The 56,321-nt window shown below is 72.3% G+C and carries 57 protein-coding genes and 1 pseudogene (1 of these 58 only partly in view); 29 read left to right on the top strand and 29 right to left on the bottom strand.

Annotated elements, in window-relative coordinates; genetic code table 11:
• The 3 genes in view from ACWEFJ_RS01650 to ACWEFJ_RS01640 are tightly spaced (at most 11 nt apart) and all read left to right on the top strand, a layout consistent with a single transcriptional unit that may run on beyond the window.
• Nucleotides 1-517, top strand: the 3' portion of a protein-coding gene (locus tag ACWEFJ_RS01650; RefSeq protein WP_449712587.1) for a hypothetical protein. 236 nt of this gene lie to the left of the window's left edge; only the last 517 of its 753 coding nucleotides appear in the window; its start codon lies beyond the left edge, outside the window; its stop codon occupies nt 515-517.
• 9 nt (nt 518-526) lie between these two features.
• Entirely contained in the window at nt 527-955 is a 429-nt protein-coding gene (gene arfB, locus ACWEFJ_RS01645; protein WP_378088794.1) for an alternative ribosome rescue aminoacyl-tRNA hydrolase ArfB, read from the top strand.
• A gap of 11 nt (nt 956-966) precedes the next feature.
• Complete coding sequence (locus tag ACWEFJ_RS01640) at nt 967-1,623, top strand: class I SAM-dependent DNA methyltransferase (RefSeq protein WP_378088796.1); 657 nt, start codon at nt 967-969, stop codon at nt 1,621-1,623.
• On the opposite strand, the gene ACWEFJ_RS01635 is transcribed toward ACWEFJ_RS01640, so the two are convergent.
• The gene (locus ACWEFJ_RS01635; RefSeq protein ID WP_378088798.1) at nt 1,605-2,267 is read right to left on the bottom strand and encodes a response regulator; all 663 of its coding nucleotides are present in this window, start codon (nt 2,265-2,267) and stop codon (nt 1,605-1,607) included. The two genes, ACWEFJ_RS01640 and ACWEFJ_RS01635, sit on opposite strands and share 19 nt — an antisense overlap.
• Nucleotides 2,264-3,811 (bottom strand): sensor histidine kinase, encoded by a 1,548-nt coding sequence (locus ACWEFJ_RS01630; protein WP_378088800.1) that lies wholly within the window; start codon nt 3,809-3,811, stop codon nt 2,264-2,266. Before ACWEFJ_RS01630 ends, ACWEFJ_RS01635 begins: the two co-directional genes overlap by 4 nt.
• A 112-nt stretch (nt 3,812-3,923) precedes the next feature.
• Here ACWEFJ_RS01630 and ACWEFJ_RS01625 point away from each other — a divergent pair, with 112 nt between their 5' ends.
• From ACWEFJ_RS01625 to ACWEFJ_RS01615, 3 genes are read left to right on the top strand one after another with little or no spacing between them, the layout of a single operon-like run.
• Nucleotides 3,924-4,904 carry a Bug family tripartite tricarboxylate transporter substrate binding protein gene (locus ACWEFJ_RS01625; RefSeq protein ID WP_378088802.1) on the top strand — a complete coding sequence of 327 codons (981 nt, stop codon included), beginning with the start codon at nt 3,924-3,926 and terminating at the stop codon, nt 4,902-4,904.
• Nucleotides 4,901-5,440 carry a tripartite tricarboxylate transporter TctB family protein gene (locus tag ACWEFJ_RS01620; protein WP_378088805.1) on the top strand — a complete coding sequence of 180 codons (540 nt, stop codon included), beginning with the start codon at nt 4,901-4,903 and terminating at the stop codon, nt 5,438-5,440. Before ACWEFJ_RS01625 ends, ACWEFJ_RS01620 begins: the two co-directional genes overlap by 4 nt.
• A gap of 1 nt (nt 5,441) precedes the next feature.
• The gene (locus tag ACWEFJ_RS01615; protein WP_378088807.1) at nt 5,442-6,974 is read left to right on the top strand and encodes a tripartite tricarboxylate transporter permease; all 1,533 of its coding nucleotides are present in this window, start codon (nt 5,442-5,444) and stop codon (nt 6,972-6,974) included.
• A gap of 54 nt (nt 6,975-7,028) precedes the next feature.
• Here ACWEFJ_RS01615 and ACWEFJ_RS01610 read toward each other — a convergent pair whose 3' ends face one another.
• Nucleotides 7,029-8,033, bottom strand: a complete 1,005-nt coding sequence (locus ACWEFJ_RS01610) for a LacI family DNA-binding transcriptional regulator (protein WP_449712586.1) — start codon at nt 8,031-8,033, stop codon at nt 7,029-7,031.
• A gap of 121 nt (nt 8,034-8,154) precedes the next feature.
• On the opposite strand from ACWEFJ_RS01610, the pseudogene ACWEFJ_RS01605 reads away from it, so the two are divergent.
• The 9 genes and pseudogenes from ACWEFJ_RS01605 to iolD all read left to right on the top strand — a co-directional run.
• Nucleotides 8,155-8,523 (top strand): annotated as a pseudogene (locus ACWEFJ_RS01605) (Gfo/Idh/MocA family protein); the annotation flags it as partial.
• Nucleotides 8,515-9,186 (top strand): Gfo/Idh/MocA family protein, encoded by a 672-nt coding sequence (locus ACWEFJ_RS01600; protein WP_449712641.1) that lies wholly within the window; start codon nt 8,515-8,517, stop codon nt 9,184-9,186. The pseudogene ACWEFJ_RS01605 and the gene ACWEFJ_RS01600, both read left to right, overlap by 9 nt.
• Nucleotides 9,183-10,043, top strand: coding sequence for a TIM barrel protein (locus ACWEFJ_RS01595; protein WP_449712585.1), 861 nt, complete (start codon nt 9,183-9,185; stop codon nt 10,041-10,043). The genes ACWEFJ_RS01600 and ACWEFJ_RS01595 overlap by 4 nt, the downstream gene beginning before the upstream one ends.
• 19 nt (nt 10,044-10,062) lie before the next feature.
• Nucleotides 10,063-11,067, top strand: coding sequence for a sugar ABC transporter substrate-binding protein (locus tag ACWEFJ_RS01590; RefSeq protein WP_449712584.1), 1,005 nt, complete (start codon nt 10,063-10,065; stop codon nt 11,065-11,067).
• Between the two features lie 20 nt (nt 11,068-11,087).
• The gene (locus ACWEFJ_RS01585; protein WP_449712640.1) at nt 11,088-12,128 is read left to right on the top strand and encodes an ABC transporter permease; all 1,041 of its coding nucleotides are present in this window, start codon (nt 11,088-11,090) and stop codon (nt 12,126-12,128) included.
• Nucleotides 12,125-12,919, top strand: a complete 795-nt coding sequence (locus ACWEFJ_RS01580) for an ATP-binding cassette domain-containing protein (RefSeq protein WP_449712583.1) — start codon at nt 12,125-12,127, stop codon at nt 12,917-12,919. Before ACWEFJ_RS01585 ends, ACWEFJ_RS01580 begins: the two co-directional genes overlap by 4 nt.
• Entirely contained in the window at nt 12,916-13,845 is a 930-nt protein-coding gene (iolC, locus tag ACWEFJ_RS01575) for a 5-dehydro-2-deoxygluconokinase (RefSeq protein ID WP_449712582.1), read from the top strand. Before ACWEFJ_RS01580 ends, iolC begins: the two co-directional genes overlap by 4 nt.
• A gap of 882 nt (nt 13,846-14,727) precedes the next feature.
• Nucleotides 14,728-15,603 carry a 5-deoxy-glucuronate isomerase gene (iolB, locus tag ACWEFJ_RS01570; RefSeq protein WP_378088818.1) on the top strand — a complete coding sequence of 292 codons (876 nt, stop codon included), beginning with the start codon at nt 14,728-14,730 and terminating at the stop codon, nt 15,601-15,603.
• Nucleotides 15,600-17,447 (top strand): 3D-(3,5/4)-trihydroxycyclohexane-1,2-dione acylhydrolase (decyclizing), encoded by a 1,848-nt coding sequence (iolD, locus tag ACWEFJ_RS01565; RefSeq protein WP_449712581.1) that lies wholly within the window; start codon nt 15,600-15,602, stop codon nt 17,445-17,447. The genes iolB and iolD overlap by 4 nt, the downstream gene beginning before the upstream one ends.
• A gap of 13 nt (nt 17,448-17,460) precedes the next feature.
• Here the strand turns inward: iolD and ACWEFJ_RS01560 are convergent, their stop codons facing one another.
• Together ACWEFJ_RS01560 and ACWEFJ_RS01555 are read right to left on the bottom strand one after the other, a co-directional pair.
• Nucleotides 17,461-18,297, bottom strand: a complete 837-nt coding sequence (locus ACWEFJ_RS01560; protein ID WP_449712580.1) for a hypothetical protein — start codon at nt 18,295-18,297, stop codon at nt 17,461-17,463.
• A 106-nt stretch (nt 18,298-18,403) separates the two neighbouring features.
• Nucleotides 18,404-19,090 (bottom strand): Crp/Fnr family transcriptional regulator, encoded by a 687-nt coding sequence (locus tag ACWEFJ_RS01555; protein ID WP_378088824.1) that lies wholly within the window; start codon nt 19,088-19,090, stop codon nt 18,404-18,406.
• A 344-nt stretch (nt 19,091-19,434) separates the two neighbouring features.
• On the opposite strand from ACWEFJ_RS01555, the gene ACWEFJ_RS01550 reads away from it, so the two are divergent.
• Complete coding sequence (locus tag ACWEFJ_RS01550; RefSeq protein WP_449712579.1) at nt 19,435-20,499, top strand: NADH:flavin oxidoreductase/NADH oxidase; 1,065 nt, start codon at nt 19,435-19,437, stop codon at nt 20,497-20,499.
• A 75-nt stretch (nt 20,500-20,574) separates the two neighbouring features.
• Here the strand turns inward: ACWEFJ_RS01550 and ACWEFJ_RS01545 are convergent, their stop codons facing one another.
• Nucleotides 20,575-20,760: a DUF3073 domain-containing protein gene (locus ACWEFJ_RS01545; protein ID WP_378088827.1), complete on the bottom strand. Its 186-nt coding sequence runs from the start codon at nt 20,758-20,760 to the stop codon at nt 20,575-20,577.
• A 162-nt stretch (nt 20,761-20,922) separates the two neighbouring features.
• Here ACWEFJ_RS01545 and ACWEFJ_RS01540 point away from each other — a divergent pair, with 162 nt between their 5' ends.
• Complete coding sequence (locus ACWEFJ_RS01540) at nt 20,923-21,804, top strand: hypothetical protein (RefSeq protein ID WP_449712578.1); 882 nt, start codon at nt 20,923-20,925, stop codon at nt 21,802-21,804.
• Here the strand turns inward: ACWEFJ_RS01540 and ACWEFJ_RS01535 are convergent.
• The 5 genes from ACWEFJ_RS01535 to ACWEFJ_RS01515 form a co-directional block, all read right to left on the bottom strand.
• Nucleotides 21,757-22,953: an MFS transporter gene (locus ACWEFJ_RS01535; RefSeq protein ID WP_449712577.1), complete on the bottom strand. Its 1,197-nt coding sequence runs from the start codon at nt 22,951-22,953 to the stop codon at nt 21,757-21,759. The genes ACWEFJ_RS01540 and ACWEFJ_RS01535 overlap by 48 nt on opposite strands.
• A 46-nt stretch (nt 22,954-22,999) precedes the next feature.
• Nucleotides 23,000-23,581 carry an RsiG family protein gene (locus ACWEFJ_RS01530; RefSeq protein WP_378088833.1) on the bottom strand — a complete coding sequence of 194 codons (582 nt, stop codon included), beginning with the start codon at nt 23,579-23,581 and terminating at the stop codon, nt 23,000-23,002.
• Between the two features lie 60 nt (nt 23,582-23,641).
• Entirely contained in the window at nt 23,642-24,490 is an 849-nt protein-coding gene (locus ACWEFJ_RS01525; RefSeq protein ID WP_378088835.1) for a BKACE family enzyme, read from the bottom strand.
• A 103-nt stretch (nt 24,491-24,593) separates the two neighbouring features.
• The gene (gene ygfZ / locus ACWEFJ_RS01520) at nt 24,594-25,685 is read right to left on the bottom strand and encodes a CAF17-like 4Fe-4S cluster assembly/insertion protein YgfZ (RefSeq protein WP_449712576.1); all 1,092 of its coding nucleotides are present in this window, start codon (nt 25,683-25,685) and stop codon (nt 24,594-24,596) included.
• Nucleotides 25,682-26,131, bottom strand: coding sequence for a Fur family transcriptional regulator (locus ACWEFJ_RS01515; RefSeq protein ID WP_449712575.1), 450 nt, complete (start codon nt 26,129-26,131; stop codon nt 25,682-25,684). Before ACWEFJ_RS01515 ends, ygfZ begins: the two co-directional genes overlap by 4 nt.
• A gap of 34 nt (nt 26,132-26,165) precedes the next feature.
• Here ACWEFJ_RS01515 and ACWEFJ_RS01510 point away from each other — a divergent pair, with 34 nt between their 5' ends.
• A complete protein-coding gene (locus ACWEFJ_RS01510; RefSeq protein WP_378088838.1) occupies nt 26,166-27,008 on the top strand; it encodes an aminodeoxychorismate lyase in 843 nt (280 codons plus the stop codon).
• A 242-nt stretch (nt 27,009-27,250) separates the two neighbouring features.
• Here the strand turns inward: ACWEFJ_RS01510 and ACWEFJ_RS01505 are convergent, their stop codons facing one another.
• The 11 genes from ACWEFJ_RS01505 to ACWEFJ_RS01455 all read right to left on the bottom strand — a co-directional run bounded on the left by ACWEFJ_RS01505 (nt 27,251) and on the right by ACWEFJ_RS01455 (nt 36,204).
• On the bottom strand, nt 27,251-29,812 hold the full coding sequence (locus ACWEFJ_RS01505; protein WP_449712574.1) for a glycosyl hydrolase family 18 protein: 2,562 nt from the start codon (nt 29,810-29,812) through the stop codon (nt 27,251-27,253).
• A gap of 139 nt (nt 29,813-29,951) precedes the next feature.
• Nucleotides 29,952-30,842 (bottom strand): 5-oxoprolinase subunit C family protein, encoded by an 891-nt coding sequence (locus ACWEFJ_RS01500; protein WP_378088842.1) that lies wholly within the window; start codon nt 30,840-30,842, stop codon nt 29,952-29,954.
• Nucleotides 30,843-30,862: 20 nt separating this feature from the next.
• Entirely contained in the window at nt 30,863-31,468 is a 606-nt protein-coding gene (pxpB, locus tag ACWEFJ_RS01495; RefSeq protein WP_449712573.1) for a 5-oxoprolinase subunit PxpB, read from the bottom strand.
• A 76-nt stretch (nt 31,469-31,544) separates the two neighbouring features.
• Entirely contained in the window at nt 31,545-32,180 is a 636-nt protein-coding gene (locus tag ACWEFJ_RS01490; protein WP_378088846.1) for an FABP family protein, read from the bottom strand.
• Between the two features lie 199 nt (nt 32,181-32,379).
• Nucleotides 32,380-32,682 carry a DUF1416 domain-containing protein gene (locus ACWEFJ_RS01485; RefSeq protein ID WP_378088849.1) on the bottom strand — a complete coding sequence of 101 codons (303 nt, stop codon included), beginning with the start codon at nt 32,680-32,682 and terminating at the stop codon, nt 32,380-32,382.
• 1 nt (nt 32,683) lies between these two features.
• Nucleotides 32,684-33,529, bottom strand: a complete 846-nt coding sequence (locus ACWEFJ_RS01480; protein ID WP_378088851.1) for a sulfurtransferase — start codon at nt 33,527-33,529, stop codon at nt 32,684-32,686.
• A 38-nt stretch (nt 33,530-33,567) separates the two neighbouring features.
• Nucleotides 33,568-34,035, bottom strand: coding sequence for a DUF4395 domain-containing protein (locus ACWEFJ_RS01475; protein WP_378088853.1), 468 nt, complete (start codon nt 34,033-34,035; stop codon nt 33,568-33,570).
• Between the two features lie 104 nt (nt 34,036-34,139).
• Nucleotides 34,140-34,217 (bottom strand): putative leader peptide, encoded by a 78-nt coding sequence (locus ACWEFJ_RS01470; RefSeq protein WP_378088884.1) that lies wholly within the window; start codon nt 34,215-34,217, stop codon nt 34,140-34,142.
• Between the two features lie 66 nt (nt 34,218-34,283).
• Nucleotides 34,284-34,712, bottom strand: coding sequence for a thioredoxin family protein (locus tag ACWEFJ_RS01465; RefSeq protein WP_449712572.1), 429 nt, complete (start codon nt 34,710-34,712; stop codon nt 34,284-34,286).
• Nucleotides 34,709-35,515 (bottom strand): LmeA family phospholipid-binding protein, encoded by an 807-nt coding sequence (locus ACWEFJ_RS01460; protein WP_378088857.1) that lies wholly within the window; start codon nt 35,513-35,515, stop codon nt 34,709-34,711. The genes ACWEFJ_RS01465 and ACWEFJ_RS01460 overlap by 4 nt, the downstream gene beginning before the upstream one ends.
• Entirely contained in the window at nt 35,512-36,204 is a 693-nt protein-coding gene (locus ACWEFJ_RS01455; RefSeq protein WP_378088859.1) for an alpha/beta hydrolase family protein, read from the bottom strand. Before ACWEFJ_RS01455 ends, ACWEFJ_RS01460 begins: the two co-directional genes overlap by 4 nt.
• A 229-nt stretch (nt 36,205-36,433) precedes the next feature.
• Here ACWEFJ_RS01455 and ACWEFJ_RS01450 point away from each other — a divergent pair, with 229 nt between their 5' ends.
• The 10 genes from ACWEFJ_RS01450 (at nt 36,434) to ACWEFJ_RS01405 (ending at nt 45,724) form a co-directional block, all read left to right on the top strand.
• Nucleotides 36,434-37,189, top strand: a complete 756-nt coding sequence (locus ACWEFJ_RS01450; RefSeq protein WP_378088861.1) for a winged helix-turn-helix domain-containing protein — start codon at nt 36,434-36,436, stop codon at nt 37,187-37,189.
• 48 nt (nt 37,190-37,237) lie between these two features.
• Nucleotides 37,238-38,116: a mycothiol synthase gene (gene mshD / locus ACWEFJ_RS01445; protein WP_449712571.1), complete on the top strand. Its 879-nt coding sequence runs from the start codon at nt 37,238-37,240 to the stop codon at nt 38,114-38,116.
• 192 nt (nt 38,117-38,308) lie between these two features.
• A complete protein-coding gene (pstS, locus tag ACWEFJ_RS01440; protein WP_378088866.1) occupies nt 38,309-39,433 on the top strand; it encodes a phosphate ABC transporter substrate-binding protein PstS in 1,125 nt (374 codons plus the stop codon).
• Nucleotides 39,434-39,467: 34 nt separating this feature from the next.
• Nucleotides 39,468-40,523: a phosphate ABC transporter permease subunit PstC gene (gene pstC, locus ACWEFJ_RS01435; RefSeq protein ID WP_378088868.1), complete on the top strand. Its 1,056-nt coding sequence runs from the start codon at nt 39,468-39,470 to the stop codon at nt 40,521-40,523.
• Nucleotides 40,520-41,434 carry a phosphate ABC transporter permease PstA gene (gene pstA, locus ACWEFJ_RS01430; protein ID WP_449712570.1) on the top strand — a complete coding sequence of 305 codons (915 nt, stop codon included), beginning with the start codon at nt 40,520-40,522 and terminating at the stop codon, nt 41,432-41,434. The genes pstC and pstA overlap by 4 nt, the downstream gene beginning before the upstream one ends.
• Before the next feature lie 10 nt (nt 41,435-41,444).
• Nucleotides 41,445-42,221, top strand: coding sequence for a phosphate ABC transporter ATP-binding protein PstB (gene pstB, locus ACWEFJ_RS01425; RefSeq protein ID WP_378088872.1), 777 nt, complete (start codon nt 41,445-41,447; stop codon nt 42,219-42,221).
• Nucleotides 42,222-42,429: 208 nt separating this feature from the next.
• Nucleotides 42,430-42,789 (top strand): hypothetical protein, encoded by a 360-nt coding sequence (locus ACWEFJ_RS01420; RefSeq protein ID WP_449712569.1) that lies wholly within the window; start codon nt 42,430-42,432, stop codon nt 42,787-42,789.
• 10 nt (nt 42,790-42,799) lie between these two features.
• The gene (locus ACWEFJ_RS01415) at nt 42,800-43,342 is read left to right on the top strand and encodes a DUF3558 family protein (protein ID WP_449712568.1); all 543 of its coding nucleotides are present in this window, start codon (nt 42,800-42,802) and stop codon (nt 43,340-43,342) included.
• A 19-nt stretch (nt 43,343-43,361) separates the two neighbouring features.
• Nucleotides 43,362-44,930 (top strand): PPE domain-containing protein, encoded by a 1,569-nt coding sequence (locus ACWEFJ_RS01410; RefSeq protein WP_449712567.1) that lies wholly within the window; start codon nt 43,362-43,364, stop codon nt 44,928-44,930.
• Nucleotides 44,927-45,724: an ESX secretion-associated protein EspG gene (locus ACWEFJ_RS01405; protein ID WP_378092345.1), complete on the top strand. Its 798-nt coding sequence runs from the start codon at nt 44,927-44,929 to the stop codon at nt 45,722-45,724. The genes ACWEFJ_RS01410 and ACWEFJ_RS01405 overlap by 4 nt, the downstream gene beginning before the upstream one ends.
• Nucleotides 45,725-45,730: 6 nt before the next feature.
• Here the strand turns inward: ACWEFJ_RS01405 and phoU are convergent, their stop codons facing one another.
• From phoU to ACWEFJ_RS01370, 7 genes are all read right to left on the bottom strand, one after another.
• On the bottom strand, nt 45,731-46,396 hold the full coding sequence (gene phoU / locus ACWEFJ_RS01400) for a phosphate signaling complex protein PhoU (RefSeq protein ID WP_378092348.1): 666 nt from the start codon (nt 46,394-46,396) through the stop codon (nt 45,731-45,733).
• A gap of 80 nt (nt 46,397-46,476) precedes the next feature.
• Complete coding sequence (locus ACWEFJ_RS01395; RefSeq protein ID WP_449712566.1) at nt 46,477-48,315, bottom strand: LCP family protein; 1,839 nt, start codon at nt 48,313-48,315, stop codon at nt 46,477-46,479.
• Between the two features lie 1,887 nt (nt 48,316-50,202).
• Complete coding sequence (locus ACWEFJ_RS01390) at nt 50,203-51,066, bottom strand: GGDEF domain-containing protein (RefSeq protein WP_378092352.1); 864 nt, start codon at nt 51,064-51,066, stop codon at nt 50,203-50,205.
• 180 nt (nt 51,067-51,246) lie between these two features.
• Nucleotides 51,247-51,705: a hypothetical protein gene (locus ACWEFJ_RS01385; RefSeq protein WP_449712565.1), complete on the bottom strand. Its 459-nt coding sequence runs from the start codon at nt 51,703-51,705 to the stop codon at nt 51,247-51,249.
• Nucleotides 51,698-52,849, bottom strand: a complete 1,152-nt coding sequence (gene dusB / locus ACWEFJ_RS01380; protein ID WP_449712564.1) for a tRNA dihydrouridine synthase DusB — start codon at nt 52,847-52,849, stop codon at nt 51,698-51,700. Before dusB ends, ACWEFJ_RS01385 begins: the two co-directional genes overlap by 8 nt.
• A gap of 57 nt (nt 52,850-52,906) precedes the next feature.
• Nucleotides 52,907-53,350, bottom strand: a complete 444-nt coding sequence (locus ACWEFJ_RS01375) for a superoxide dismutase (protein ID WP_449712563.1) — start codon at nt 53,348-53,350, stop codon at nt 52,907-52,909.
• A gap of 620 nt (nt 53,351-53,970) precedes the next feature.
• A complete protein-coding gene (locus tag ACWEFJ_RS01370) occupies nt 53,971-55,458 on the bottom strand; it encodes a hypothetical protein (RefSeq protein ID WP_449712562.1) in 1,488 nt (495 codons plus the stop codon).
• Between the two features lie 582 nt (nt 55,459-56,040).
• Between ACWEFJ_RS01370 and ACWEFJ_RS01365 the strand changes: the two genes are divergently transcribed.
• Nucleotides 56,041-56,321: hypothetical protein (locus ACWEFJ_RS01365; RefSeq protein ID WP_449712561.1), on the top strand; the 281-nt coding region annotated here is incomplete at its 3' end.

The raw sequence follows: 56,321 nt of genomic DNA, 5'->3' as shown, positions 1-56,321 counted from the left end.
GGTGCACATGCTGGGCGTTCTCCCGCTGCCGAACGAGCCGGGGTCGACGCCGCCGAGGCCGGTGACCGCCGAGCGCGCGGCGGAGCTGACGGCGGCGTTGCGGGCGGCGTTGCCCGCGGACGTGGTGGCGAAGCCGCTCGACGGCCGGCCGCCGTTGGAGCTGGTCGTGCCGGAGGACGTGCCGCAGACCTACTTCTCCTACACCGACGTGACGACATCGCGCGGCCGCGGCTCGGTGGCGGTGATGATCCGCATGGGCACGGCGGGGCAGGACTGCCTCCTGATCGACCAGACGCGGTGCGAGGAGTGGGACGAGGGCGGCCGGCACTTCAGGTTGCACCGGCCGTTGCTGCCGGCGGGCGAGGTGATCGAGCTGGTCGTCCGGCAGCCCGACGGGTCGGCGGTGACCGTGCTGTCGGCGGGGTCGCGCCTGGACGGTCAGGAGCGCGGCGGTCCGGCGCCGCTGGACTACGGCGAGGTGCTAAAGCTGGCGACGTCGGCGGGGTTGGGCTTCTAACCTGGACGCGTGGCCGAGGACTTGACCGTGACGAGGACGCTGGTGGTGCCGGCGGCCGAGTTGAGCGAGCGGTTCTCCCGCTCCTCCGGCCCCGGCGGCCAGGGCGTGAACACGGCGGACAGCCGGGTCGAGCTGAGCTTCGACCTGGCGTCCTCGCCGTCCGTGCCGGACCGGCTGCGCGACCGGATGCTCGACCGGCTGGGGAAGCGCCTGGTGGACGGTGTGCTCACGGTCGTGGCGAGCGAGCACCGGGCGCAGTTGCAGAACCGCCAGGCGGCCCGCGAGCGGCTGGCCCGGATCCTGCGCGACGCCGCGGCCGCGCCGCCGCCGGTGCGCCGCCCGACCAAGCCGACCAAGGGCTCGAAGGAACGCCGGATCGCGGAGAAGAAGCGCCGCGCCCGGACGAAGGAGGGCCGTCGGGGCGGCGGCTGGGACTAGGGTCCCGGTGCGTGACCGAACCCGAGTTCCTGACCATGACCCGGACCGCCTACGACACCGTCGCCCGCAGCTACGCCGACCTGGCGCGCGACCTCCTCGCCGACAGCCCGGCGGACCGGGCGGTGCTCGGGTTGTTCGCCGAGCTGGTGAGCGGCCCGGTGGCGGACGTCGGTTGCGGCCCCGGTCGGATCTCCGGTCACCTGAAAGGGCTGGGCGTGGACGTCTTCGGGGTCGACCTGTCGCCGGAGATGGTCGCGGTGGCCCGGCGCGAGCACCCGGACGTGCGGTTCGAGGTGGGGTCGATGCTCGACCTGGACCTGCCGGACGGCGCGCTGGGCGGCGCGGTGGCCTGGTACTCGGTGATCCACGTGCCGTGGGAGGAGCACCCGGCGGTGTTCGCCGAGTTCCACCGCGTCCTCGCGCCCGGCGGCCTGCTGCTGATGGCGTTCCAGGTGGGCGACACCGTCCGCCGGCACGAGCAGGGCTACGGGCACGACATCCTGCTGGACGTGTACCGGCTGGACCCCGACCGGGTGCTCGGGCAGCTCGCCGAGGCCGGGTTCGAGCCGCACACCCGCGTGGAGCGGGAACCCGTCGACCCGCAGTGGGAGAAGACGCCGCAGGGCTACCTGATCGTGCGCAAGAGCGGTCAGCCGAGCCAGACGTAGAGGCGTTCGGGCCGCCCGGTGCCGCCGTACTTGAGCCGCACCTCGGCCTTGCCGGTGCTGACGAAGTGCTCCAGGTACCGGCGGGCCGACACGCGGGCCAGCTCCGTGGCGTCCGCGCACTCGCTGGCCGTCACGGGGCGGTCCCGCAGCACCCGTTCCACCAGTGCCGCGGTCTGGGCCGTCAGGCCCTTCGGCAGACCGGGCGCGCTGCGCGGCCGGGCGCCGAACACCTGGTCCACGTCGGCCTGGCCGGCCGAGGCGAGCTGGTCGAGCCGCCGGTCGAGGGCGGCGAAGTGGGCGAGCTGGTCGCGCAGCGCGGCGTACTCGAACGGCTTGATCAGGTAGTGCAGCACCCCGCCGCGCAGCGCGCTGCGCACCGTGTCCACGTCCGTCGCCGCGGTGATCACGATGACGTCCACGTCGTCCGCCAGGCCGCGCAGCTCCCGCAGCACGGCCAGGCCGTCCACGTCGGGCAGGTAGACGTCCAGCAGCACGAGGTCCGGCCGCAGCTCCCGGACCAGCCGCAACGCCTCCGCGCCGGTGTGCGCGACGCCGACGACCTCGAAGCCGGGCGTGCGCGCGACGTACCCGCTGTGGACCTTCGCGACCATGAAGTCGTCGTCCACGACCAGGACCCTGATCACACCGGCACCTCCACGGGCAGCCGGGCGGTGAACACCGCGCCGTCCTCGTTGCGCACGCCCACGGACCCGCCGCGCCGCAGGCACGCCTGCCGGATCAGCGCCAGGCCGAGCCCGCGCTGACCCTGTTCGGCGGCCTTGGTGGTGAACCCGTGCCGGAACACCTCCTCGGCCAGGCCCGCCGCCACGCCCGGCCCCGAGTCCCGCACCACGACCACGACCTCGTCGGGCGACGACCGCACCGACACCTCGACCCACCCCCGTTCCGACAGCGCGTCGAGCGCGTTGTCCACCAGGTTCCCGATCACCGTGACGAGGTCGGTGGACAGCGCCTCGTCGACCTCGCCGAGCGAGCTGTCCGGCGCCATCCGCAGGCCGATGCCGCGCTCGGCGGCGAGGCTCGACTTGGCCACCAGCAGCGCCGCCACCGCCGGGTCGGCGACCTTCGAGGCCACCTCGGCGCGCCACGCGCCCTGCGCGGTGTTGATGCGGCTGATGAAGCCGCGCACCTCGTCGTACTCGCCCAGCTCGACCAGGCCGGCGATGGTGTGCAGGCGGTTGCTGAACTCGTGCGCCTGCGCGCGCAGGGTGTCGGTGGCGTGCCGGTTCGCGTCCAGCTCGTCGCGCAACGCGGTCAGCTCGGTGCGGTCGCGCAGGGTGACCACGGCGCCGTGCACGTCCAGCGGCATGTGGTTCAGGGTGAGCACGCGGCCACCGGCCAGGGCGAGCTGGTCCACGCCGGTCGCGCGGCCGGTCAGCACGTCGCGCAGCCGGTCGTCCAGGTCCAGGTCGGCCACCGACCGGCCGACCGCGTCCGGCGGCAGCGCCAGCAGGTCGCGGGCGTGGTCGTTGACCAGCGTGATCCGGTGCTGCGGGTCGAGCGCGACGACGCCCTCCTTGATGCCGTGCAGCAGTGCCTCCCGGTACTCGACCAGCGCGGTGATCTCGTGCGGCTCCAGGCCCAGCGTCTGGTTCTTGACCCGCCGCGCGAGCAGCAGCGACCCGGTGACGCCGATGACCAGCGCCACGCCGAGCAGCCGCAGCGCGTTGTCCGGGGAGTCCAGCACACCGTCCCAGAAGCCCGGCGCCTGCGTCCCCGCGGCGACCAGGCCGACCACCTCGCCGTCGTCGCCGATCACCGGCACGTGCGCCACGGTCGCGCCGCCCACCTCGCCGACCCACGACCGGCCCGCCAACGCCGTGCTGCCGCCGAGGTCGAGCACCTCGCCGACCTGGCCGGGGTCCGGCGAGGTCAGGACCTTGCGGTCCGGGCCGGTGATGATCACGTAGCTGGCGCCGGACAGGCTGCGGGCGCTCTCCGCGAACGGCGCGAGCGCGTAGTGCCGCAGCGGGTCGGCCAACGACGCCCGGACGCCCGCGGTCGCGGCGACGTCCTCGGCCACGGACAACATCCGGCGTCCCTCGGTCGTGCGGAAGTTGTTGCCCGCCTGGACGACGGACAGCACGCCGACCGCGCCCAGCAACGCGACGACCACGACGAGTTGCCACGCGAGCAGCTGACGGGCCAGCGATCCACGCGTCCCCATCGGCACCTCCGTGACCAGAAAGAACAAAAGAACCCTTAGGCGCGCAAGCGGGACTTCCCTGTTTACACGAGTGCAACATGTCCAACCACGCGGAAGAGAGGCGGGGATCACAGTGCGGATCAGGAACTGGCTCGCGGTCGTCGGCGCGTTGGCGGTCGTCGTCCTCGTGCCGCCGTTGCTGACGTCCGGCGCGGACACGTCGTCGTCGTTGCGGAGCCTGCGCGTGCTGGTGCCGAACGCGCCGGGCGGCGGCTACGACGTCACGGCGCGCACCGCCGCGAAGGCGATGGAGGACGCGGAGCTGATCCGCAACACCGAGGTGTTCAACCTGCCGGGCGCGGGCGGCACGGTCGGTCTCGGCCGGACGGTCAGCGAGCGCGGCAACGGCAAGCTCGTCATGTCGATGGGCCTGGGCGTGGTCGGCAGCGTCTACACCAACAAGGCGCCGTCGTCGCTGCTGGACACCACGCCGATCGCGAAGCTGATCGAGGAGCCGGACATCGTCGTGGTCGGCAAGGACTCGCCGTACCGGACGCTGGCCGACCTCGTCGCGGCGTGGAAGGCGAACCCGGGCGCGGTGACGGTCGGCGGCGGCTCGTCGCCCGGCGGGCCGGACCACCTCGCCCCGATGCTGATCGCCAAGGCGGTCGGGCTGGACCCGCGGCACGTCAACTACATCCCGTTCGACGGCGGCGGCGAGCTGCTGGCGTCGGTGCTGGGCGGGAAGGTCGCGTTCGGCGTGTCGGGCGTCGGCGAGTACCGGGACCAGATCGAGGCCGGGCAGATCCGGGTGCTGGCGGTGACGAGCGGGTCGCGGCTGTCGGGTGTGGACGCGCCGACGCTGCGCGAGTCCGGGGTGGACGTCGAGTTCAACAACTGGCGCGGCGTGGTCGCGCCGCCGGGGATCTCCGACGCCGACCGGGCCCGGCTGGTGGACCTGTTCAGCGACCTGCACGGCACCCCGCAGTGGCGGGAGGCGCTGGCGCGCAACGGCTGGACCGACGCGTTCGCGCCCGGTGACGAGTTCGGCCGGTTCCTGCGCGCCGAGAACGACCGGGTGGCGACCGTCCTCAAGGACCTGGGGTTGGCATGAGTGGAGGGTTGGGCGTGCACAAGGCGGTGAACAAGCCCTGGAGCCGGGCGTGGCTGCGGGAGCGGTCGGAGCTCGGCGTGTCCGCAGTGCTGGTCGCGCTGGGCGTGCTGGTCCTGGTCGACGCGATCCGGATCCACACCGACTTCGCGCAGCGCGGCCCGGTGGGGCCGAAGGCGGTGCCGGTCGTGGTCGGCGTCGGGCTGGTCGTGGTCGCCGCGCTGCTCGCGCGGGACGTGCTGCGCGGCGGCCGGGGCGAGGCCGAGGGCGGCGAGGACGTGGACCTCTCCGCGCCCGCGGACTGGCGGACCGTGCTGCTGCTGTGCGGCGCGTTCCTGGCGAACGCGGCGCTGATCGGCGTGGTCGGCTTCCCGATCTCCGGCGCGGTCCTGTTCTGGGGCGCGGCCTACGCGCTGGGCAGCCGGAACTTCGTCCGCGACCCGCTGCTCGCCGCCGGTCTGTCGGTGGTGACGTTCCTGTTGTTCAACAACCTCCTCGGCGTGCCGCTGCCGGGTGGTCCGCTGGTGGGGATGTTCTGACGTGGACTCGTTCAACAACCTGCTCGAGGGGTTCGCGACCGCGCTGACCCCGACGCACCTCGCGCTGGCCGCGCTGGGCGTGCTGCTGGGCACGGCGATCGGCGTGCTGCCGGGCATCGGCCCGGCGATGGCGGTGGCGCTGCTGCTGCCCGTCACCTACGGCCTGGAGCCGACCGGGGCGTTCATCATGTTCGCCGGCATCTACTACGGCGGCATGTTCGGCGGCTCCACCACGTCCATCCTGCTCAACACGCCGGGCGAGAGCGCGGCGGTGGTCGCGGCCATCGACGGCAACCCGATGGCCCGGAAGGGGCGCGGCTCGCAGGCGCTGGCCGCGGCGGCCATCGGGCACTTCGTCGGCGGCACGATCGGCACCGTGCTGCTGGTGCTGCTCGCGCCGACGGTGGCGAAGTTCGCCGTGGACATCGGCGCGCCGGACTTCTTCGCGATCATGGTGCTGGCGTTCGTCGCGGTCACGTCCGTGCTCGGCGCGTCCCGCGTGCGCGGGTTCGCGTCGCTGCTCATCGGGTTGGCCATCGGCCTGGTCGGGCTGGACGAGATGACCGGCCAGCAGCGGCTCACGTTCGGCTCGCTGCACCTCGCGGACGGCATCGACGTGGTCGTGGTCGCGGTGGCCCTGTTCGCGGTCGGCGAGTCGCTGTGGGTGGCCGCCCACCTGCGGCGCAAGCCCGCGCGCCCGATCCCGGTCGGCCGCGCGTTCCTCGGCCGGGAGGACCTGCGGCGGTCGTGGAAGCCGTGGCTGCGCGGCCCGGTGATCGGGTTCCCGTTCGGCGCCATCCCGGCGGGCGGCGCGGAGATCCCGACGTTCCTGTCGTACGTGACCGAGAAGCGGCTGTCCCGGCACCGCGACGAGTTCGGCAAGGGCGCGATCGAGGGCGTGGCCGGGCCGGAGGCGACGGCCAGCGCGTCCGCCGCGGGCACGCTGGTGTCGATGCTGACGCTGGGCCTGCCGACGACGGCGGTGGCCGCGGTGATGCTGGCGGCGTTCCAGCAGTACGGCATCCAGCCGGGGCCGCTGCTGTTCGAACGCGAGTCGGCGCTGGTGTGGGGCCTGATCGCGTCGCTGTTCATCGGCCTGTGCCTGCTGCTGGTGCTGAACCTGCCGCTCGCGCCGGTGTGGGCGAGGCTGCTGCGCATCCCCCGGCCGTACCTGTACGCGGGCATCCTGTTCTTCGCCGGCGTCGGCGCGTACGCGGTGAACGCCGACGTGTTCGACCTGCTGGTGATGTTCGTGATCGGCGTGCTCGGCTTCGTGATGCGCCGCTACGGGCTGCCGGTGCTGCCGGCGATCATCGGCGTGATCCTCGGCCCGGCCGCCGAACAGCAGATGCGGCGGGCGCTGCAACTGTCGGACGGCTCCCTGACGGGCCTGGTCAACACCCCGTTCGCCCTGGTCGTGTACGGCGTCGTGGTGGTGCTGCTGGCGTGGCCGCTGATCCGCCGCGCCGTCCGCCGGCCCGCCCCGCCCGCCGAGCCGGCGGACCACCCGGAACGGCCGAAGGTGGACGCCTAGGCCGCCGCGTCACCCCGGCGGGCTCCCACCGCCGGGGTGGGCGGGCCGGGGCGCTCACGCCCGTCCGGCGCCGGGTGGCGCGGTGGTCGAGCGGACGACCAGGGACGGGCGCAGCAGGCGCCGCACGGGCTCGGCGCGCTCGCCCCGCACCCGTTGCAGCAGGGCCTCGGCGGCGAGCCGGCCGAACTCGTTGCGCGGCTGGTCGATCGTGGTCAGCGACACGTGCCGGAGGGCGGCCAGCGAGGTGTTGTCGTACCCGACCACGGAGACGTCCGCCGGCACCCGGAACCCCGCCTCCTCCAGCGCGGAGATCGCCCCGACCGCGTTGAAGTCGTTGCACGAGACGATCGCGCTCGGCAGGTCGCCCCCGTCCAGCAGGCCCCGCACCGCCCGCGCGCCGGCCGCGTCGGTGTACTCGCTGGCCACCACGCGCGGCGCGAGCCCGTGGGACGCCATCGCGGCGAGGTACCCGCGCCGCCGCGGCGCGGCCTGCGAGCCGCCGCCGCCGTCGAGGTGCGCGATCCGCTGGTGCCCCAACGACACCAGGTGCTCGACCGCGAGCGCGAGGCCGCGCTCGCCGTCGTCGTTCACGGTGTCCACGCCGGCCAGCCGGGACGACCGCCCCACCAGCACCACCGACGTCTGCTCCGCCGCCCGCGCGATGTCCGCGCTCGGCACCACCGGCGACAGCAGGGCCAGGCCCGCCGGCCGGAACGACAGCAGGCTGCGCAACGCCCGCCGCTCCCGCGCCGGCCGCCGCCCGCCGGTATTGAGGATCAGGTCGAACCCCTGCTCGGTCGCCACCGCGTCGAGCCCGTCCACGACCTCGGCGAAGAACGCGTTGTGCAGGTCCGACACCATCACGCCGAGCACGTGGGACGTGCGGCTGGCCAGCGACCGCGCCATGGCGTGCGGCGAGTACCCCAGCTCCTCGGCCGCCCGCAGCACGGCCGCCCGCCGCTGCTCGCTCACCCTCGGTGACCCCCGCATGACCAGCGACACCAGCGCGCGGGACACGCCGGCCCGGGCCGCGACGTCGTCCATCGTGGGTCTGACCACCGGTGTGCCTCCTGTGACCGCCGGGCGGACGGCCCGGGCGGGGAGCGTGCCCTTGACACCCGTGTGACGGACGTTACAGCATTGGAGCGCTCCAACGAATAGAGCGCTCTACCGCCAGAACGCCTCTACCAGGACGGAGACCAGCGGCATGCGCATCGGAGTGGCCGGAGTCGGGCGAATCGGTTCCATGCACGCGACCAACCTGGCGAGCCTCGACGAGGTCGACGAGGTGCTGCTGTTCGACCCGGAGCCCGGCCGCGCGGAGGCCGCGTCCGCCGCGCTCCCCGGCACCAGGAGCGTGCCCGACCTCGACACGTTGCTCACCCGCAGTGACGGCGTCCTGCTCGCCACCCCCACCACCACGCACCCCGCGCTGCTGCGCGCGACGATCGCGGCGGGCGTGCCGACGCTGTGCGAGAAGCCGATCGCGAGTCACCTGGACGAGATGCGCGCCCTGGTCGCCGAGGTCGAGGCGTCCGGCGTGGAGGTGCTCGTCGGGTTCCAGCGCCGCTTCGACCCCGCCGTGTCCGAGCTGCACCGGCGCGTCCGCGCGGGCGACGTCGGCGACGTGTACCTGGTCCGCGCGCTCGGCAACGACGCCGAACCGCCCGACCCCGCCTACCTGCCCCGGTCCGGCGGGATCTTCCGCGACCTGCTGATCCACGACCTGGACGCGGTGCCGTGGCTGGTCGGTCAGCCGGTGGTCGAGGTGTACGCGTCGGGATCGGTGCTGGTCGACCGGGCGTTCGCGGACGCCGACGACGTGGACAACGCCGTGGTGCTGCTCAAGTTCGCGGGCGGCGCGCACGCCACCCTCGCCGGCGGCCGGCACGACCCCCTCGGCTACGACCACCGCATCGAGGTGCTGGGCAGCCGCGACTCCCTCGCCGTCGGCCTCGACCCGCGCACGCCGCTGACGTCCCTGGAGCCCGAGGGCCCGAAGGCCGCCGCCGACGCCTACCCCGGCTTCCCGGAGCGCTTCCACCGCGCCTACCTCAACGAGATGGCCGTGTTCACCCAGGTCGTCGCCGGCGCCGCGGCGAACCCGTCGCCCGCGCGGGAGAGCCTGACCAGCCTCCGGCTCGCCGAGGCGTGCGAGCGGTCGCGCCGCTCCGGCGCCCCCGTCCGGATCGACCCGGAGGTGACCGCGTGAAGATCGCCGGCGCGCCCATCTCGTGGGGGGTCAGCGAGGTGCCCGGCTGGGGCCGGGTGCTCGACCCGGGAACCGTGCTCGCCGAGATGGCCGCCCTCGGCCTGACCGCCACGGAACTCGGCCCGCCCGGCTACCTGCCCGCCGACCCCTCCGCCCTGCGCCGCCTGCTCGACGGGCACGGCCTCGCGCTCGTCGGCGGCTTCCTCGCCGTGCCCCTGCACACCGACGTGCGGGCCACCGCCGCCGAAGCCGACCGCGTCGCCGCCCTGCTCGCCGCCGCCGGCGCGGAAGTCCTCGTGCTGGCCGCCGCCACCGGCCTCGACGGCTACGACGAACGCCCCGCCCTCACCGACGACGAGTGGCGCACCCTCGTCCACACCGCCGCCGCCGTCCGCGACCGCGCCGCCGACCACGGCCTGCGCACCGCCCTGCACCCCCACGTCGGCACGCACGTCGAACGCGCCGCCGAGGTCGAGCGCTTCCTCGCCGACTCCGACCTCGACCTCTGCCTCGACACCGGCCACCTCCTCATCGGCGGCACGGACCCGGTCGACCTGGCCCGCCGCCACCCCGGGCGCATCGGCCACGTGCACCTCAAGGACGTCCGCGCCGACATCGCGGCCACCGTCCGCGCCGGCGAACTCGGCTACGCGGCCGCCGTCCGACGACGCATGTACGTGCCGCTGGGCGAAGGCGACGTCGACGTGGCGGGCCTCGTGGCGCTCCTCCGGGACACCGGCTACACCGGCTGGCACGTCCTGGAGCAGGACACCGTCCTCGGCGACGACGACCCGCCCGACGGCCCCGCGCGCGACACCGCGGCCGGCCTCGCGCACCTCGGCCGGCTCACCGCCTGACCCCCAGCGAGGAGAGACGATGACGTCCACTCGAACGACCCTGCGCGCGGGACTCGCCCTGACCGCGCTCGCGCTGCTGGCCGCGTGCAGCGGACCCGGCGCGGAGAACGCCACGGGCACCGGCGCCGCCGCCGACCGGAACACCGCCGACCAGGCACCCTCCGGCCGGCTCCGCGTCGCCGTCGTCACCCACGGCACCGCGGGCGACGCGTTCTGGAACGTGGTCAAGAACGGCGCCACCGCCGCCGGCGAACAACTCGGCGTCACCGTCGACTACCACTCCGACGGCGACCCCGGCCGCCAGTCCACGCTGATCGACAACGCCGTCTCCCAACAGGTCGGCGGCATCGTCGTCTCGATGGCCAACCCCGACGCGCTCCGGACCTCCGTCCAGAACGCGGTCAAGGCCGGCATCCCCGTCGTCACCATCAACTCCGGCTCCGACAAGAGCGCGGCCTTCGGCGCGCTCGCGCACGTCGGCCAGGAGGAGGGCATCGCCGGCGAACAGGCCGGGCGCCGGCTCAAGGACGCGGGGAAGACCAAGCTGCTGTGCGTCATCCACGAAGCCGGCAACGTCGGCCTCAACCAGCGCTGCGACGGCGCCCGCACCGGCTTCGGCGGCGCCGTCGCCAACCTCCAGGTCGACATCAACAACCCCACCGACGCGGAGTCCCGCATCAAGGGCGCGCTCCAGACCGACCCGTCCGTCGACGCGGTGCTCGCCCTCAACCCGCAGGTCGCGATGTCGTCCGTGAACGCCGTCAAGGGCGCGTCGTCGCAGGCGGCGGTCGCCACCTTCGACCTCAACGCCGACGTCACCACCGCGATCAAGGCGGGCGACGTGCTGTTCGCCGTCGACCAGCAGCAGTACGAACAGGGCTACCTCCCCATCGTGATGATCAAGCTCTACCGCGACAACGCCAACACCGTGGGCGGCGGCCGGCCCGTCCTCACCGGACCCGGCTTCGTCGACCGGTCCAACGTGGACGAGGTCGCCGAGCACGCCGAACGCGGCACCCGCTGAGGAGGACGCCGGTGACCCCGCTGACGGACGTCCCCGACCCGCCCGACGAGCGCGTCGGCCGAGCCCGGCCGCTCGACCGGCTCCTGCTCCGCCCCGAGATCGGCGCGCTCCTCGGCGCGGTGCTCGTCTTCGCGTTCTTCTCGGCCACCACCGGGCAGTTCCTCAGCGCGGGCGGCGTCGCGACCTGGCTGGACGACGCGTCCACCCTCGGCATCGCCGCCGTCGCGGTGGCGCTGCTCATGATCGGCGGCGAGTTCGACCTGTCCGCCGGCGTGATGACCGCCTCCACCGCGCTCGTCACGGCGATCCTCGCCACCCGGCTCGGCTGGAACGTCTGGCTCGCGCTGCTCGCGTCCCTGGCGTTCGCGCTCGCCGTCGGCGCGCTCAACGGGTGGCTGGTGCTGCGCACCGGGCTGCCCAGCTTCATCGTGACGCTCGGGACGTTCCTCGCCCTCCAGGGCCTGAACCTCGGCGTCACGCGACTCGTCACCGGGACCGTGCAGGTGTCCGGCATGCGCTCCGCCGACGGCTACGCCTCCGCCGGGTTCGTGTTCGCCTCGACGTTCACCCTCGGCGGCACCGCCTTCCCCGTCTCGATCGCGTGGTGGGTCGCGGTCACGGTCGTCGCGTCGGTCGTGCTGCTGCGCACGCGGTTCGGGAACTGGATCTTCGCCGTCGGCGGGTCGGCCACGGCGGCGCGGGCCGTCGGCGTGCCCGTCGCCCGCACCAAGGTGCTGCTGTTCACGACCACCGCCGGCGCCGCCTGGCTCGTCGGGTCGACCACCATCCTGCGGTTCACCAGCGTGCAGGCCAACCAGGGCATCGGGCTGGAGTTCCAGTTCATCATCGCCGCCGTCATCGGCGGCTGCCTGCTCACCGGCGGGTTCGGCTCCGCCGTCGGCGCGGCGATCGGCGCGCTGATCTTCGGCATGGCCCGGCAGGGCATCGTCTACGCCAACTGGGACTCCGACTGGTTCCAGCTCTTCCTCGGCGTGATGCTGCTGGCCGCCGTGCTCGTCAACAACGCCCTGCGACGAAGGGCGGAGAGGGTGCGGCGATGAGCCCGTCGGAGCGACGCCCGCTGCTCGAGGTCCGCGGGCTCGGCAAGACCTACGGCACCGTGATCGCGCTGCGCGACGTGTCCACCGTCGTCAACGCCGGCGAGGTCACCTGCGTGCTCGGCGACAACGGCGCGGGCAAGTCCACGCTCATCAAGGTGCTGGCCGGCGTCCACCGGCACGACACCGGCGACTACCTGGTCGACGGCGTCCCGGTCCGCTTCGCCTCGCCCCGCGAAGCCCTCGACCGGGGCATCGCCACCGTCCACCAGGACCTCGCCGTCGTGCCGCTGATGAGCGTGTGGCGCAACTTCTTCCTCGGGTCCGAACCGACCACCGGGTTCGGCCCGCTCCGCTTCCTCGACCGGCGGCGGGCGCGGGAGGTGACCCGCACGGCCCTGGCCGACATGGGCATCGACCTGCGCGACGTCGAACAACCCGTGGGCACCCTGTCCGGCGGCGAACGGCAGTCCGTCGCCATCGCCCGCGCCGTGCACTTCGGCGCCAAGGTGCTGATCCTGGACGAGCCCACCGCCGCCCTCGGCGTCAAGCAGGCCGGGGTGGTCCTGCGCTACGTCGCCCGCGCCCGAGACCGGGGGTTGGGAGTCGTCCTCATCACCCACAACCCGCACCACGCCTACCCCGTCGGCGACCGGTTCCTGCTGCTCAAGCGCGGACACGTGCTCGGCGCGCACGAGAAGTCGGAGATCGGCATCGACGAGCTGACCCGGCAGATGGCCGGCGGGGCCGAGCTGGAGGCGCTGGCGCACGAACTGCGCGGGGTGGACCGATGACCGTCGAGGTGCTGACCGTCGGGCGCGTCGGGGTGGACCTCTACCCGGAGCAGAGCGGCGTGCCGCTGGCGCGGGTGCGGACGTTCGCCAAGTCCCTCGGCGGCACCGCCACCAACGTGGCCGTGGCCACCGCCCGCCTCGGCCGCACGGCCGCCGTGCTCACCAAGGTCGGCCCGGACGCCTTCGGCCCCTACGTCCGGTCCGCGCTGGAGTCGTTCGGCGTGTCGTCGTCGTTCGTCGGCACCGCCCCCGACCTGCAAACCCCGGTCGTGTTCTGCGCCCTGGACCCACCCGAGGACCCACCGCTGCTGTTCTACCGGTCACCCCTCGCGCCCGACCTGGCGCTCACCCCGGACGACGTGCCGTGGGACGTGGTGGCCGACGTGCCACTGCTGTGGGTGACCGGGACGGGCGTCTCGGCATCACCCGCCCGGGAGACCCAACGGGAAATCCTCCGACACCGGGCCCGCCGCCCGCACACCGTCCTGGACCTCGACCACCGGCCGGTGTTCTGGCCCGACGTCCCGACCGCGCGGCGCGAGATCGGCTGGATGCTCGACCACGTCACGGTGGCGGTCGGCAACCGGGCCGAGGTCGAGGTGGCGGTCGGCACGGCCGACCCGGACGAGGCCGCCACCCGGCTGCTGGCGCGCGGGGTGTCGCTGGCCGTGGTGAAGAAGGGCGGCGACGGGGTCCTGTTCGCCACCGCGTCGGGGAGGTGGACCATCCCGCCGCACCGGGTGGAGGTCGTCTGCGGGTTGGGCGCCGGCGACGCGTTCGGCGGCGCCCTCGCCCACGGCCTGCTGTCGGGCTGGGAACCGGAGCGGATCGCCCGCTACGCCAACGTGGCCGGCGCCCTGGTGGCGGGCCGCCTGGCGTGCGCCGACGCCATGCCGACCGCACGCGAGATCGAGGCCCACCTGTGAAAACCCTTCGACGGGCGGCCACCACCACCCCGTGCCAAGATCGACCAACCCCGGTGCCACCGGCAACACGATGGGGTGAACCTGGCCGGAAAGTGTACGGAAACACCGTTACCGATCCTCGGTTAAAACGAGGACCGAGCGCCCGACAACCACCACCCCTGCGCCATCACCCCCGACCTGCCCACCCGACCTGCCCACCCGACCTGCCCACCCACCCGGCCGGCCCGTCCACCCAACACCCCGCCCGCCTTAACCCCGACCCGCCTCAACCCCCATCCGCACCCACGCCCGCGCCCGCACCGACGCCCCGCCGGCACCGACGCCGTGGCCGTCCCCGACCATCCCCACACCCTCCCCGGCGACCCCGGACGGAGGCCCGAGGTGATCACCGACGACCAGTGGACGGCCCTGCCGCGCACCGGACGCACCCCGCCCCAACCGCCATCCGCCGCGCCTACCGCGCGAGCTGGGCCTACGCCGCGGGCTCAGCCCGGGGTGTGTGCTCGGCTCGGGATACGTGCTCAGCCTGGGTCGCATGCTCAGCCTGGGTCGCGTGCTCGGCCCGGGGCGCGTACCGGGCCCGCCGACGACATGCCCGGCTGCTGCCCAACCGGGGCGCGCCGGAGAGCGGCGCAATGGACGTCGGCGTCGGCTGGCCGCGGGCTGGTGGCGATGGTCGAGCTGCTGCCGTCCACGCGGGACGCGGCCGGTGCGCTCGTGTCCGGGGGCGACGCCGTCGGGTCGGTGCGCGCGGGCGGCGTGGCGGCTCGGCCCGGGATGGCGTTGGCGTGGGCGTTCACCTGGTCGAGGGGATCGGATGGCCGAGCGACTACACGCGCAAAACGGGACGAAACGGGCGAGAATGTGCGAGGGAGTGGTGGGATGAGCCTGCACCGGCCGTTGGGCACGCTGTCGGTCGGCGAGAACGCCGTCGAGCTCACCGCCGAGACCGCCGGATGGGATTACGCCGGGCTACGGGTGATCCTGTTGCACCCCGGTGGAGTGACCACGATCGAGACCGGTGATTACGAGGCGTTCGTGCTCCCCCTCTCCGGCGGCTGCGTGGTCGAGGTCGACGGCGAGCGGTTCGAGTTGCACGGGCGCGAGTCGGTCTTCACCCGGGTCACGGACTTCGCCTACCTCCCCAAGGCCGCCCGCGCGACCCTGTCCACCAGGGACGGCGTCGAGGTGGCCCTCCCGATGGCCCGCTGCGACCGCAGGCTCACCCCCCGGTACGGCCCGGCCGAGGACGTGCCGGTCGAGGTCCGGGGCGCGGGCAACGCCACCCGCCAGGTGACGAACTTCGGCGTCCCCGGCGCCTGGGACCACGCCGACCGGCTCATCGCCTGCGAGCTGATCACCCCGGACGGCAACTGGTCCTCCTACCCGCCGCACAAGCACGACCACACCTGCGACGTCGTCAACGAGGAGATCTACTACTTCCGCATCGCCGGCCGCGACCGGATCACCCCGTCGCGTGAAGGGTTCGGCTTCCACCGCACCTACACCGACGACTGGGACGAGCACGTCCTCGTCCGCGACGGCGACGTCTTCCTCGTCCCCCGCGGCTACCACGGGCCGTCCGTCGCCGCCCCCGGCTACCCCATGTACTACCTGAACGTGCTGGCCGGCCCCGGCCCCCAACGCTCCATGGCGTTCTGCGACGACCCCGCGCACACCTGGGTCCGGGACACGTGGGCGGGCCGGGAACCCGACCCCCGCTGCCCGGTCACGACCGCCGAAGGACGGGTGGGATGAGGCTCACCACCGCGCAGGCCCTGGTCCGCTGGCTCCGCGCGCAACGCACCGAACTGCCCGACGGCGCCCCCGCGCCCCTGTTCCCGGGCGTCTTCGCCATCTTCGGCCACGGCAACGTGCTCGGCCTCGGCAACGCCCTCGAAGAGGCCCGGCCGCACCTGCCCGTCTGGCGCGGCCACAACGAGCAGGGCATGGCGCTGGCCGCGGTCGGCCTCGCCAAGGCCACGCACCGCCGCCAGGTCGGCGTCGCCACCTCCTCGATCGGCCCCGGCGCGCTGAACATGGTCACCGCCGCCGGCGTCGCCCACGCCAACCGCCTGCCGCTCCTCCTGCTGCCCGGCGACACGTTCACCAGCCGCGCGCCCGACCCGGTGCTCCAGCAGGTCGAGCACTTCGGCGACCCGACGACCACGGTCAACGACGCGTTCCGCCCGGTCAGCCGCTACTTCGACCGGATCACCCGCCCCGAGCAGCTCCTCAACGCCCTGCCCCAGGTCGCCCGCGTGCTCACCGACCCGGCGGACTGCGGCCCCGCGGTGCTCGCCCTGCCGCAGGACGTGCAGGCCGAGTCGTTCGACTTCCCGGACGCGCTGTTCGACCCGGTCGTCCACCACCCGCACCGCCCGCGCCCCGACACGAGGGCCCTGGCCGACGCCGCCGACACCCTCCGCCGGGCACGCCGGCCGCTGCTGGTCCTCGGCGGCGGGGTCCGGTACTCCCGCGCCGCGGGCCGCGCGATCCGCTTCGCCGAGCGGCACGCCGTCCCGATCGCCGAGACCACCGCGGGCCGCACCCTGGTCCCGCACGACCACCCGCTGCACGCCGGACCGCTCGGCATCACCGGCTCCGCCTCGGCCAACGCCCTCGCCGAGCAGGCCGACGTCGTCCTGGCCGCCGGCACCCGCCTGCAGGACTTCACCACGGCCTCGTGGACGGTGTTCGCGCCCGACGCCCGGATCGTCTCGCTCAACACCGCCCGGTTCGACGCGGTGAAGCACGGCGCGTTGTCCCTGGTCGCCGACGCGGACGAGGGCCTGCGCGAGCTGACCGACGCGCTCGGCCCCTGGCGGGCCGACCCGGCCTGGGCCGCGCGGGCGGCGGAGGAGCGGGGCAAGTGGGACGCGTACGTCGACGGCCTGCGCGCCCCCGGCGGCACGCCGACGTACGCGCAGGTCGTCGGCGTGGTGAACGACCTGTCCACGCCCGAGGACTACGTCATGACGGCGTCCGGCGGCCTGCCCGGCGAGCTGATCGGCGGCTGGCGCGCGATCGGCGAGGCGACCATGGACGTCGAGTACGGCTTCTCGTGCATGGGCTACGAGCTGGCCGGCGCGTGGGGCGCGGCGATCGCCCGCCCCGACGGCGTGGTGACCACCCTCGTGGGCGACGGCTCGTACCTGATGCTCAACTCGGAGCTGTTCTCGGCCGCGTTCGCCGGGCACGGTTTCGTGGCCGTGGTCTGCGACAACGACGGGTACGCGGTGATCCACCGCCTCCAGACCGGTCACGGCGGCGCGGGCTTCAACAACCTCTACGCCGACGTCCGCACCGCGCACGACCGACCGCCGCGCACCGACTTCGCCGCGCACGCCGCCGCGATGGGCTGCGCCGCGTTCCCGGTGGACGACCTCGACGGGCTCCGCGACGCCTACCTCGCGGCCCGGGAGGTGGCGCGGGCGCAACGCCGCCCGGCCGTGGTCGTGATCCGCACTCACCCGTCCGCGTGGACCGAGGCGGGCGCGTGGTGGGAGGTCGGTGTGCCGGAGGTCGCGCACCGCGCGGAAATCACCGCCGCGCGCGCGGACGCGACCGCCGGAAAAGCGAAACAAATTCGCTACCGGTGATCGGGAGAATTCCTCACGGCCTCTCGTCGCCGTCCCTGCGGTAGACCGGGCCGAAGTGCGACCCCCGCTGGTCGTTGCGGTCGAAGTTCTGGATCACGTCCGCCTTCTGGGTCGGCACGTGCGCGTCGCGCCCGGCCTGGATCACCGTGGACCCGCCGGTGGCCACCGCGCTCTGGTTCACCGACGAAGGCAGCCCGACCACCGGCGACACCGGGTCCGCCGCGTCCGCGACCGCGCCGGCCCGGGCGTCGGGCGCGACGTCCTCCAGGACCAGGTCGTGCACGTTCCCGCTCGGCAGCCACATCCACCCGTGGCCGTGGAAGGTCTTCACCCGCACGTCCACGCGCCGGAAGTCCTCCGCCCGCAGCGTGGTGTACCCGGCCGCGACCAGCGACGTGAACAGCGTGTCGGACAGCACCACCACCAGGTCGGCCGACGACTGCTCCAGCGCGGCGTGCGCGGCCGCGCTGTCGAGCAGCCTGCTGACCAGCACCGCGTCCTGGCCGGGGTAGCCGTTCGCGCCCTCGACCGTGGCGCCGAAGTGGATCGCCATCCGCATCCGGAGCCTGGCCTCCGGCACCCGGTACCGGTTGGTGGCGGCCAGCTCGGCGTCCAGCGCCCGCACGTACCGGTCCACGACGTCGCCCTCCGGCGTCGCGACCGGCAGCACGGCCCACTCCTCGTCGCCCTTGGCCTGCCGCCGCCACTGCGAGCGGTCCAGGCCGGCGGCCTGCCCCGCCCGGTCCAGGCTGCGCACCAGCAGCTCCTGGAGCTCGCGTTGGAGCAGGTCGTCCGCCGACCCGTAGCTCTTCAGGTCACAACACACCAGCAGGCTGCGCTGGAAGCTCATCGGTTCGGCCTTTCGACGGGTGCTGACGCACTGCGGACACACGACTGCGCAGAGTCACTGTGGACTACTGCATCGGCGGGAATACCGCAGATGTGCGGTCTCGGGCTCAGAAGCCCGCGAATTTGCGCAGCCCCTCCAGGTCCGGCACCAGCACGTCACGCCTCAGGTGACTCACCACCACCCCCGCTTTTCGCAGATCGGAGAACGCCTTCTCGGCCGTCCTGGGCTTCATGCCGGCGATCGAGGCGAGTTCCACCTTCGTCAGCGGAATTCCGAGCGTCCACCCGTGGGCCTCTTCGCGCCCGTAGGTCTGCACCAATTCGGCCAGCACCCGGGCGACCCGTTCGGCGGCCGGGTGGGACAGGAAATCCCGCCTGCGCTGGTTGGCCCAGCGCAGCCGGTCGTTGATCATCCCTATCAATTCGACGAACACGTCGTTGCGCCGGTGCAGGAAGCTCATCAGCTCACCGCTGGTGATCAGCTTCGCGACCACGTCGCCGCAGGTCACGACGGTGGCCGAGCGCGGTTTCTGGTCGAGCGCGGCCATCTCGCCGACCAGGTCGCCCGCGACCCGGATCGCGAGCAGGGCGGTGTCTCCGGTCTCGTCCGTGGTCTGCACCTTGACCACGCCGTCGAGCAGCAGTAGGACATGAGTGTCCTTCGCGTCCTGCTCGATGACCTCGCGGTCGGCCGTGTACCGCACGACCGTGCCGATGTTCAGCAGTTCTTGTCGGGTGTTGTCTCGGAGGCGGCCCAGGAGGCTGTTGCTGGGCCACCCTGGATCCTGTGTCATCGTGGTCGGCATGGGCAGCATGTGGATCCTGTTACTGTCGTGACCGGCGGGACTTCCAATGGGCCGACCTGCGACGGGCGGCAAGTGATGGTCTCCCCGAACGTGCTGCGGACAGTACACCCGAATGGGCGTAACTGGCGCTCTTCTGTTCGGCGTTTTGCCCGGCTCCCGTGATTGATGATCACGTGCGAATGCACGCGCAATACCGAATCGAATGGAATTGCGCAGCTCCCGCGAGGTGGGACGGCCGCCACACCGGGGAACAAGGGGCCGATCGGGCGGACTTGGACCGGATGACGCGCCGCAGGGCCGTCGCAGTGCCGGAACGCATCCAGGAGCCACCCGTGAGCCTGCTCTTCAGCCCGCTGACCCTCCGCACCGTCACGCTGCCCAACCGCATCGCGGTCAGCCCCATGTGCCAGTACTCGGCCCGGGACGGCCACCCGAACGAGTGGCATCTCGTGCACCTCGGCTCGCGCGCGGTCGGCGGCGCGGGCCTGGTGTTCACCGAGGCGACCGCGGTGCAGGCGGTGGGCCGCATCTCGCCCGAGGACACCGGCCTGTGGGACGACGCGCACATCGACTCGTGGCGCCCGGTCGTGGACTTCGTCCACGCGCACGGCGCCGTGGCCGGGGTGCAGCTCGCCCACGCCGGTCGCAAGGGCTCGACCTACGCGCCGTTCGCGTCCCGCCGCGGTGGGGTCGCGGACGCGGACGGCGGCTGGACGCCCGTCGCGCCGAGCGCCGAGGCGTTCGACCCGACCTACCGGGTGCCGGCCGAGCTGGACGCCGAGGGCATCGCGGGGGTGGTCGCGGACTTCGCCGCGGCGGCCCGGCGCGCGGTGGCCGCCGGCTTCCGGGTGGTCGAGGTCCACGCCGCGCACGGCTACCTCCTGCACGAGTTCCTGTCCCCGCTCAGCAACCACCGCACCGACGGGTACGGCGGCTCCCTGGAGAACCGGACCAGGCTGGTGCGCGAGGTCACCGCCGCCGTCCGGGACGCCGTGGGCGAGGCCGTGCCGGTGTTCGTGCGCATCTCCGCCACCGACTGGGTCGAGGGCGGCTGGACCGCGGAGGACAGCGTCGTGCTGGCACGCGACCTCGCGGCCCTGGGCGCCGACGCGGTCGACGTGTCCACCGGAGGCAACGTGCCCACGGCGGACATCCCGACCGGCCCCGGCTACCAGGTGCCGTTCGCCGAGACCGTGCGGCGCAAGGCGGACGTGCCCACGGGGGCGGTCGGCATGATCACCGACGCCCGGCAGGCCGAACAGGTCCTCGCCGACGGCTCGGCCGACCTGGTGCTGCTCGGCCGGGAGTTCCTGCGCGACCCGTACTGGCCGCTGCACGCGGCAGCCCAGCTCGGGGTGCAGGTCGACCCGCCGAGGCAGTACGCCAGGGCGTTCTAGGGCCCCGCCGCAAAGGTTGGGCTGCCGGCCTGGAAAACCGGCAGCCCAACCTCAGCAGCGGGTGTTGGTGTTGTGTCAGCGACGGTAGTCGTCGTAATCGTCGTCCGACGGGTCGTCGAAGCGGTCTTCGCTTCGGCGACCACCAGCGGACTCGCCGCCGGACAGCTCGCGTTGCAAGGCGTCGACGTCGATGTTGTGAGAGCTGTATTTGAGCTCCCGCGCCACCTTGGTCTGCTTGGCCTTCGCTCGGCCGCGCCCCATGGCTCGACCCCCTCGCACAGGGACGGGGGCGGCCGGGGGAACGGCGGCCCCACTCGTCTCGACAACTAGTTCCTGGTAACTACCGTACCGTGTCGAAGGGGTTCCCCGCGACGCGGTAGGCGTGACACGTACCGCCAAATCTCACCGTGGGAGGATGCGCGGGTGCCTCGACCGTTCGTCGCCTACCTCAGGGTGTACGAACCGCTGTCGGCTCTTGACGCACCGTTGGCGGATCAGGTGCGGAAAGCCCTGGAGAGCGGGGCGCTGAGCCGTGCGGACGTCGGCGAGCGCGAGCGGGAGCTGTGGCTGCGATCACAGCTCGCCCGGCCGCGCCGCCTCCTGCCCGGTGAGCGGTCGGACGGCAGCGTCGCCCCCGACGCGCCGTTCGACGTGATGACCATCAGCCCCGCCGAGGTGCCGGGCGAGGTCGGCCCGGGACCCCTGGTCTGCCCGCTCGACCTGCGCGCCCGCTCGGCCGCCGCGCTGGTGGGCTTCCTGGCCACGGCCACCGGCCCGCTGCGCGAGGAGGCCGTGGCGGTCGAGCCCGAGGCGATCCGGGCGCGGGCGTCGGCGGTGATGGCCGAGCTGACCGGCGGGGCGGTGCACGTCATCTCGACCACGTGGACCGTGCCGCTGCCGTGGTTCGCCCTGGTCGAGCCGGAGGCGCGGCGGATCGTGCTGGCGCCCCGCGACGACCCGGAGCGCCAGGTGTCGTGGCGGGTGTCCATGTCGGACGCCCGGGCGCGGATCGTGCGGGCGCACCGCGTGGTGGCCGGGTCCCTCGGCGAGGGCGGTCCGGCCAAGGTGCTCGCGGACACCGGGCGGTGGCTCGACCACTTCGCGTCGGACTCGGCGGTCGAGCTGGACTACGGCGGCCTGGTGCAGCTCATCGACGACCGGGACCTGCTGGAGGACACCTCGGCGACGGACGTGAACGCGATCGTGGACGCGCTGGAGACCGGCGACGCCGAGGAGGTCGCCCTCCGCTACGAGCGCCTACGGGAGTTCTGGGGCGAGCTGGCGCGCCGCGAACGGCACGGCTAGCAGCACGCGGGCCGCCACGGCCGCCGCGGCGGCCAGCAGCAGGGCGGCGGGCCACCCGGCGGTCACCGCCACCCACCCGGCCAGCGGCGGCGTCACGGTGGCGCTGAGGTAGTTGGCCGTGTTCTGCATGCCGAGCGCGATCCCGGTCCGCCCCGGCGGCGCCAGCTCGCCCGCGGCGGTGATCGCCACCCCGTTCCAGCACAGGGCGAGCGCGGTCGTCGGCACGAGCAGCGCGGCCAGGAGCCAGACCGGCGCCTCGACGACGGCCGCGCACAGCGCGAACCCCGCCGCGATCAGCACGCTCAGCACCTTCAGCGGCCCGACCCGGGTGGCCGACCGGTCCGACCACACGCCGACGACGAGCCGGCCCGCGCCGCCCGCCACCTGGGACGCGGCGAACAGCGCCGCGGCGGCCCCCACGGCCACGCCGCGGTGCTCGTGCAGCAGCTCGACCACGAGCGCGGCGGCGGTGAACTGGGGGACGACGAGCAGGCCGCTGGCCGTGCTGAGCCGGACCAGGTCCGGGTCCTTGAGCACGACCCCGTGCCGCCCCCGACCGGACCGCACGGCCCACGGCGGCTCCCTGATCCACAACGCCACCGCGACCGCGACGAACCCGGTGAGGCCCGCCAGCGCGAGGAACGCCACCGGCACCCCGGCGCCCAGCGCGACGACCGGCAGCACGGCGGCCGCCAGGGCCGCGCCGAGCGGGGTCGCGGTCTGCCGCAGGCCCATGGCGAAGCCGCGGCGTTCGGCGGGGAACCAGGTCAGCACCGCGCGGCCGCTGGCCGCGTTCACGCTCGCCCCGAACAGGCCCACGCCGACCAGCGCCAGCCCGGCCACCACCGGCCCGTCGAGCGCGGCCAGCGCGAGGCACCCGGCCGCGCCGAACCCGCCGACGGCCATGACCAGCCGCTCGCCGCGCCGGTCGGCCGCCGCGCCCCAGGGGACGAGCGTGAGCATGGTGCCGAGGTTGACCGCGCCGAGCAGCATCCCGACCTGCGGGAGGGACAGCCCGAAGTGGTCGCGCAGCTGCGGCGTGATCGCCGGGAGGCCGAGGAACACCGCGGCGTTGGTGCCCTGCGCGACCGCGCCGACCGCGAGCACCACCCAGCGGTAAGCGGGCGAGGCGGACCGTTGTTGTGCCATCAACCGGCCACGTTAGGCGGCCGGCTCACCAAGTGGGACTGTGATCCTATTCCTTGGAACGCCCGGGGTTGGTCGGCCAGCCGCGCTCGGCGGCCAGCAGCTCGTCCACCGAGGCGCTGCCGCTCTGGTACCGGCCGGCGATCTCGGCGTTGAGCAGGTCGACCACGGCCTGCACCTCGCGCCTGCGGGCCGAGACCGACGACTCCTCGCCGACGAACACCCGCAGCGCCAGGTCGAGCTTGTCGTCCGACAGCGCGCTCACGTCCGACAGGTCCACGTCGGAGACCAGCGCCTCCACGTGCCGCCGGTGCGCCTCGGCCCGGGACGGCTCCTGCGTCTGGTACCGACCGAGACCAGTGGCCGGGCCCACGGCGTTCGACGCCAGGATCGTCGCGAGCTGGTCCACCACGGCCGACCCGCCCGACGTCCGCCGCTCCTGCTCGGCCCGCACGATGTCGATCCGCGCGTGCAGCAGTCTGCGCAGGTACGACAGGTCCGTCTCCTCCTGCGCCGCCTCGTCGCGCAACGCCCGCACCTCGGCGAGCGACAGCCGCTCGACCCCCTCGGCGTAGTCGGGGGCGAGCACCCGGTCGATACGGCGGCGTCCGCCGGGACGCACCTCGATCACGTACTCATCCTGAGGTAGTTCGTGTCCACCCGCCAACACAAACCTGCTTCCAAAGTTGTCTCAAACCTGTACCGGACTGCGCACGCCGAGCAGCTCACGTGCCTGGGCGGGCGACAAGGGCGGGCGCTGGGCGATCTTGGCCAGGCCCGCCGCGCGGGCGACCAGTTGCGCGTTGTCCCGGACCGGCTGCCCCTTGGCGTACGACAGCGTGTCCTCCATGCCGACCCGCAGGTGACCGCCGGCGGCCAACGCCGTCAGCATCACCGGCAGGGTGGTCCGCCCGATGCCCGTCGCCGAGAACGACGCGCCCTCCGGCAGCAGCCGCAACGCCGCCACCAGGGTCTCCGCGTCGCCGGGCATGCCTCCCGGCACGCCCATGACCAGGTCGACGTGCACCTTGCCGCCCGCGGGCAGCCCGTGCCGGTCCAGCAGCCGCCGCAGCGACGCGAGCTGGCCGATGTCGAAGATCTCGTACTCCGGGACGATGCCCCGCTCCTGCATCCCCTTGTGCAGGGCGACGACGAACTCCCAGCGGTTCAGGAAGACGTCGTCGCCGAAGTTCACCGTGCCCATGGTGCAGGACGCCGAGTCGGGCAGGGCGTCGAGCACCCGCAGCCGGTCGGCCTCCGGGTCGGTCACCGCGCCGCCGGTGGACAGCTGCACGACGAGGTCCGTGTGCTCGCGCAGGGCGGCCACGGTCTCCTTCAGCAGCCCGAGGTCCAGCGTCGGCCTGGTGTCCGCGCCGCGGATGTGCACGTGGACCATGGCGGCGCCGACCTGCTCGCACGCCCGGGCGGTGCGGACCAGCTCCTCCAGGGTGACCGGCAGCTGCGGGACGTCGGCCTTGGCGTGCTCGGCCCCGGTGGGGGCGACGGTGAGCAGCGTGCCGTGGGATCCGGGTCGGGACATGCCGTGATCCTGACACAGAACCCGTTCGGACCAGCGGGTCAGCACCCGACCGGGCACCCGGAACCGCAGGCAGGCGCGGTGCCCGGTTTTCCGGACCGGACGATCAGCGGCCGAGGTTGCGGGCCGCCTCCCGGCCGAGGCCGGGGGTGTCGGGCGGCACCGAGTCGGGATCGACCCGCGCCTGCACGCGGCGGTCCTCCGCGCCGACCAGCAGCTCGGTCTCCACCGGCACGGACCGCTTGACCAGCGCCAACACGATCGTGCCCAGCTCGTGGTGCATCGCCACGCTGCCGACCCGGCCGACCACGCGGTCCTCCACCAGCACCGGGTCGCCGGTCTCCGGCCGCACCTCGCGGGTGCCGTCCAGGTGCAGCAGCAGCATCCGGCGCGGCGGGCGGCCGACGTTGTGCACCTTCGCGACCGTCTCCTGACCCCGGTAGCAGCCCTTGTCGAGGTGCACGGCCTCGCCGATCCAGTTCACCTCGTGCGGGATGGTCTTCTCGTCGGTGTCCACGCCCAGGCGCGGCCGCAGGGACTCCACCCGCAGCGCCTCGAACGCCCAGGTGCCCGCCGGGCGGGCGCCCGCGCCGGTGAGCCGCGCCCACCAGTCGGCGATCCCGCCGCGCGGGACCACCAGGTCGACCGCGTCCGGGCCGGGCCACGGCGACCGGCGGGCGAAGCCGCCGTCGAGCGCGACCACGCCGTGCGGGCCCGCGGGCAGCGGCAGGTCCAGGCGGGCGAACAGGTCGGGGACGTCGGGGCCGACGACGGTCAGCACCGCCAGCTCGGCCGTCGCGTCCCGCGGCTCGACCTTCGACCAGAACACCATCTTGGTCAGGTAGGCGAGCAGCTCCGCCGCCCGCGACGCCTCCGTGTCGAGGTAGACGACGCCGCCGACGTGCGCGACCGCGGCGTGGTGCTCGACCCGGCCCTGGACGTCCAGGATCAGCGCCTCGGTGCCCTCGCCCTCGCCGAGCGCGGTGAAGTGCTGGCTGGTCAGCGAGTGCAGCCAGGTCAGCCGGTCGTCGCCCGGCACCGCGAGCACGGCGCGGTTCGACCGGTCGAAGACGGCCACCGACCGGGCCGCGGCGCGCTGCTCGGCGAACGGGTCGCCGAAGTGCCAGGGCACGCCCTGGTCCACGGCGCCCTCGAACGGCGCGACCGCGCCCGGCGCGGCCAACAGCGGTGAACTCACGGGGACTCCTTCGGGGCGCTCGTGGTCAGGCACTCGCGGCACGTGCCGGACAGCGCGAGGTGGCTCGCGTCCAGTTCGAACCCGTGCGACCCCCGCAGTGTTCCCGCGAGCGGTGCGAGCAGCTCGCACGGCACCTCGTCCACGTGGCCGCACCGGTGGCACACCAGGTGCACGTGCTCGTGCTCCTGGACCGAGTAGGTGGGCGCGCCGTGCCCGAGGTGGGTGTGCCGGACCAGGCCGAGCCGGTCCAGCAGGTCGAGCGTGCGGTAGACCGTGGTGATGTTCACCGTGGGCGCGGTGACCTGCACGCGCTGGCAGATCTGCTCGGGTGTGGCGTGCTCCAGCTCGCGCACGGCGTCCAGGACGAGCTGCCGCTGGGGCGTCATCCGCATGCCGCGTTCGTGCAGCGTCTTGCGCAGGGCCTTGGGAGCGCTGGCGGTGTCCACGAACCCGATGGTAGGCCGTGAGTAGTCTCACGGTATGCGCGTGCTCGCACTGCTGGACGGAACCCTGGCCGACCCCGACGCCCCGCTGATCCGGGTCGACGACTTCGGCCTGATGCGCGGGGACGGCGTCTTCGAGACGATCCTCGTCGTCGACGGCAAGCCCCGGGAACTCGACCCCCACCTGGACCGCCTGGCCCGCTCGGCGGCCATGCTGGACCTGCCGGAGCCGGACCGGGCCGCGTTCGAGCGCGCCGTCGGCCTCGTGCTCGACAACTGGACGGGCGGCGCGGAGATCGCGCTCAAGCTCGTCTACACGCGCGGGGTCGAGGGCGGCGACGGCACGCCCACCGGGTTCGCGCTGGGCATGGACATCGCGCCGAAGGTGATGCTCCAGCGGGCCGAGGGCATCGCCGCGGTGACCCTCGACCGGGGCATCGAGCCCGGCTTGATGGACCGCGCGCCGTGGCTGCTGCTCGGGGCCAAGTCGCTGTCGTACGCGGTGAACATGGCCGCGTTGCGCGAGGCCGAGCGGCGCGGCGCGGCCGAGGTCGTGTTCACCACCTCGTCCGGCTCGGTCCTGGAAGGACCCACGTCCACGCTGGTCATGGCCCGCGGTCGCACCCTGACCACGCCGCCCGCCGAGCTGGGCATCCTGCCCGGCACGACGCAGGCCGCGCTGTTCCGGGCCGCCGGGCGCGACGGCTGGGCGGTGGAGGTGCGGCCCGTCGAGGTGGAGGAGCTGTACTCGGCGGACGCCGTGCTCCTGGTGTCGAGCGTCCGCAAGATCACCCGCGTGCACACGCTGGACGGCAAGACCCTGCCGGACTCCACCGAACTGCACGCGCGGCTCGCCGAGCTGTACGAATCCGAGTACTGAATTGAATGGCCGCTGCTCGGTGTTGGATGGCCGCTGCTCCGCAGACGGCGGCTCGGTCGCCCGGAAGTCGCGACCTCGCGGGTGGTCGGCCGGCGAGACGACGCGACCCAGCGAGGGGGAGCCGGCGAGACGACGCGACTTCGTGGGGTGTGAGGCGTGAGCGACTGGCGCGGCCTCGCGGGGTGGTGTGGGCCGGGGAGGCGGTCCCCGGGGCCTCCTCCGCCCCGGGGGACCGCCCGCGGTCACCTCAGGCCGGCGTCCACGGCGTTGATCAGGGTGCCGTTGGCGGTGTCGCCGGACATCTCCCAGATCATCGCGCCGAGCAGGCCGCGCTGCTTGAGCCACGCGGTCTTCTTCTGGATCGCCCACACGTCGTCGAACGTCCACCACTGCCCGCCGTTGCCGGTGAAGCAGGACGTCGCCACCGCGGCCTCGTCGTGGTGCACCGTGCAGCCGGGCACGCTCGCCAGCAGGTTCGAGTACCCGCGCGTGCCCGCCTCCTCGGCGAACTGGCCGGGCGCGGCCCCGGTCGCCGACTGCCACTCGCCGTTGCGGTCACCCGCCTGGACGCCCTGCCAGCCCCGGCCGTAGAACGCCAACCCGATGGTGATCTTGCGCGGGTTCACGCCGACCGACGTGTAGGCGTTCACCGCGTTCTCGACGCTGAAGTGGAACGGGTACGGGTCGTCCGCGTCGGCGTACAGGTTGCCCTGGTGGCCGGTCCGGTTCGGCTCCCACGAGTTGTCGCTGCCCGCGCCGTGGAAGTCGTAGCCCTGCACGTTGAAGATGTCCAGGGACTTCGCCACCCGCGGCAGGTCCCAGCCCGCGTTGATCTTCGCCGGGTCGGCCGGGGTGAACGCGGTCAGGTCGTAGCGCCGGCCCGTCTCCCGGGTCAGCTCGTCGAGCTGCCGCCGGAACTCCTCGATCAGCAGGGTGTTGTTCTGCTTGTCGTTCGGGCCGACGTGGTTGCCGGGGTGGCCCTCCGCGCCCGGCCACTCCCAGTCGAGGTCGATGCCGTCGAAGATGCCCGCCGCGGTGCCGGGGCCGCCGGCCGCGTTGTAGACGGGCAGGTTGCCCCGGATGTAGATGTCCAGGCAGGACTTGACGAACTTCTTGCGGGCCGCGTCCGTGGCCGCGACGTCGGAGAAGTACTTCGAGTACGTCCACCCGCCCAGCGAGATCAGCACCTTGAGGTGCGGGTGCTTGGCCTTGAGCTTGCGCAGCTGGTTGTAGTTGCCGCGCAGCGGCTCCCAGCCGGTGTCGCCGACGCCGTCCACGGACTGCGCCGCGCCGAACGGCCTGCTGTAGTCGGCTTCCGCGTCCCCCGCGCCGTCGCCCTGGTTGGGGTCCTGCGGGTTGGACGAGGTGCCCTTGGTGACGCCGTGCAGGCACGTCAGGTTGACCGGGTCGATGTTGCCGAACGCGTAGTTCAGGTGGGTCAGCCTGGCCGCCGTGCCGCTGGTGTCCAGGTTCTTCACGAAGTACTGGCGGCCGTAGATGCCCCACTGCACGAAGTAACCGACCCGCGCGTACCCGTTCACGATGTCCGAAGTGGACACGGTGATCGCCCGGCTCGCGGTGGACACGTTGTCGTACAGGTCGCGGGCGCGGACCGTGAAGGTGTACTCGGTGGACGGTGACAGCCCGTCGACCTTCGCCGTCGTGCCGGTGACCGTCGCCCGGACCGAGTCGCCCTGGTAGACGTCGTAGTTGGCCACGCCCCGGTTGTCGGTGGACGCGTCCCAGCTCAGCGTGACGCTGCCGGCGTCCTTCGCGGTGCTGCGCAGGTTGGCCGGCGCGGACGGCGGCTGGGTGTCGTCCGCGGGGTTGTTGGTGGTCACCGACACCGCGTTGGACGCGGTGGACAGCGTGCCCTTGGTGTCCTTGGCCTTCACCGTGAAGGTGTACGCCGTGTTCGGGGTGAGCCCGGTGACGGTGGCGCCGGTGGACGTGACCGAGGCGGCCAGGGCGGAGCCGTTGTAGACCTCGTAGCCGGCGACGGGCAGGGAGCCCGGGGCCGACGCCGTCCACGCCAGGGAGACGGTCCTGGTCGTCTTCACCGGCGAGTGCAGGTTGGCGGGCGGCGTGGGCGGGGTGTCGGGCGTGCCGTCGCAGTTGGCGTTGTTGACCCGGCAGGTGACCGGTTCGACGGCCGCGCTCAGCGTGAACGTGGGGCTGTAGGGCTCGGTGGACCGCCGTGCCGCCACGCTCCGGTTGTAGTGCACCGGGTTGAGCGTGACGGTGGCGCCGGTCTGGCTGATCGTGGCGTGCTGCGCGTTGCTCGCCGTGACGCCGGCGGGCAGCGTGAACGTGATCGACCAGTCGGCGAGCACCGCGTCGGTGTTGTTGTTCACGACGAACCTGCCGGTCGAGCCGGCGAGGCTGAAGTCGGCGGTGGTCGGCGCGGGCGGCGGTGGGGGCGGGCCGCTGCCGTCGCAGCTCGCGCCGTTGATCGTGCAGGTCGTCGGGTCGACGGCCTGGCTGAGGGTGAACGTCGGGCTGTACGGGTCGGTGGTGCGGCCCGCCGGGATCGAGTTGATGTAGAACGCGGGCGTCAGGGTGACCCGCGTGCCGGTCTGGGTGGTGGTGGCGTGCTGCGCGCCGCTGACGGTGACGCCGGGCGGCAGGTCGAACTTGATCGACCAGCCGGAGACGGCGGCGGTCGTGGGGTTGGCGACCACGAACTTGCCCGTGGTGCCGGTCCTGCTGAACGTGGCGGTCGGACCGGTCGCGGCGGCGGCCGGTGCGGACAGCGCTGCGGTGGCCAGGGCTAAGGCCACGAGCGCGATGGCTGGTCGGCGCATCAGGGTGTGCCTCTCGAATAAGGGATCAGTCGAGAACCACGGCGGCCTGGTCGTGCGCTTGCCGAACGCCTCCGAACGTAAGTCGTGCCGCCCGCCTTGACAATGGGTCTAGACCAATTGCGTCCGTTCGGCCGCGCGCTCAGGTTCGGGGCGCGAACCGCAGCCGCGTGCCCGGCGCGGCCTGGCCGAGCAGCGGCAGCGCCTCCGGCGCGACCACGCCGATCACCGGGTAACCGCCGGTCGTGGGGTGGTCGGCGAGGAAGACGACGGGCCGGCCGTCGGCGGGCACCTGCACCGCGCCGGTGACCAGGCCCTCGCTCGGCAGCTCCCGCCCGACCCGGTCGGCGGTCCGCTCCAGCGCCGTGCCGGTGAGGCGCAACCCGACGCGGTTGCTGCGCTCGGAGACCGTCCAGCGGCCGGCGGCGAGCCGGCGCACGGGGTCGTCGAACCAGTCGTCGCGGGGACCCGGCACGACGGGCACGACCAGCTCGTCCGGGACGTGCCGCGGCACCAGCACGTCCACGCCCACCGGCACGCCGGTCGGGTCGCCCAGCGGCAGCTCGTCGTCCGGGCGCAGCGGGGCCGGGCCGAGGCCGGAGAGCAGGTCGGTGGCGCGGCTGCCCAGGTCGGCCGGGACGGCGATGCCGCCGGACACCGCGACGTAGGACCGCAGGCCGCCGCGGGGCGTGCCGAGGACGAGGGTGTCGCCCGGCGCCAGGTGCAGCGGCGGGTCGCGCAGGACGCCGTTGACCAGGGTCGGGGTGGACGGGCCGGTGACGGCGACCGTGCAGGAGGCGTTGGCGCGCAGGGCCAGGCCGCCGAGGAGCACTTCGAGGCAGGCGGCGTCCTCGGGGTTGCCGACCAGGCGGTTGGCGAGCGTGAGGGAGGGCGGGTCGAGCGCGCCGGAGGGCGGCACGCCGAGGTGCGCGTGACCGGGCCGGCCGAGGTCCTGGACCAGGGCCTGCGGGCCGGTGCGCAGGACGGTGAGCGTGCGCGGGCGTTCAACCCGGGTGTTCCGAACGCAGGACACGCGCGTTCCGGGCGTTGGGCTCACCGGACGGCCTCGAAGCGGACGCGGTCGCCGGGGGTGAGCAGGGCGGGCGCGGCGCGGCGCGGGTCGAACAGCGGCGCGTCGGTGCGGCCGATCAGCCGCCAGCCGCCGGGCGTGGCACGGGGGTAGGCGGCGGTGTACTCGCCGGCCACGCCCACCGAGCCCGCCGGGACCCGGGTGCGCGGCGAGTCCAGGCGCGGCTGGCGCAGCGGCTCGGGCAGGCCGGTCAGGTAGGCGAAGCCGGGGGCGAACCCGCAGAACGCGACCCGGTAGCGCGCGCCCGCGTGCAGCTCGACCACCTCGGCGGCGGTCAGGCCCGCGGTCTCGGCGACCAGGTCCAGGTCGGGGCCGTCGTAGCGGACCGGGATGACGACCTCGGCCCCCTCCGCCAGGGCCGCGTGCGCCGGGTCGGCGGCGGCCAGCACGTCGCGGACCGCGCGCAGGCCGCCCGGCCTGGTCACGACCAGGACCGTGCGGGCGGCCGGCACCAGCTCGACCACGTCGGGCAGCTCCGCCGCCGCGACCGCGGCGCGCACCGCCTCCACCTCGCCGGGCGAGCCCACCTCGACGAGCACCGCGTCGGTGCCGCAACGCCGCAGCCGCATGCGTCCAGAGTAGATGAGGATTGTTGAACAACCCAAGCCGCAGCGGGCGCCGGCGAACGGCCCCGCCGCGGACCGGTTACCCGACGACGCGCTTGAGGTGCGCGGACGTGTGCGGCTGGAGCGGCTGACCCACCATGGCCCGCTCCTCGACGTACGCCAGGTCGCCGTTGTTGACGATGCCGTACAGCCGCTGCGCCCCGGTGACCTCCTTGGCCGTCGCCGTGCGGACCACCGCGTCGGTGGAGATCTCCCACGACGTCTGGGTGCGCGGCTTGCCGTAGTACAGCTCCACGATCCCGGTGTTGTGCGTGAGCAGCACCTCGATCGTGTCGTCCGGCTGCGGCCGCCAGAAGCCGGTCTCGCGCGCCGCCTGGCGGATCACGCCGCCGTTCTCGTCCAGCAGCCAGGCGCGGGCCTCGTAGTACAGGAACGGCCGGCCGTCGTGCGCGAACGTGATCTGCTGCCCGTACCGGAACGGGCCGTCGATCGTCGGGTACACGACCTCGCCCTCGCCGCGCCACACGCCCACCAGCGGCAGCAGCGCCAGGCACGCGTCGTGCAGCGACGGGCCGGAGCGCAGGTTCGCCGTGTCCGCGGGGATCGGCAGGTCGTCGAACTGCGGCAGGTTGCGCGCGCCGGTCACCGACGCGCGTGCCGCGGCGGCCTGCACGGCCGCGTCACCACTGCCCGGAACGGGCCCGTTGTCGCTCACCGCTGGTCGGAGAACAGGCGGTACACCACGTAGCCGGCGAACCACACGACCAGCAGGGACACGAGGACCAGCAACCCGGTGAAGAAGTGTTCCACCCGGCCAGTCTAGGCGTCGGACCCGGGAAGCCGCCGACCCCGGTGGCGAACGCCACCGGGGTCGGCGAGGGGTAGCGCCGGGGGCAGCCCGTGCGCTCCCGGACTCAGGCCACCGCGACCTCGACCGGGTGCACGCCCGGCCCCTCCGCGTTGACCGACGCCTGCCCGTTGCCGGACCGGTGCAGCGCGCGGATCGTCCACGTGCCCGGCGCGGCGAAGAACCGGAAGTCGCCGTCGGCCGAGGAGACGACCTCGGCGGTGAACTCGCCCGAGGCGTCCAGCAGCCGCACGAACGCGCCGCCGACCGGCGCGCCCTCGGCGCGCACCTTGCCGCTCAGCACGACCTCGTTCGCGCCGACCTGGATGTCGACCCCCTGCTGGGGCGCGCCGCAACCGTCCAAGCTCATGTCAGTCCTCCTTGCCGCTGCCGAGCTCGACGGGCACGCCGACCAGCGAGCCGTACTCGGTCCAGGAACCGTCGTAGTTCTTCACGTCCTCGTGGCCGAGCAGCTCGTGCAGCGCGAACCACGTGTGCGACGAGCGCTCGCCGATGCGGCAGTAGGCGATCGTCTTGCGCGAGCCGTCGAAGCCGGCCTCGCCGTAGATCTCGGCCAGCTCCTCGTTCGACTTGAACGTGCCGTCCTCGTTGGCCGCCTTGCTCCACGGCACGTTGATCGCGCTCGGGATGTGGCCGGCGCGCTGCGCCTGCTCCTGCGGCAGGTGGGCGGGCGCGAGCAGCTTGCCGGAGAACTCGTCGGGCGAGCGCACGTCGACCAGGTTCTTCTTGCCGATCGCGTCCACGACCTCGTCGCGGAACGCGCGGATCGCGAGGTTCTGCTCCTGGGCCTTGTACTCGGTGGCCGGGCGCTCGACCTGCTCCTTGTCCAGCGGGCGGCCGTCCAGCTCCCACTTCTTGCGGCCGCCGTCGAGCAGCTTCACCGAGTCGTGCCCGTACAGCTTGAAGTACCAGTACGCGTAGGCGGCGAACCAGTTGTTGTTGCCGCCGTAGAGGATGACCGTGTCGTCGTTGGCGATGCCCTTGGCGGACAGCAGCTTCTCGAAGCCCTCGCGGTCCACGAAGTCGCGGCGGACGGGGTCCTGGAGCTCGTTCTTCCAGTCGATCTTCACCGCGCCGGGGATGTGGCCACCGTCGTAGGCGGTGGTGTCCTCGTCCACCTCGACGAACACCACGCCGGGCGTGTTGAGGTTCTCCTCGGACCAGGCGGCCGAGACCAGGACGTCTTCACGGCTCATCGAGCTGCTCCCAATTCTTCGTTCTAGTGCGACTTAGGTCACTGGGGTCGGGCGAGCGCGGGCGCGTAGCGGCGCAGGAGCAGGAACATCTCGCAGCCCAGGCACAGGCCGACCGCGGCGTTGAGCAGCGCGGCGACCAGCGCGGCGGACGTCGCGACGACTCCGAGCGCGGTGAGGCCGGTGGCGTAGCCGATCGTGCCGGTGAGCGCGAAGACGAACCCGACGCCCTGCGCGAACCGCAGCGGGGCGGCCTCCTCGCGCTCGGTCGTCGGCTTGATCCTCGGCTGCACCGCGAACCGGTACACGTGGCCCCACGGGTTGAGCTTGAGCGAGATGAACGCGCACATCCCGAACAGCACGGTCTGCGCGGCGAGCAGCCGCCACGACCCGGTCAGCAGCACGACCGCCAGGATGGCGGTGGTGATCCAGGCGCTGAACCGCGGGCCGCGGGGGTCGACCGGCGCGTCCTTGGCGGCGGGTGCGGTGGCGGTGGTTCCTGCGGGCACGGCGACCTCCTGACGGTGGACAAGACAGGCAGTCCGTCTCAGGCGGTGTTAGGGCAGCCGCGCACGCCCGTCAAGGGCCTGCGGCGCCGCCGGGGACCGCCCGGTCAGCGCGTCGCGCGACACAGGCTGCTGCGCACGCGGCACAGGTCCACCGCGAGTCGCTTGGTCAGCAGCGTGGTCATGGTCCCGAGGGTAGCCGGTCGTCCCTGCTGTCGGGAGTGGCGTCCATCAGGTGGGAGGCCGCAGGATCACCCGAACGGTCCAGGCAGGTGTGGGCGCAATGCCGCCATCAACGGGTCCGGCTTCGGGATCCCGCCGACCCGCAGCAGTTCCGCGCCGGCCGGGGTCAGCGCCAGCGTGGTCGGCGCGCGCAGCACGCCCAGCTCGGCCGCGACGTCGGGCAGGTCGGTCACGTCGAGCTCCACGTGCCGCAGCCCCTCGGTGCGGTCCGCGAGGTCCTCCAGCAGCGACCGGGTCTGCCGGCAGGTGGCGCAGAACTCGGTGGAGAGCTGAACGAGGGTCACCGGCGTCCGCCCGTCCAGCAGGTCCCGGACGGGCGCGGGCAGGGCCGCGACCGGCCTGGCGGCCCGCACCCGCCCGTCCCGCAGGCGCAGCGCCACCGCGATCACGGCCACCAGCGCCACCGCGCCGAGCAGCGCCCACACGCCCGTCGTCACCGGTTGCCGCCCTCGTCCAGGGGGATGTCGTTGATGGCGCCCTCGACGGTGAACGCGCCGCTCTCCACCTTGACCGCCGTGGGCGTCACGGTGAAGGGGAGGGAGCCGGGGTCGATGGTCACGCTCAGCGCCTCGCGCACCACGCCGAGCACCGCGTCCAGCCCTTCCAGCGCCCTGTCGTCCAGCTCGACGTCGGTCATAGCGATCGCAACTTGGCCGTTGACCAGCGACACCGTGCCGTAGGCGGTGATGCGCAGGCTGCGGCCGGCCACCTTGGTGTTGCCGGACAGCTTCACCGCCGCGACCGTCGGGTCCGGCTGTTGCCCGGCGGGCGGCTCGGCCCGGCGGTCCGGTTCGATCGCCATGTCGGTGAACGGCGTGACCTGGTTGACCAGGCGGTTCAGGTCGTTGGCCTTGATCTTGACGCTGCCCCGCACCTGGTCGATCTTCGCGCCGCGGGTGTTGCCCGACAGCAGGTCGGACAGGCCGATGCGGGTGTGGTGGAGGTTCGCCCGGATCTCCAGGTCCCGGAGCTGGTCGCGGACGGGCACGCCGGTGGCGCTGATCTCGATGTCGCGGTAGTCGCCGGCGATGGCCTGGGTGATGAACGGGAAGCCGTTGATCCGGACCGACGGGTCCTCGCTCAGCCCGAACTTCTGCCGCATCCTCTGCGCGACCTGGTACTCGCCCGCCGCGGCCAGCCCGAAGTCGGCCGCGACCAGCAGCCCGCCCACCACCAGCACGGCGATGATCAGCTTGCGGCCGCGCGCGGGACGGCGGCGCCGGGTCTCGGTCGCGGTCATCGGCTGCCCTTCGTCGGTCGTCCGGACGTTCGGTCGTCCAGCCAGGTCGCGATCCGGTCTACCAGAGCGGGCGTCATGGCGGACTCGGCGTGCCGCACGCCGGGCTCCAGCCACAGCTCCGCGTCGCCGCCCGCGGCCCGGTGCAGCGCCACCGCGTGCGCCGGGCCGAAGTAGTGGTCCAGCTCGCCGTGCACGATGAGCAGCGGAGTCGGCGGGATCCGGTGCACGACCTCCAGCGGGCTCTCCGGCGGTGTGCGCCACGGCGGGCCCAGGCGCACGCCCAGCGCGCGGGCGGCGAGCCTGCCGTGCGGCTGCTCGAGCAGCCAGTGCACCCGGCGCATGGCCGCCGTCTCGCGGATCCACCAGCGCGACGGCGCGCTGACCGCCGCCACGGCGTCCGGGCGGTCGTCGTGCAGGCCCGCGTGGCGCAGCGCGATGGACGCGCCCATGGAGAAACCGACCGTCACCACCCGCCGGTACCCGAGGTCGCGGGCCAGCGAAACCCCGGCCGCGAGGTCGTGCACCTCGTCGCCCCCGACGGTGGAGCGCCCGCCCGACCGGCCGTGGCCCCGGAAGTCGAGCGCGACGACCCCGCCGTGCCCGGCGAACCGGCGCAGCACGCGGGCGACGAACGGCTTGCGGACGTGGTTGGTGAAGCCGTGGCCCACCACGAATGCGAGATCCGTCACGGAGCGTGACGACCTCACGTGCACCCCGTGCAGGAGGACGGCGTCGTGTGACATGGATGTAACAGGCGTGACGCTTGTGGAAACAACTGTGACCCGGTCCTGCTGACCTGGGTCTTTCGTGGGTTGCACCGGTATTGTCTCCGTCATCCGCAGGCAACGGGGCCCGGTCACCGTACTTCGCCTGTGCCTGGTCGGTGACCACGCACCGGCCGAACGAGAGGGCGCCGCGATGAGCATCGACGTGCTGCTGCTGACCACCGACTCCGATCCCGAGGCGGTTCTCCCCGCGCTGTCGCTCCTGCCGCACGAGGTCCGCCCGCTGCGGCCCGAGGTCTCCGCGCTGCTGGAGGCCGGCCCGCACGACATCGTCCTGGTCGACGCCAGGACCGACCTGGTGGGCGCGCGCAGCCTGTGCCGCCTGCTGGACTCCAGCGGGGTGGACGTGCCCGTGGTGGCCGTCGTCACCGAGGGCGGCCTGGTCGCGGTCAACTCCGACTGGAGCGTGGACGAGATCCTGCTCCCCACCTCCGGCCCCGCCGAGGTGGACGCCCGGCTGCGCCTGGTGCGCTCCCGGCGCGGCGCGACCCAGCCCGGCGGCGACGGCTCGCTGCAGCTCGGCGAGCTGGTCATCGACGAGGCCACCTACACCGCGCGCCTGCGCGGCCGCCCGCTCGACCTCACCTACAAGGAGTTCGAGCTGCTGAAGTACCTGGCGCAGCACGCGGGCCGCGTGTTCACCCGCGCCCAGCTGCTCCAGGAGGTCTGGGGCTACGACTTCTTCGGCGGCACCCGCACGGTGGACGTGCACGTCCGGCGGCTGCGCGCCAAGCTCGGCCCCGAGCACGAGTCCCTGATCGGCACCGTGCGCAACGTGGGCTACAAGTTCGTCCGCCCGCCGCGGCCGGGCAGCACCCGCCGCGTCGAGCACCACGTCGACCTGCCGGAGACCACGATCGACGAGGCCGAGCTGATCTTCCGCGCCTGATCGCCGCCGCGGCGCGACGGCCGCGGGTGGTTCCACTACCTTCGTGGCGTGGATCTGACCTGGTACGAGAGCGTCACCCCCGAGCAGGCCGCCGAGGTCTCGGACCTGCTCGGGGCCGCCGAAGCCGCCGACGGCGTCGCCCCGGTCGGCGAGGCCGTGACCCTGCGCCTGCGCCCCGACGCGCGCGGCAGCCGCCACCTGCTGGCCCGCGAGGGCGCGGCCCTGGTCGGCTACCTGCACCTGGACGTGTTCGGCGACGCCGACGGCAACGAGGTCGCCGAGCTGGCCGTCCACCCCGACCACCGCCGGCGCGGCGTCGGCACGGCCCTGGTCGAGGCGCTGGCCGACCGCGCCAAGCCCGTCCGGGTCTGGTCGCACGGCGGCCACCCCGGCGCCGCCGCGCTGGCCGGGAAGCTCGGCTTCCGCAAGGTCCGCGAGCTGCTGCGGCTGCGCCGCGCCCTCGACGCCGAACTGCCCGAGCCCGTGCTGCCGGACGGCGTCTCGCTGCGCCCGTTCGTGCCCGGCCGGGACGAGGCGGCCGTCGTCTACGTCAACCACCGGGCGTTCTCGTGGCACCCCGAGCAGGGCGCCATGAGCATCGAGGACGTGCGCGACAAGGAGGAGCAGCCCTGGTTCGACCCGGCCGGGTTCCTCCTCGCCGTGGACGCGGACGGGCGGCTGCTCGGCTTCCACTGGACCAAGGCGCACACCGCCGAGCTGGGCGAGGTCTACGTGGTCGGCGTGGACCCGGACGCGCAGGGCGGCGGTCTCGGCAAAGCCATCACGCTCGCCGGGCTGGCCCACCTGCGCGACGCGGGCCTCACCGAGGTGATGCTCTACGTCGAGTCCGACAACGCGGCGGCACTGGCCGTGTACACCCGGTTGGGGTTCCGCCGATGGGACTCCGACGTCCAATACGCCCGGTAGTGACAAACCCATCACGCCATGCAAACGTGCAGGTCACGGGACACCCAAAAGGCGGTGTACTCGGTCACTTCCCGTGCGGTGTTCACCTTCCGTTCATTTCCTCCTCTGCGCGTGTCCACCCTCGCTGCCTACCGTCCGTGTCGAGCGGCCGAGGTGCGCCGCGAATCCGCTTCCGCAGCTGGAGGACCTCAGGTGAAGACCAAGCGACACGGCGCCGTTCTCGGCCTGATCGCGGCCGGTGCGCTTCTGCTCACCGCGTGTGGCAGCGATGACAACACCACCGCCGGCGGGGGCTCGACCTCGGCGGCCGGCCAGTCGTCGACCCCGGTCGAGTGCGGTGGCAAGTCGAACCTGACCGGTGAGGGTTCTTCGGCGCAGAAGAACGCGATCGACACGTTCGTGCAGGCCTACCAGCAGCAGTGCTCCGGCTCGAACGTCGCGTACAACGCGCAGGGCTCCGGCGCCGGCGTCAAGCAGTTCATCGGCGGCCAGGTGGACTTCGCGGGCTCCGACTCGCCGCTGTCCGAGAGCAAGGGCGAGGTCGCGAGCGCGGCCGAGCGCTGCAAGGGCAACCCGGCCTGGAACCTGCCGCTCGTGTTCGGCCCGGTCGCGCTCGGCTACAAGCTCGAGGGCGTCACCGACCTGGTGCTCAACGCCGAGGTCGCGGCCAAGATCTTCAACGGCGGCGTCAAGAAGTGGAACGACCCGGCCATCGCCGCGCTGAACAGCGGCGCGTCGCTGCCGGACAAGGACATCAAGGTCGTCTACCGCTCGGACGAGTCCGGCACCACGGACAACTTCCAGCTCTACCTGGAGACCGCCTCGAAGGGCGCCTGGACGCAGGGCGCGGGCAAGCAGTTCAAGGGCGGTGTCGGCGAGGGCAAGGAGAAGTCCGCCGGCGTCGCGCAGGCCGCGGGCTCGGTCGACGGCGCCATCACCTACGTCGAGCTGTCGTTCGCGCAGGACAACAAGCTGTCCATCGCCAAGATCGACAACGGCTCCGGCCCGGTCGAGCTGACCGACGAGACGGTCGGCAAGGCCATCGACGGCGCGCAGATCAAGGGCACGGGCAACGACCTGGTCCTCGACCTCAAGTCGATCTACGGCTCCACCACCGCGGGCGCCTACCCGCTGCTGCTGGCCACCTACGAGATCGTCTGCTCGAAGGGCTACGACGCCGACACCGCGAAGGCCCTCAAGGCGTTCCTCACGGTCGCGGCGACCACGGGCCAGGAAGGACTGGCGGACGCGGGTTACGCTCCGCTGCCCAAGGCCTTCCAGGACAAGCTGCTGACCGCCATCAACGCCATCGCCTGACCAGGCCGGCACACTTCCCGGGAACGCCATTGCGATGAACGACCGCACAGTGGCCCCACGCCCCGCGGGCACCGGCACGACCGGTGCCCGTGAGGGCGTTCCGGCTGCCCGACCCGCCTCGGAGGCTCCGATTCCCCCGACCACGGAAGCCGATCGGAAGACTGTCGTCCGGCCGGGTGACCGGATCTTCGCCGGCCTGGCCACGGGCTCGGGCATCTTCATCGTGGTCCTGATCGCGGCGATCGGCATCTTCCTGCTGCTCCAGGCCATCCCGTCGCTCGCGCTGGACAAGGTCAACTTCCTGACCAGCCGCGAGTGGTCGACCGGCGACGTGAACAACATGCGCTACGGCATCCTGGACCTGCTCCTGGTGACCGTGGTGTCGTCGGCGTTCGCGCTGGTCATCGCGATGCCGATCGCGTTGGGCATCGCGCTGTTCCTCACCCAGTACGCGCCCCGCCGGCTCGCCCGGCCGTTCGCCTACGTCATCGACCTGCTGGCCGCCGTGCCGTCGATCATCTTCGGCCTGTGGGGCCTGCTCGTGCTCGGCCCCGTGCTCACCCCGATCGGCGAGTGGCTGACCTCGACGCTGGGCTGGATCCCGCTGTTCGCCGAGGGCAACGTCAGCATCGAGCTGGGCGGCACCATCTTCACCGCCGGCATCGTGCTGGCGGTGATGATCCTGCCGATCATCACCGCGGTGAGCCGCGAGGTGTTCGACCGCACGCCCGTCACCCACATCGAGGGCGCCATCGCCCTGGGCGCCACCAAGTGGGAGGTCGTGCGGACCACCGTGCTGCCGTTCGGCAAGGCGGGCTACGTCAGCGCCTCGATGCTCGGCCTCGGCCGCGCGCTCGGCGAGACGATCGCGTTGACGATCATCCTCAGCGGCACCGGCGCGGCGTTCACGTGGAGCCTGTTCGACGGCGGCGCGACGTTCGCGTCCAAGATCGCGCTGGCCGCCCCCGAGTTCAACGACCCGCGCACGGCGGGCGCCTACATCGCCGCCGGCCTGGTGCTGTTCGTGCTGACGTTCGGCGTCAACGCCATCGCCCGGTCCATCGTCGCCGGTCACAAGGAGTACGAATGACGACCGACACGGCGGACCTGAACCGCCTGGCCACGCCGCCGACGTTCCAGAGCGTCAGCGCCGCGCGCAAGGTCAAGAACGCCGTCGCGAGCGCCCTGGTCTACGGGGCGTTCCTGATCGCGATCGTGCCGCTGATCTGGGTGCTGTTCGTGGTCGTCCAGCGCGGCTTCCCGGTCGTGCTGGACGGCGACTGGTGGCAGAAGTCGCTGTCCGGCCTGCTGTCCCGCCAGCAGGGCGGCGGCGTCTACCACGCCATCTACGGCACGTTGGTGCAGGGCCTGGTGTGCGGCGTGCTGTCCGTGCCGATCGGCCTGTTCGTCGGCATCTACCTGGTGGAGTACGGCGGCCGGTCCAGGCTGTCGCGCGCCACCACGTTCATGGTCGACATCCTGACCGGTGTGCCGTCCATCGTGGCCGCGCTGTTCGTCTACACGCTGTGGATCACGTACTTCGGCTTCGGCCGCAGCGCCTTCGCGGTGTCGCTCGCCCTGGTGCTGCTGATGGTGCCGGTGATCGTGCGGACCACCGAGGAGATGCTGAAGATCGTCCCGGACGAGCTGCGCGAGGCGTCCTACGCGCTCGGCATCCCCAAGTGGAAGACGATCGTGAAGGTCGTCATCCCGACCGCGCTGTCCGGCATCATCACCGGCATCATGCTGGCCCTGGCCCGCGTCATGGGCGAGACCGCGCCGGTGCTCGTGCTGGCCGCCTACGCGCCGTACATCAACTACAACCTGTTCGACGGACCGATGGCGTCGCTGCCGCTGCTCATGACGGCGGAGCGGAACAACCCGACGCAGGCCGGTTTCGAGCGGATCTGGGGTGCGGCGATCACCCTGGTCATCATCATCACGCTGTTCAACCTGCTGGCGACCGTGATCTCGCGGTGGCTGGCTCCGAAGACGAAGTGAGCGGGCGGTCATGGCCAAGCGCATCGACGTGAAAGACCTCAACCTGTACTACGGCAAGTTCCACGCCGTGGACGGTGTCTCGCTCGCCGTGCCGCCGAAGAACGTGACGGCGTTCATCGGCCCGTCCGGCTGCGGGAAGTCCACCGTGCTGCGGTCGCTGAACCGCATGCACGAGGTGGCGCCCGGCGCGCGGGTGGAGGGCAAGGTCCTGCTGGACGGCGAGGACATCTACGCGTCCTCGGTCGACCCGGTGCAGGTGCGCCGGACCATCGGCATGGTGTTCCAGCGCCCCAACCCGTTCCCGACGATGTCGATCCGCGACAACGTGGTGGCGGGCCTGAAGCTCGCGGGCGAGCGGAACAAGAAGAAGCTCGACGAGGTGGCCGAGCGGTCGTTGCGCGGGGCGAACCTGTGGAACGAGGTCAAGGACCGCCTCGACCGGCCCGGCGGCGGCCTGTCCGGCGGTCAGCAGCAGCGGCTGTGCATCGCGCGGGCGATCGCCGTGCAGCCGGACGTGCTGCTGATGGACGAGCCGTGCTCGGCGCTGGACCCGATCTCCACGCTCGCGATCGAGGACCTGATCACCGAGCTGAAGAAGGAGTACACGATCGTCATCGTGACCCACAACATGCAGCAGGCGGCGCGGGTCAGCGACCAGACCGCGTTCTTCAACCTGCCGGGTGTCGGTCAGCCCGGTCGGCTGATCGAGGTGGACGACACGGAGAAGATCTTCTCCAACCCGAGCCAGAAGGCCACCGAGGACTACATCTCGGGCCGTTTCGGCTGATCACCGCTCCGGCGTCCGGAGGCCCTCCCACCAGCGGTGGGAGGGCCTCCGCGCGTTCGGGTGACAGGGGGAACCGGCCGTCCGCCGCGACCGTCAAAATCGAGACATGGTCCTCCTTTCGGAGGTACCGTGACGGCTGGGATCGGCGGACTCGCAGGGGGTAACCGTGGCGGCGGAAGGTGCGTGGAGCGCACAGTCCATGCAGGCTATGACGGCCAACATGGTGGGCCTGAAGCAGGCCGCCGAGTCGGGCTCGTTCGCCATCAGCGAGGAAGGCGCCCAGGCCTACCTGAAGGCGATCGACAGCGCCGAGCGGGATCTCTCGAGGCTGGACACCCAGGTCGGCCGTCTTCGTCAGGAGACGAAACTCGGTACCAGTCCTGACGGCACCGCCATGGCGCGCTATAACCAGGAGAGCGCGGAAGGTGGTGCCGGGACGACCGGCATCATTCCGGCGATCAAGCAGTTGCAGTCCGCGTTGGCGGAAGCGCGGGAGGCGTTGCAGAAGGCGATCGAGAACTACGGCCAGGTGGACGACTCGAACGCGAGCACCTACAAGCGCTACTGAGGGTGGAGACTTGATCAAGGGATTGTCGGCTCGCGTCGTGCTGTCGTTGGCGGTGCTGGGCGTGGTCGCCACCGGCTGCACGACCGAGGGAACCCCCACGCCGGGACCCGAGGGGTCGGCGTCGACCGGGCAGACGTCGAAGGCGACCACCACCACGAAGCCGTCCGGTGGCGGCGACTCCCTGGCCGACTTCGACTCGTGCGCGGTCCTCGAGTCCGTGGCGTCGCAACTGAGCCTGTCGAACATCGAGGCGGTCGACGAGAAGGAGTGCGGGGCCGACTACGGGGACACCGGGGCGGTCGGGCTCACCAAGCAGCCCGAACTCGCCATCGCCGACGCCACGGGTGACGGGCAGAAGTCCGACATCACCGTCGGCTCGCGCAAGGCCAGGCTCGTCGAAGCCCCCGGCACCGACCGGTCGTGCCTGGTGGCCGTCGAGGTGACCCCGACTTCCAGGGTCGATGTCATCACCTCCTCGCGGGCCAACCTCGCCGAGGCGTGCGAGACCGCCACCAAGATCGCCAACGCCATCGAACCGAAGCTGCCCAAGTAACCCGAGGGGGGAGAACGTCGTGACGCCGCCGAACTCGCAGCCGCCGTCCGGGCCGCCGCCGTCGCCGCAGGGCAACAGCCAGGCGACCCAGGTCACCTACGCCGGGCAGACCGAGGCCCAACTGCGCGCCGAGTACGAACGCGCGCGCGCCGAGAACCCGGGGATCTTCGGCGCCATCACGACGCTCGACGACTACATCCGCTACAAGCAGCAGTCCGCGCAGTACCAGCGGGACCAGGAGCAGCAGCTCGAGCAGGTGGTGGAGAACTACCGGCCGCCGCTCGTCCCCGCCGGCTCGCACTACCTGGGCTACGACCACAAGACCCTCAAGGACATGGTCACCACGAACATGGCCCCGAGCACGGCCAACGAGCAGGGCGAGGCGTGGACCAAGATCGGTAACACGCTGGCCGAGCTGCAGGCCAACCTGACCAGCGCGACCGCCGCGAGCAAGGGCGCCTGGCAGGGCTCGGCGGCGGAGGCGGCGCAGGGCTACTTCACCAACGTGGCCACCTGGTCCGGCAACGCGGCGCAGGGCGCGCAGCTCACCGGCAACAAGCTGTACGCCCAGAGCACCGCGGCCGAGCAGGCGAAGAACGCGATGCCCGAGCCGGTCGAGTTCAGCACCGCCGACGCCTACAAGATGTTCTTCTCCGAGCCCAACCCGTTCAAGTGGGCCGAGACGATCGACAAGATCGAGCAGAAGTTCGAGGAGAAGCAGCAGGCCCACGAACGGGCCGCCGAGGTCATGACAACCATGTCGCAGGACTTCCAGGAGTCGGGCTCCACCATGCCCGCCTTCTCCCCGCCCCCGCCCATGGACGGCACGGGCGGCGGCGGCGACCCCGGCCAGAACGGCAACGGGCAGATCGGCGGCCGGCCGACCATCCCCAGCGGCACCGGGAACGGCACGGGCAGCGGCTCCGGGTTCGGCGACGCCGGCGTGCCCGGCGGTGGCGGCACGGGCGGCGGCACCGGTGGCGGCGGCGGTGGCAACACCAACCAGTCCGGCTGGAACGGCTCCGGCGGCGGTGGCACGACGACCCTGCCCGGTCCCGGCGGCGGCAACCCCAACCTGCCCGGCGGCGGTGGCGGCGGCCCCTACCCGCCCGGTTACTTCCCGCCCGGCGGCGGCCCCAACCGGCAGCCCTTCCCGCCCGGCGGACGTCCCGGTCCCGGCCTGCCGAACGGCCCCGGCACCCGCGGCCCCGGCGGGGGTGGCGGCGGTGGCGGCATGGGCCGCGTCCCCGGTGGCGGTGGTCCCGGCGGCTTGGCGGCGGCCGGTCGCGGCGGCCTGGGCGGCGTGGGCGGCTTCGGGCCCGGCGGCGCCTCGGGCGCGCTCGGCGAGGCCGGCCGGTCCGGCGCCGGCTCCGGTTTCGGACCCGGCGGCAGCGGCGGTCTCGGCGGCGCGGGCGCGGCGGGCCGCGGCGGCCCCGGCGGCATGGGCGCGGGGATGGGCGCGGGCGCCGCGGGCGCGCGCGGCCAGGGCGACGAGGACAAGGAGCACAAGGCCGCGTCCTACCTGGTGGAGACCGAGGACGTCTTCGGCGACGGCACCATGGTCGCTCCGCCGGTCATCGGCGGGTGAGCGTGTTCTCGTTCGCCCTGTCCCACGCGGCGGCCGACATGCTCTGGGAGGACCTCAAGCTCGGCAGCCGCCCCTACCCGTTCGAGTTCCCCTACCTCGGGCAGACGCTCGACGAGCGGCGCGGCATCCGCAACGCCGTCTACCGCGACCTGGAGTCACGCGGCCTGGCCCGGAACGGCCGGGCCGCGCCCGAGGTCGAGGAGGCGCTCACCCTGCTCGTGCGGTTCGACTTCTGCCTCAACGCGGTCGCCTCGCTGGACGCCCGCAACGTCGAGCGCCAACTGCTGGCGCGCGGCGGCGCGGCCGGCGAGACGGCGGCGCTCGCCGTGATGGACGACCGGCAGATCAAGGTGGACGTGATGCGCGCGCCCGCGTTGCTGCGCACGATCGTGGACCTCGTGCCCCCGTCCCGGCCCGGCCCGGGCCAGTCGATCACCGTGCCGATGCCCACGTCCGCGCCGCCGCCACCGCCGCGCCGCGACGACGACTTCGGCAACGCCACGTTCACCCAGGCCATGGCGCCGCGCTCGACGGCGTCCGCGCAGGTCCGCGCGCTGGAGGCGGTGTTCGAACGCCCCCGGCTGCGCGCGGGCCAGTTCGGCGTCACGGTCCGCGGCCGGCACGGCCGGGAGCAGCGCGCGCCGCAGGTCGCCTGGTTCGACAACGACCAGGGCCGCTACCTGTCGCAGACGCGGCAGGGGCCGGACGGGCGGAAGTGGCTCACCCACGCCCCCGCCGACAACGCGCGCATCGCCGCCCAGCTCGCGCAGGAGCTGAACGGCCTGCTCGGCTGACGCGCGTCAGGACCCGTCGGCCGGGTGGTAGCCGGGCATCCGCCCGGTGACCACGAAGACGGTCCGCTTGGCGACCGACACGGCGTGGTCGGCGAACCGCTCGTAGAACCGGCCCAGCAACGTGGTGTCCACCGCCGACGGCACGCCGTGCGCCCACTCCCGGTCCATGATCACGGTGAACAGGTGCCGGTGCAGGTCGTCCATCGCGTCGTCGGCGTCCTCCAACGACCGCGCCCGCGCCACGTCCTGGGTGCGGATGATGTCCGTCGCCTCCCGCGCCAGCTCGACCGCGATGCGGCCCATCTCGGCGAAGTACGGCCGCACCGTGTCCGGCAGCACCGGGTTCGGGTGCCTGCGCCGCGCGGCCTTCGCCACGTGCAGCGCCAGGTCGCCCATCCGCTCCACGCTCTCGGCGGCGTGGATCACCGCCAGCACGATGCGCAGGTCGGTCGCGACCGGCGCCTGCAACGCCAGCAGCGCGTACGCCTGCTCCTCGATGCCGGCGCGCACGTCGTCGATCTTGGCGTCGTCGCCGATCACCTGCTCGGCCAGGGCGAGATCCGCCTCGAGCAGGGACGCGGTCGCGCGCTCCATCGCGTCACCGGCCATGCCGCACATGTCGGCGAGCTGGTCGGCGAGCTGTCCGAGCCGGTCATGGTAGGCCTCACGCATGGCCGACAGCCTACGGCCAGGTCATAGCGGTAGCGACCCACCCCGGTGAACCGGTGGTGAACCCAAGACGTCCAGTCGGCTCAGGCGCAGGGGTCCTTCCCCGCGTTGACGACGGGCAGGTCCTCGGGCGCCTGCGCCTTGCCGGGGTCGGTGCCCGCCGCCTGCGGCGCGCGGACCTCCTCGTCCCAGCCCGGCCCGATCAGCAACTGCACCGCGCCGGCCATGTTCGCCTGGAACTGCAACGTCGCACCGGGCACCGAGGAGTGCAGCGTCGCCGCCGCGTCCTCCGCGCCGGCCCCGTACAGGATCACCGTCTTCTCCGCGGGCGGCGCGTCGCCGGGCAGCACCACGTCGTAGCCGAGTTCCCGCAACGCCGCCGTGGTCCGGCCGGCCGCGCCGGCGTTGTCCGGGTCGCCGTTGCGGACCTGGACCTTCAGTCCCTTGTGGTCGATGACCTTGCCCTGCTTCGGGCCGGTCGGCGCGGGGGTCTGCGCCTGACCCTGGGCCTGGTCCGCGGTGTCGTCCGGCGTCTCCTCCGGCAGCGGCGTGCCGTCGATGATGGCCTGGAACAACTTCCGGGTGTCCTCCTCCTTCAACAACTCCACGTTGTCGTCGTTGGACAGCGTCGGACCCTCGGACGTCTCGTGCGGGACGGTGATGAACGTGACCCGGCCGGCCTCCAGGCTCTGCAACGACTGCGCCAGCGTCAGCATGTCGTTCACGCCGATGTTCTGGCCGACGGTCGAGGCGGCGAACGCGTTGAGGAACGCGTTGAGCTTGCTCGGGTTCAGCAGGATCTCCGACGAGAGCGCCTTGCGCAGCAACGAGGACAGGAACTTCTGCTGCCGCGTGACGCGGTCGTAGTCGCCGAACACCTCGCCGTTGACCTTGCGCGCCCGCACGTAGTCGAGCGCCTTGTCGCCGTTGATCTCGAACCTGCCGGGCTGCTCGAAGATCACGCCCAGCTCGTCGTCCTTCATCGGCTTCGGCACGCACACCGGCACGGTGCCGATCGCGTCGACCATGCCCTTGAAGCCGTTGAAGTCGACGCTGATGAAGTGGTTGATCTCCAGGCCGGTCAGCTCGGTCATGAACTTGCTGACGCACCGCGGCCCGCCGACCGCGTACGGCTCGTTGGCGCGGACGCCCTCCTCGGCGTCGAGCTGCTCGCCGGAGTACTCGCCCGTGGTCGGGTCCCACCGCTCGCACGCGGGGCGCGTGATGCGCAGGTCGCGCGGCACGGAGACGACGACCATGCGCTTCCGGTCCGCCGGGATGTGGGCGAGCATCAGCACGTCCGAGCGCGCGCCCGGCTCGGCGCTGGAGTCGCCGACGCCGTCCTGCGGCTTGGCCCCGGCCCGGGTGTCCGAGCCGACGATGAGGAAGTTCTCGTCACCGAGCTGCTTCTCCGCCTCGTGCACCGCGGCGGAGTTGGTGTTCAGCGCGTCGATCTCGGTGATCTTGCTGTCGATGTAGAACATCGCGCCCCAGCCGAGGCCGGTGGACACGAACACCAGCACGGCGGCGGTCAGCGCGACGACCTTGACCGAGCGGACGATCTTGCTGTGCTTGGCCGTGCGGCCGCGCCGGCGCGGGCCGTCGAGCTCCGGGTCGTCGACCGGCGAGGCGTACTCGGTGGCGTCCTCGTCGTGGTCGGCCTTCCACGGCATGAGCTTCTGGCGGCGTTCCTTGCGCAGTCGCTCCTGCTCGGCCAGCTCGTCGTGGACGGCGGAGAACCGGGCCAGGGTGTGGTCGACCTCGCGACGCTTCTTGACGTCGTCGCTGATGGCCTCCATCTCCGTGGTCAGGCTGGCCGGGTCGATGGCGTCGCGGGGCTCCGGGCCGGGCGCGCCGAGGCGGTCGGCGATGGGGGGCGCCTGGTCGGGCGCGGCGTCCTCGGCGAACCTCCGCCCGGGCACGTCACCACCCGGCCGCGGCGCACCGCCGTCGGCCGGCACGGGGGGCGGCCCGTCGGCGAGCCGTCGCGGACCACTGCCGTCGGCCGGAGGACCGTCGGCGAGCCGTCGCGGTCCGCTGCCGTCGACGGGCGGTCCATCGGCAAGCCGACGGGGGCCGCTGCCGTCGAGGGGCGGTCCGTCCGCGAGCCGTCGCGGTCCGCTGCCGTCCACCGGGACCGGGGGGCCGTCCGCGAGCCGCCGGGGTGCGCCGCCGTCGATCGGCGCGGGGGGTCCGTCGGCGAGTCGGCGCGGGGCTCCGCCGTCCACCGGTGGGACGGGTGGCCCATCGGCCAGTCGGCGCGGGACGTTGGCGTCCGGACGGCGGCCCGTCGGGTCGTCGCCGGGCAGGCCCGGTCGTGGGCCGTCCGCCGCGCGGCGCGGGTCTTCCGGACGTGGGCGCGCCCCGGGGCGGGGTGCGCCGTTCAGGTCGTGCGGTCCGCTGCCGTCCGCGAGGCGGCGAGGCGTGCCCGGCGCCAGGTCCTCGGGGTGCGGTCGCGGTCCACTGCCGTCGGGGAGGCGACGCGGTCCGTCGACCGGAGCGCCGGGGCGCGGACGTCGGCCGGTGTTCTCACCGGGCCGGGGTCCGTCCGCGAGCCGCCGGCCGGCGCCTTCGACGCCCACGCCCTCGGCGGGCCGGCGTCCGGTCTCGTCCGGTCGCCGCCGTGGTCCGCTGCCGTCGGCCGGGCGTCGGGTCGCGTCGGGCGGGAGTTCGTCGGGATGCCGCCGCGGCGCGACGCCGTCCGCCGCCCGTCGGGGCGCGTCGAGCGGGTCTTCGGGGCGTCGCCGGGGTCCGCTGCCGTCACGCCGAGGCGCGTCGGGTGTGAGGTCTTCGGGGTGCCGCCGCGCTCCGCCGCCGTCCGCCGCACGCCGGGATGTGCCGGGAGCCGGATCGTCGGCTCGCCTGCGCGGTCCATCGCCCTCCGCCGCGCGTCGGGTCGCGTCGGGCGTCAAGCCCTGCGGTGCGCCCTCCGCGGGCCGTCGACCCGGCGGCGTGCCGGGGAGGTCCGGGCGGGGGCGTTGGCCGGTGCCCTCGGCGAGCCGGCGCGACGGGTCCTGCGGTGCGCCGCCCTCGGGACGCGGCCGGCCGTTGGCGGGGATCCGCCTGCTCGGCTCGCCGCCCACCTCGGCGGGCGGCGCGGGACGCCTCGGGTCGGCCTCGGCGGGCCGGTGGCCGTTCGCGGAACGACGTCCGCCCGTGTCCTCCGGCGCGGGGCGCGGTGTCCGGGTGCCGGTGCCCTCGTTCGCCGGGGCGAAGAAGTCCGGCGGAGCGGCGGGGCGGCGTCCGGGGGGTGCGCCGTTCGCCGGCCGGGGCCTGGTGCCGGTGTCCTCCGGCGCCTGCCTGCGCGGCGGCGGCTCCGGGGCGGCGCGGCGGCCCGTGCCCTCGGGCGCGTGCCTGCCGTTCGTGGGCGGCGTGGGTCTGCGGGGCGGCTCCGGCTCGGGCGCGGCGCGCCGGCCGGTGTCCGACGGACCGGGTGGGACCGGGCGGGGGATGTTCGTGCGGCTGTGCTGCTCCAGCAGGTCGGACACGCTCAGCCCGCCTGCGTCCAGCGACCTGCGACGACGGCCGGTCGGCTGGTCTTCCTGCGGGGCCTGGTCACCTCCGGGTCCGGGGCCGCCACGGCGGGGCTCGTCGGGCACCCGGTCTCCCTTCAGCGTCGGTCATTAGTCGGTCGTCATCACGAGTTGACGTCGGCGAGGACACAGTGGTTGCACCAACGGCGTGTCACTTGCCTTGGCGATACTACGGATGACCGCCAGTCCTGACGACCACTCCCGGTGATACAGGGGTTGGTCGTACTCGGTTGCGCGCAGCAGACTACGTCCGAAAGGGTGAGTTACCGATCGGTGTCAGTAACCGGCGACCCTCGATTCGGCTATCCCGCGTCGCCCGGAAGCGGCACCCGCGAGGCGGACCCGGCCGTTGTCCCGGTAGGCGACGGCGTTCCGTCCTGACTGCTTGGCGGTGTAGAGGAGGCTGTCCGCGTGCAGCAACTGCTGCTCGGGGGCGGTCGGCGGACGCGCCGGCGAGTCCGCCGAGGGCGGCTCGTAGGCCAACCCGATGCTGACGGTCACTCGCAAACCCGGCGCCAACGAAGACCAAGCGTGACGCTCGACACGCATGCGGGCCGCCTCGGCGATCTCCACCGCCGACGCGGGCTCGACGCCCGGCAGCACGAGGACGAACTCCTCCCCGCCGTAGCGGGCGCAGAACGCGCCCTCCGGCAGCTCCTCCTGGAGCAGCTCGACCACGCGCTGCAACACCCGGTCACCCAACAGGTGCCCGAACGTGTCGTTCACCTGCTTGAACCAGTCGAGGTCGATCAACGCGATGGCGAGACCGGACGTGGTCGAGCCGCGCTCGGCGACCATCGCGACCAGTCGCTCGTCCAGGTACCTGCGGTTGTAGCTGTCGGTGAGGCTGTCCCGGAGGCTCTGCTCCCGCGCCTCGGCGTGCTCGCGGCGCAGCCGGTCGACCTCGCGGCGCAGCTGCTCGGGCACCTGTGGCTGTTCGTCCTGGTCGGCGTAGACCAGGTCGAACGCGGACCGCAGGTGCTGGTACGCCTGCCGCCACTGGCCCCGGGAGGCGAGCAGCGCGGCGATCGACTCGTGCAGCTGCACCAGACCGGTGCCCTCGCTCTCGGCCGCGGGCACGCCCACGCCGGGCTCGCCGTCGCTGTCCGGGTCGGTGACCTCGGGTCGCAGTGCGGTCATCGCGCTCACCTCCCTCCTTGCCAAGGTGTCGTCTGATACGAGGCGACGCTTGAGCGGCCAGGACGCGTCACTGAGGGATTTCCCTCGACCGGTTGACTGTGCACTGCTCCGAACTAGTGACATTCGGTGATCCGAAGGTCACGAAGTTCGCGCAGCGTGGTCGACCGGGCCGGCGTCACCTCAATTGACGCAGGGCGCGAAGCCGTAGACCTTGCCGTTGAGCAGCACGACGTGCTGCGAGCCGATCTGGCTGCCGATCTCGGCGCCCTCCTGCACGACGGTCAGCGTCACCGCGACGACCAGCACGACACCGCGCGGGTGCTCGTCCCGGCCGGGCGGCGCCCACGCCGGGTCCAGGCGCAGCGTCGACATGGTCGGCTGCACCCTGATGGTGCCCGAGGGCAGTTGGCAGCCGTTGTCGCGGAAGTCGGGGTGCTGGGTCTCGCCGAGCAGCTCGTGCTGCTCCGACGTGCCCTGCGAGCCCGCCTCGTTGAGGTCGGCGAAGTAGCCCGTCACCAGCTCGCGCTCCACGTCGGTGACCCGCAGCGGACGGGCGGCGCCGGTGACCACCGAGCCGCAGCCGGTCAGCACGAGGGCACACGTCAGCGCCGCGGCGGCGCGGACGCCCACGTCACCCACCCGAGTGCAGCTCGTCGGCGCCCTCGGGGACGGTGGCGTCCTCCGGGTCGTCCAGCCAGCCCTCGGGCAGCACGACCTTGCCGGGCGAGCCCTGGCGGCCGCGCGGCTCGTCGGCGTTGTCCGGGAACGGCAGGTCGGGGTCGAGCCGGCCGACCAGGTCGTCCAGCTCGGCGAGGGTCGAGACCATGGCGAGGCCGCGCCGCAGCTCCGCGCCGACCGGGAAGCCCTTCAGGTACCAGGACATGTGCTTGCGCAGGTCGCGCAGGCCCTTGTCCTCGCCGAGGAAGTCCGCGAGCAGCGCGCCGTGGCGGCGCAGCACGGCCGCGACCTGGCCGAGCCGCGGTCCGGGCGGGATCGGCTCGCCCCGGAACGCGGCCTGCAGCTCGCCGAACAGCCACGGCCGGCCGAGGCAGCCGCGGCCGACGACGACGCCGTCGCACCCGGTCTTGGCGACCATGTCGAGGGCGTCGCGCGCGCTGAAGATGTCGCCGTTGCCGAGCACGGGGATGCTGGTCACGGCCTCCTTCAGGCGGGCGATCGCGGACCAGTCGGCCTGGCCGGAGTAGCGCTGGGACGCGGTGCGGGCGTGCAGCGCGACCGCCTGCGCGCCCTCGTCCTCGGCGATGCGGCCGGCGTCGAGGTAGGTGTGGTGGTCCTCGTCGATGCCGATCCGGAACTTGACGGTCACCGGCACCCCGGCGGGCTCGGCGGCGCGCACGGTGGCCCGCACGATCTGCCGGAACAGCTGCCTCTTGTACGGCAGCGCCGCGCCGCCGCCCTTGCGCGTCACCTTCGGCACCGGGCACCCGAAGTTCATGTCGATGTGGTCGGCCCGGTCCTCGCCGACGATGATCTTCGCGGCTTCGGCCATCGACTTCGGGTCGACGCCGTAGAGCTGCATCGACCGCGGGCTCTCGCCCTCGCCGAAGGTGATCATCTGCATGGTCTTGGCGTCGCGCTCGACGATCGCGCGGGCCGTGATCATCTCGCAGACGTACAGCGAGGTGGGGCTGCCGAACTCGCGGCACAGCTGCCGGAAGGCCACGTTCGTGATGCCGGCCATGGGCGCGAGCACGACGGCGGGATCGACCGGGTACCGGCCGATCGTCAGGGGCTTGGTGGCGTCGTGCAGGGCGGTGGACATCGCCCTCCATTGTCGCCCAGCCCGGCCAGTGGCGGACGTCACCCGCCGCGACCGGGGTCAGAACGGGACGGTGAGGCACCCGACCCGCGCCCCGGCCGTGCCCGCGTGCCCCGGCTCGGTGTGCGTGTGCTCCTCGTGCAGGACGACCGATCCGGGCCGCCGCTCCCCGAACCGCCAGTCGACCCGGGCCAGGGCCTGCCCCCGCCCGCGCCCGTCGGTGGTGAAGTCGAGCCAGATCTCGTTGCGCGGGTTGGCGAACGCGGGATCCGTCGCCCCACCGGGCACGTGTTGGTAGTGCGGCCCGGCATCCGCCGGCCCCGCGCCGCACGGGTTGACGTGCACGTGCGCCCCGTACGCCCGGTCGGGCAGCAGCCCACTGGTGCGCAGCAGCACGACCGTGCCGCCATCGTCCGGGGCCGCCACCACCTCGGCCCGCGCACCGACGGGCACACGTGCGTCATAGCTGGTCAGGTCCCCGGACACCACGGTGAACGAAGACATGAGCGCGAGTGCAGCTACGAAGTGCATGGCCTCTACTTATCCGCCCAGGCCCCACACCGCCAGCCACATCACCCGTTCCGGTCGTCCCCGGACACGACCCCGGTGCCACGATGAATTCGAACGCGGCCGAATGCGCCGTGACGCCATTGTGGGCCGCCAGGGACTCGAACCCTGAACCCGAAGGTTGTGAATCTTGCCTTATCATCGTCTGTCGACACCTTCCAGTACCGACTACAACCTGCAAGATTTCCAAACGCGAACGACCACTGTGGATCGAACGATACGGTCGTCTCTCGTCGTTAGTCAGGGGTAACTGGGGGAGTCGATCTTGCCTGCCGGAAGCTGCCCGTTCCGCCCATCACCGTCCGCAATGCTTGCCCACCCGGCCGCTTATGGCTACTGAGAATCCTTCGCAGGGCTGGGGCATCGCCACATTAGGCACTTGACTCCTAAGACGTCGGAGTGACCATTTGGCCAGTCAGGCGCTCCACGGCAAACATGCCCATTATTGGCCCACCTGCGGGTTGTTCGCCTCCGTGCATAGTCTGGTCCCCACGCGGTCCAAGGCGCGCACTTGTCAGATCATCTCACCATCGTGTGACTGGACCGTTGAGTGTGGATCAGGGAGTTTTGCGAATGAGGTTGGTGTATCCGGCTATTGCAAGGGTGATCAGTCCCCACAGCATGGCCTGGATAATCCACATGAGGAGAGTGAGGACCTGGCCGCGGCGGGTGGAGGTGTCCAGGTCGCATTTGGCGCGTAGGCCAGTGGCACCTAGGGGTAGTCCGCGATCCACACCTAGGCCGATCAGTTCGACGGTTGAGCATCGCGTACCTAGCGCGGTGGTAGCACCGGACGGAGAGACTACACGTTCGGCGGCGTGGTGCCCAGGCCGGGTGGGTATTTGACCGGCGATATAACCGGCGAGGCTTGCTGCGATCAGAGCGATCAACAGAATCAAGGCGAGGGTACGGGTCCGGTAGCCATAACCGGCCAATCGTCCCCACGTCCAGTACACGGACCTAGTCCACCGGCCTCCGATGGCAGAAGGGGTGCGGTGATATCGGTCATCCTGTTGTGCGATCAGCACTTGACGAGCATTGCCGTCATGTCCGGCGGCACGCTCAATAGCCGCTAACTGCTGGTAGGGTTGGGGTCTATAGTTCTTCGTGTGAGCTGATATCAAGTGCAACCACTGCTGCCAACTCTCTTGTCCCAATGTCGAGTAAGTCAGTTCATTCAAATCCACCTGGCCCGACTGCATGCAAACGTCGCCCCCGGAAGGATCAGAGCAAACTACCTCTTGAAGGGAATGAATAACACCTTCCACCTGCGTTCTTGCTAGATCGAAAAGTAGAGGGGAAGAACTTTCCACTCGCAGCCCGACGAAGGAGAGCGTGGTGCCAATTTTCGCACTCGACAGAATGATTACGCCGAATTCTCCGCCGCCGTGTACTGTCGCAGAGTCAAGCTTGAGAAACCCGCCAACGTGGGTTTGTTCGGCCTGCAAAGCGGGGCCTATGTCGTTAGCTAGATGTACAGCCTCCAGAAGTAGCTGACCTCCAATATGGGCACCCAGAAGGCGTATGGCACCACGCGCGTCATTGCCCCGCGCTGTTGCCTCGAACAAGTTTACGGTGCTGCCAACGCGAATACCCTCAGCATGCAGGGCGGGGCCGATATCATTTACAAATATGGCATTTCTGCCATTGACTTCATTGGCTACCTGAGCGTTAATCAAGCGCACCGTGCCGCGCTTGCTTTTGCCGCGCATATTTGCACTCTCTAAGGCGAGTGTGTCATCAACGCGAAGCCCGTCGGCATATAGGGCTGGGCCGATACTGTTAGTCACGGTAATACTTTCGGCTGAAAACTGCATGCCAACGTGAGCGCCAACCAATCGCACTGCCCCGTCGAAATCATGTCCGCGTACTACTGCTTCACGCAGGACGAGACTGCCGTCGATACGTATTCCGTCCGCCCTTAGTGTCGCGAGGTAGCTGCGACTCAAATCCAGACGCCCTACCTTAGCGTAGTAAGCGCTAAATCCTTCGGCAATTGCGCACCCGACAAGGCTCAGGGGGGCGAAGGTATGCAGATAACTCACTCAAATCAAGTGAGCCTACGATCTGGGCGCCACCCAGGCGAATACCCTGTGGGTCAAGCTGACCATGTAGACCAAGCAGAATATCTCGAATTACTTTAGCCCTAACCTGATAGGCGGGATCAACATTCATCTTCAGCTCATCAGTCCCAAGAATGGGCTCGCACATAACGACTAGACCGCGGCGAGCCGCTTGTACCAACTCGCGTTCGCGGTCGTTGAGATCCTCCAGCTTGGGCAAAGGAGGGAGATCGGATTTTGACTCGGCCATACATCAGTATCGGCTGTGTTCCCTCAGGCGCTACACCTCGTCATCATCTCGGTGGCTTACTGCGCTCGAACGGCATCCACCAGCTCGTACGACCCCAGGCAGTACCACACTTGCCGCCGGATCAAGTGCGCTTACCGTAGCCACCCCCATACTGCCAGCAACCTGCGCGCTTGGAAGCGTCTCCGCCGACCGGTCAACTGAGGTGCTGACCGGGGTGCCCGCCAGTAGTGATCGTTGCGGTCACGGTTGCGTGGACCATCGACACATCAGTACATCCACCACATCGAACACTCGTTCACATATGCTGTTCTGCTATGAGCGGAGCTGACGCTGTTGGCGACTCTTCAGTCAACTCGTCCGATGATGCGGAGAGCAGCCAGGGTGACCGGGTCAACGTCGACCGGCCAGCAGAAGCTGACGGTTTGCCCGAACTCGATGGCGCGCGGCTACTGCCAGCGGTCAGGCCACCCGACACCAGCGGCATCCGCGCCTTGGTGGACGCGGTCAGGCCACCCGACACCAGCGGCATCCGCGCCTTGGTGGACGCGGTCAGGCCACCCGACACCAGCGGCATCCGCGCCTTGGTGGACGCGGT

It is taken from the genome of Actinosynnema sp. NPDC004786, from assembly GCF_053601135.1.
This window is presented reverse-complemented; position numbering and strand designations above follow the sequence as displayed.

Bases quoted from the DNA above. Each gene is read 5' to 3' on its own strand.
- ACWEFJ_RS01535 (WP_449712577.1), bottom strand. From the start codon at position 22,953: ATGGCACAACAACGGTCCGCCTCGCCCGCTTACCGCTGGGTGGTGCTC.
- iolD (WP_449712581.1), top strand. From the start codon at position 15,600: ATGAGGCTCACCACCGCGCAGGCCCTGGTCCGCTGGCTCCGCGCGCAA.
- ACWEFJ_RS01505 (WP_449712574.1), bottom strand. From the start codon at position 29,812: ATGCGCCGACCAGCCATCGCGCTCGTGGCCTTAGCCCTGGCCACCGCA.
- ACWEFJ_RS01460 (WP_378088857.1), bottom strand. From the start codon at position 35,515: ATGACCGCGACCGAGACCCGGCGCCGCCGTCCCGCGCGCGGCCGCAAG.
- ACWEFJ_RS01480 (WP_378088851.1), bottom strand. From the start codon at position 33,529: ATGAGCCGTGAAGACGTCCTGGTCTCGGCCGCCTGGTCCGAGGAGAAC.
- iolC (WP_449712582.1), top strand. From the start codon at position 12,916: ATGACCGTCGAGGTGCTGACCGTCGGGCGCGTCGGGGTGGACCTCTAC.
- ACWEFJ_RS01390 (WP_378092352.1), bottom strand. From the start codon at position 51,066: ATGACCGCACTGCGACCCGAGGTCACCGACCCGGACAGCGACGGCGAG.
- ACWEFJ_RS01590 (WP_449712584.1), top strand. From the start codon at position 10,063: ATGACGTCCACTCGAACGACCCTGCGCGCGGGACTCGCCCTGACCGCG.
- ACWEFJ_RS01375 (WP_449712563.1), bottom strand. From the start codon at position 53,350: ATGTCTTCGTTCACCGTGGTGTCCGGGGACCTGACCAGCTATGACGCA.
- ACWEFJ_RS01450 (WP_378088861.1), top strand. From the start codon at position 36,434: ATGAGCATCGACGTGCTGCTGCTGACCACCGACTCCGATCCCGAGGCG.
- ACWEFJ_RS01510 (WP_378088838.1), top strand. From the start codon at position 26,166: ATGCGCGTGCTCGCACTGCTGGACGGAACCCTGGCCGACCCCGACGCC.
- ACWEFJ_RS01580 (WP_449712583.1), top strand. From the start codon at position 12,125: ATGAGCCCGTCGGAGCGACGCCCGCTGCTCGAGGTCCGCGGGCTCGGC.
- pstC (WP_378088868.1), top strand. From the start codon at position 39,468: ATGAACGACCGCACAGTGGCCCCACGCCCCGCGGGCACCGGCACGACC.
- ACWEFJ_RS01630 (WP_378088800.1), bottom strand. From the start codon at position 3,811: ATGGGGACGCGTGGATCGCTGGCCCGTCAGCTGCTCGCGTGGCAACTC.
- ACWEFJ_RS01485 (WP_378088849.1), bottom strand. From the start codon at position 32,682: ATGAGCTTGGACGGTTGCGGCGCGCCCCAGCAGGGGGTCGACATCCAG.
- dusB (WP_449712564.1), bottom strand. From the start codon at position 52,849: ATGTCCACCGCCCTGCACGACGCCACCAAGCCCCTGACGATCGGCCGG.
- ACWEFJ_RS01470 (WP_378088884.1), bottom strand. From the start codon at position 34,217: ATGACCACGCTGCTGACCAAGCGACTCGCGGTGGACCTGTGCCGCGTG.
- ACWEFJ_RS01555 (WP_378088824.1), bottom strand. From the start codon at position 19,090: ATGACACAGGATCCAGGGTGGCCCAGCAACAGCCTCCTGGGCCGCCTC.
- pstA (WP_449712570.1), top strand. From the start codon at position 40,520: ATGACGACCGACACGGCGGACCTGAACCGCCTGGCCACGCCGCCGACG.
- phoU (WP_378092348.1), bottom strand. From the start codon at position 46,396: ATGCGTGAGGCCTACCATGACCGGCTCGGACAGCTCGCCGACCAGCTC.
- ACWEFJ_RS01545 (WP_378088827.1), bottom strand. From the start codon at position 20,760: ATGGGGCGCGGCCGAGCGAAGGCCAAGCAGACCAAGGTGGCGCGGGAG.
- ACWEFJ_RS01560 (WP_449712580.1), bottom strand. From the start codon at position 18,297: ATGAGCTTCCAGCGCAGCCTGCTGGTGTGTTGTGACCTGAAGAGCTAC.
- ACWEFJ_RS01525 (WP_378088835.1), bottom strand. From the start codon at position 24,490: ATGTCCCGACCCGGATCCCACGGCACGCTGCTCACCGTCGCCCCCACC.
- ACWEFJ_RS01420 (WP_449712569.1), top strand. From the start codon at position 42,430: ATGACGGCCAACATGGTGGGCCTGAAGCAGGCCGCCGAGTCGGGCTCG.
- iolB (WP_378088818.1), top strand. From the start codon at position 14,728: ATGAGCCTGCACCGGCCGTTGGGCACGCTGTCGGTCGGCGAGAACGCC.
- ACWEFJ_RS01620 (WP_378088805.1), top strand. From the start codon at position 4,901: ATGAGTGGAGGGTTGGGCGTGCACAAGGCGGTGAACAAGCCCTGGAGC.
- pxpB (WP_449712573.1), bottom strand. From the start codon at position 31,468: ATGCGGCTGCGGCGTTGCGGCACCGACGCGGTGCTCGTCGAGGTGGGC.
- pstB (WP_378088872.1), top strand. From the start codon at position 41,445: ATGGCCAAGCGCATCGACGTGAAAGACCTCAACCTGTACTACGGCAAG.